General features: G+C 69.0%; 57 protein-coding genes and 1 tRNA gene (2 of these 58 cut by a window edge). 38 read left to right on the plus strand and 20 right to left on the minus strand.

The annotated features are described in order from the left end of the window. The 5 genes from ACQ7HM_RS13650 to ACQ7HM_RS13670 form a co-directional block, all read right to left on the minus strand. A protein-coding gene (locus ACQ7HM_RS13650; RefSeq protein WP_434216777.1) for an LmeA family phospholipid-binding protein crosses the window boundary here: on the minus strand, positions 1 to 32 show its 5' portion. 967 nt of this gene lie to the left of the window's left edge; the window shows 32 of its 999 coding nt (coding positions 1–32); it begins with the start codon at positions 30 to 32; its stop codon lies off the left edge, out of view. A 105-nt stretch (positions 33 to 137) separates the two neighbouring features. Continuing rightward, entirely contained in the window at positions 138 to 971 is an 834-nt protein-coding gene (locus ACQ7HM_RS13655) for a carbon-nitrogen hydrolase family protein (RefSeq protein ID WP_434216778.1), read from the minus strand. A 39-nt stretch (positions 972 to 1,010) separates the two neighbouring features. Continuing rightward, the gene (locus ACQ7HM_RS13660) at positions 1,011 to 1,712 is read right to left on the minus strand and encodes a class I SAM-dependent methyltransferase (RefSeq protein WP_434216779.1); all 702 of its coding nucleotides are present in this window, start codon (positions 1,710 to 1,712) and stop codon (positions 1,011 to 1,013) included. Between the two features lie 79 nt (positions 1,713 to 1,791). Beyond that, positions 1,792 to 2,301 carry a DUF2505 domain-containing protein gene (locus tag ACQ7HM_RS13665; RefSeq protein WP_045821739.1) on the minus strand — a complete coding sequence of 170 codons (510 nt, stop codon included), beginning with the start codon at positions 2,299 to 2,301 and terminating at the stop codon, positions 1,792 to 1,794. A 24-nt stretch (positions 2,302 to 2,325) separates the two neighbouring features. Beyond that, positions 2,326 to 2,826 (minus strand): DUF2505 domain-containing protein, encoded by a 501-nt coding sequence (locus ACQ7HM_RS13670; RefSeq protein WP_434216780.1) that lies wholly within the window; start codon positions 2,824 to 2,826, stop codon positions 2,326 to 2,328. A 25-nt stretch (positions 2,827 to 2,851) separates the two neighbouring features. On the opposite strand from ACQ7HM_RS13670, the gene ACQ7HM_RS13675 reads away from it, so the two are divergent. Continuing rightward, positions 2,852 to 3,946, plus strand: coding sequence for a UDP-N-acetylmuramate dehydrogenase (locus tag ACQ7HM_RS13675; RefSeq protein ID WP_434216781.1), 1,095 nt, complete (start codon positions 2,852 to 2,854; stop codon positions 3,944 to 3,946). 82 nt (positions 3,947 to 4,028) lie between these two features. After that, positions 4,029 to 5,345, plus strand: a complete 1,317-nt coding sequence (locus tag ACQ7HM_RS13680; RefSeq protein ID WP_434216782.1) for a L,D-transpeptidase — start codon at positions 4,029 to 4,031, stop codon at positions 5,343 to 5,345. A 6-nt stretch (positions 5,346 to 5,351) separates the two neighbouring features. Here the strand turns inward: ACQ7HM_RS13680 and ACQ7HM_RS13685 are convergent, their stop codons facing one another. Beyond that, positions 5,352 to 6,110 (minus strand): SDR family oxidoreductase, encoded by a 759-nt coding sequence (locus ACQ7HM_RS13685; RefSeq protein ID WP_434216783.1) that lies wholly within the window; start codon positions 6,108 to 6,110, stop codon positions 5,352 to 5,354. A gap of 118 nt (positions 6,111 to 6,228) precedes the next feature. Here ACQ7HM_RS13685 and ACQ7HM_RS13690 point away from each other — a divergent pair, with 118 nt between their 5' ends. Then, complete coding sequence (locus tag ACQ7HM_RS13690) at positions 6,229 to 7,071, plus strand: transglutaminase-like domain-containing protein (RefSeq protein ID WP_434216784.1); 843 nt, start codon at positions 6,229 to 6,231, stop codon at positions 7,069 to 7,071. A 92-nt stretch (positions 7,072 to 7,163) separates the two neighbouring features. Here the strand turns inward: ACQ7HM_RS13690 and otsB are convergent, their stop codons facing one another. From otsB to ACQ7HM_RS13710, 4 genes are all read right to left on the minus strand, one after another. Then, positions 7,164 to 9,722, minus strand: coding sequence for a trehalose-phosphatase (gene otsB / locus ACQ7HM_RS13695; RefSeq protein WP_434216785.1), 2,559 nt, complete (start codon positions 9,720 to 9,722; stop codon positions 7,164 to 7,166). A gap of 70 nt (positions 9,723 to 9,792) precedes the next feature. Continuing rightward, positions 9,793 to 11,247, minus strand: coding sequence for an alpha,alpha-trehalose-phosphate synthase (UDP-forming) (locus ACQ7HM_RS13700; RefSeq protein WP_434216961.1), 1,455 nt, complete (start codon positions 11,245 to 11,247; stop codon positions 9,793 to 9,795). An 80-nt stretch (positions 11,248 to 11,327) separates the two neighbouring features. After that, complete coding sequence (locus tag ACQ7HM_RS13705; protein ID WP_434216786.1) at positions 11,328 to 11,495, minus strand: hypothetical protein; 168 nt, start codon at positions 11,493 to 11,495, stop codon at positions 11,328 to 11,330. Between the two features lie 94 nt (positions 11,496 to 11,589). Then, complete coding sequence (locus ACQ7HM_RS13710) at positions 11,590 to 13,152, minus strand: threonine/serine ThrE exporter family protein (protein WP_434216787.1); 1,563 nt, start codon at positions 13,150 to 13,152, stop codon at positions 11,590 to 11,592. 9 nt (positions 13,153 to 13,161) lie between these two features. On the opposite strand from ACQ7HM_RS13710, the gene ACQ7HM_RS13715 reads away from it, so the two are divergent. The 4 genes from ACQ7HM_RS13715 to ACQ7HM_RS13730 all read left to right on the plus strand — a co-directional run bounded on the left by ACQ7HM_RS13715 (position 13,162) and on the right by ACQ7HM_RS13730 (position 15,174). Beyond that, positions 13,162 to 13,236, plus strand: a tRNA-Thr gene (locus ACQ7HM_RS13715). Between the two features lie 136 nt (positions 13,237 to 13,372). After that, on the plus strand, positions 13,373 to 14,461 hold the full coding sequence (locus ACQ7HM_RS13720) for an XdhC family protein (RefSeq protein WP_434216962.1): 1,089 nt from the start codon (positions 13,373 to 13,375) through the stop codon (positions 14,459 to 14,461). Positions 14,462 to 14,579: 118 nt separating this feature from the next. Further along, positions 14,580 to 14,750 carry a CsbD family protein gene (locus ACQ7HM_RS13725; RefSeq protein ID WP_045821745.1) on the plus strand — a complete coding sequence of 57 codons (171 nt, stop codon included), beginning with the start codon at positions 14,580 to 14,582 and terminating at the stop codon, positions 14,748 to 14,750. 145 nt (positions 14,751 to 14,895) lie between these two features. Next, positions 14,896 to 15,174: a LapA family protein gene (locus ACQ7HM_RS13730; protein WP_434216788.1), complete on the plus strand. Its 279-nt coding sequence runs from the start codon at positions 14,896 to 14,898 to the stop codon at positions 15,172 to 15,174. Between the two features lie 80 nt (positions 15,175 to 15,254). Here the strand turns inward: ACQ7HM_RS13730 and ACQ7HM_RS13735 are convergent, their stop codons facing one another. Continuing rightward, positions 15,255 to 16,112 carry a formate/nitrite transporter family protein gene (locus ACQ7HM_RS13735; RefSeq protein WP_434216789.1) on the minus strand — a complete coding sequence of 286 codons (858 nt, stop codon included), beginning with the start codon at positions 16,110 to 16,112 and terminating at the stop codon, positions 15,255 to 15,257. A gap of 117 nt (positions 16,113 to 16,229) precedes the next feature. Between ACQ7HM_RS13735 and ACQ7HM_RS13740 the strand changes: the two genes are divergently transcribed. The 10 genes from ACQ7HM_RS13740 (at position 16,230) to ACQ7HM_RS13785 (ending at position 25,845) form a co-directional block, all read left to right on the plus strand. After that, positions 16,230 to 16,631: a RidA family protein gene (locus tag ACQ7HM_RS13740; protein ID WP_434216790.1), complete on the plus strand. Its 402-nt coding sequence runs from the start codon at positions 16,230 to 16,232 to the stop codon at positions 16,629 to 16,631. Between the two features lie 20 nt (positions 16,632 to 16,651). Continuing rightward, a complete protein-coding gene (locus ACQ7HM_RS13745) occupies positions 16,652 to 17,854 on the plus strand; it encodes a winged helix DNA-binding domain-containing protein (protein ID WP_434216791.1) in 1,203 nt (400 codons plus the stop codon). Continuing rightward, positions 17,851 to 18,387 carry a methylated-DNA--[protein]-cysteine S-methyltransferase gene (locus ACQ7HM_RS13750; protein ID WP_434216792.1) on the plus strand — a complete coding sequence of 179 codons (537 nt, stop codon included), beginning with the start codon at positions 17,851 to 17,853 and terminating at the stop codon, positions 18,385 to 18,387. The genes ACQ7HM_RS13745 and ACQ7HM_RS13750 overlap by 4 nt, the downstream gene beginning before the upstream one ends. Before the next feature lie 117 nt (positions 18,388 to 18,504). Next, positions 18,505 to 19,203, plus strand: a complete 699-nt coding sequence (locus ACQ7HM_RS13755) for a response regulator transcription factor (protein ID WP_045821838.1) — start codon at positions 18,505 to 18,507, stop codon at positions 19,201 to 19,203. After that, positions 19,200 to 20,672, plus strand: a complete 1,473-nt coding sequence (locus tag ACQ7HM_RS13760) for a sensor histidine kinase (RefSeq protein WP_434216793.1) — start codon at positions 19,200 to 19,202, stop codon at positions 20,670 to 20,672. The genes ACQ7HM_RS13755 and ACQ7HM_RS13760 overlap by 4 nt, the downstream gene beginning before the upstream one ends. 39 nt (positions 20,673 to 20,711) lie before the next feature. Continuing rightward, positions 20,712 to 21,137, plus strand: coding sequence for an HIT family protein (locus ACQ7HM_RS13765; RefSeq protein WP_434216794.1), 426 nt, complete (start codon positions 20,712 to 20,714; stop codon positions 21,135 to 21,137). 71 nt (positions 21,138 to 21,208) lie between these two features. Continuing rightward, positions 21,209 to 22,513, plus strand: a complete 1,305-nt coding sequence (locus ACQ7HM_RS13770; RefSeq protein WP_434216795.1) for a glycosyltransferase — start codon at positions 21,209 to 21,211, stop codon at positions 22,511 to 22,513. Beyond that, positions 22,510 to 24,666, plus strand: coding sequence for an ArnT family glycosyltransferase (locus tag ACQ7HM_RS13775; protein ID WP_434216796.1), 2,157 nt, complete (start codon positions 22,510 to 22,512; stop codon positions 24,664 to 24,666). Before ACQ7HM_RS13770 ends, ACQ7HM_RS13775 begins: the two co-directional genes overlap by 4 nt. 127 nt (positions 24,667 to 24,793) lie before the next feature. Further along, positions 24,794 to 25,297, plus strand: coding sequence for an FBP domain-containing protein (locus ACQ7HM_RS13780; protein WP_434216797.1), 504 nt, complete (start codon positions 24,794 to 24,796; stop codon positions 25,295 to 25,297). A 2-nt stretch (positions 25,298 to 25,299) separates the two neighbouring features. Next, a complete protein-coding gene (locus ACQ7HM_RS13785) occupies positions 25,300 to 25,845 on the plus strand; it encodes a hypothetical protein (protein WP_434216798.1) in 546 nt (181 codons plus the stop codon). A 9-nt stretch (positions 25,846 to 25,854) separates the two neighbouring features. Here ACQ7HM_RS13785 and pip read toward each other — a convergent pair whose 3' ends face one another. Next, positions 25,855 to 26,826: a prolyl aminopeptidase gene (gene pip, locus ACQ7HM_RS13790; RefSeq protein WP_434216799.1), complete on the minus strand. Its 972-nt coding sequence runs from the start codon at positions 26,824 to 26,826 to the stop codon at positions 25,855 to 25,857. 93 nt (positions 26,827 to 26,919) lie between these two features. On the opposite strand from pip, the gene ACQ7HM_RS13795 reads away from it, so the two are divergent. Together ACQ7HM_RS13795 and purD are read left to right on the plus strand one after the other, a co-directional pair. Continuing rightward, positions 26,920 to 28,200: a low temperature requirement protein A gene (locus ACQ7HM_RS13795; protein WP_434216800.1), complete on the plus strand. Its 1,281-nt coding sequence runs from the start codon at positions 26,920 to 26,922 to the stop codon at positions 28,198 to 28,200. A gap of 37 nt (positions 28,201 to 28,237) precedes the next feature. Further along, positions 28,238 to 29,497 carry a phosphoribosylamine--glycine ligase gene (gene purD / locus ACQ7HM_RS13800; protein WP_434216801.1) on the plus strand — a complete coding sequence of 420 codons (1,260 nt, stop codon included), beginning with the start codon at positions 28,238 to 28,240 and terminating at the stop codon, positions 29,495 to 29,497. A 16-nt stretch (positions 29,498 to 29,513) separates the two neighbouring features. Here the strand turns inward: purD and ACQ7HM_RS13805 are convergent, their stop codons facing one another. Beyond that, entirely contained in the window at positions 29,514 to 30,437 is a 924-nt protein-coding gene (locus ACQ7HM_RS13805) for an alpha/beta hydrolase (RefSeq protein ID WP_434216802.1), read from the minus strand. A gap of 129 nt (positions 30,438 to 30,566) precedes the next feature. Between ACQ7HM_RS13805 and ACQ7HM_RS13810 the strand changes: the two genes are divergently transcribed. The 4 genes from ACQ7HM_RS13810 (at position 30,567) to purB (ending at position 35,146) form a co-directional block, all read left to right on the plus strand. Then, positions 30,567 to 31,760, plus strand: a complete 1,194-nt coding sequence (locus tag ACQ7HM_RS13810) for an aminotransferase class I/II-fold pyridoxal phosphate-dependent enzyme (protein WP_434216803.1) — start codon at positions 30,567 to 30,569, stop codon at positions 31,758 to 31,760. Positions 31,761 to 31,837: 77 nt separating this feature from the next. Continuing rightward, positions 31,838 to 32,458 carry a TetR/AcrR family transcriptional regulator gene (locus ACQ7HM_RS13815; RefSeq protein ID WP_434216804.1) on the plus strand — a complete coding sequence of 207 codons (621 nt, stop codon included), beginning with the start codon at positions 31,838 to 31,840 and terminating at the stop codon, positions 32,456 to 32,458. A 78-nt stretch (positions 32,459 to 32,536) separates the two neighbouring features. Then, positions 32,537 to 33,589: a glycerophosphodiester phosphodiesterase family protein gene (locus tag ACQ7HM_RS13820; protein ID WP_434216963.1), complete on the plus strand. Its 1,053-nt coding sequence runs from the start codon at positions 32,537 to 32,539 to the stop codon at positions 33,587 to 33,589. A gap of 126 nt (positions 33,590 to 33,715) precedes the next feature. Next, positions 33,716 to 35,146 carry an adenylosuccinate lyase gene (purB, locus tag ACQ7HM_RS13825; RefSeq protein ID WP_434216805.1) on the plus strand — a complete coding sequence of 477 codons (1,431 nt, stop codon included), beginning with the start codon at positions 33,716 to 33,718 and terminating at the stop codon, positions 35,144 to 35,146. A 23-nt stretch (positions 35,147 to 35,169) separates the two neighbouring features. Here purB and ACQ7HM_RS13830 read toward each other — a convergent pair whose 3' ends face one another. Further along, complete coding sequence (locus ACQ7HM_RS13830) at positions 35,170 to 36,783, minus strand: GMC oxidoreductase (RefSeq protein ID WP_434216806.1); 1,614 nt, start codon at positions 36,781 to 36,783, stop codon at positions 35,170 to 35,172. A gap of 234 nt (positions 36,784 to 37,017) precedes the next feature. Next, a complete protein-coding gene (locus tag ACQ7HM_RS13835; RefSeq protein WP_434216807.1) occupies positions 37,018 to 37,545 on the minus strand; it encodes a mycothiol transferase in 528 nt (175 codons plus the stop codon). 112 nt (positions 37,546 to 37,657) lie between these two features. Between ACQ7HM_RS13835 and ACQ7HM_RS13840 the strand changes: the two genes are divergently transcribed. After that, complete coding sequence (locus ACQ7HM_RS13840; protein ID WP_434216808.1) at positions 37,658 to 38,551, plus strand: phosphoribosylaminoimidazolesuccinocarboxamide synthase; 894 nt, start codon at positions 37,658 to 37,660, stop codon at positions 38,549 to 38,551. Beyond that, positions 38,548 to 40,656, plus strand: coding sequence for a S9 family peptidase (locus ACQ7HM_RS13845; RefSeq protein WP_434216809.1), 2,109 nt, complete (start codon positions 38,548 to 38,550; stop codon positions 40,654 to 40,656). Before ACQ7HM_RS13840 ends, ACQ7HM_RS13845 begins: the two co-directional genes overlap by 4 nt. A gap of 64 nt (positions 40,657 to 40,720) precedes the next feature. On the opposite strand, the gene ACQ7HM_RS13850 is transcribed toward ACQ7HM_RS13845, so the two are convergent. From ACQ7HM_RS13850 to ACQ7HM_RS13860, 3 genes are all read right to left on the minus strand, one after another. After that, a complete protein-coding gene (locus tag ACQ7HM_RS13850; protein ID WP_434216810.1) occupies positions 40,721 to 41,623 on the minus strand; it encodes a hypothetical protein in 903 nt (300 codons plus the stop codon). Positions 41,624 to 41,844: 221 nt separating this feature from the next. Next, positions 41,845 to 43,320 carry a DHA2 family efflux MFS transporter permease subunit gene (locus tag ACQ7HM_RS13855; protein WP_434216811.1) on the minus strand — a complete coding sequence of 492 codons (1,476 nt, stop codon included), beginning with the start codon at positions 43,318 to 43,320 and terminating at the stop codon, positions 41,845 to 41,847. Continuing rightward, positions 43,320 to 43,835: a MarR family winged helix-turn-helix transcriptional regulator gene (locus tag ACQ7HM_RS13860; protein WP_434216812.1), complete on the minus strand. Its 516-nt coding sequence runs from the start codon at positions 43,833 to 43,835 to the stop codon at positions 43,320 to 43,322. The genes ACQ7HM_RS13855 and ACQ7HM_RS13860 overlap by 1 nt, the downstream gene beginning before the upstream one ends. A 128-nt stretch (positions 43,836 to 43,963) precedes the next feature. Between ACQ7HM_RS13860 and ACQ7HM_RS13865 the strand changes: the two genes are divergently transcribed. The 5 genes from ACQ7HM_RS13865 (at position 43,964) to ACQ7HM_RS13885 (ending at position 47,498) form a co-directional block, all read left to right on the plus strand. Next, entirely contained in the window at positions 43,964 to 44,449 is a 486-nt protein-coding gene (locus ACQ7HM_RS13865) for a glutathione peroxidase (RefSeq protein ID WP_434216813.1), read from the plus strand. Positions 44,450 to 44,513: 64 nt separating this feature from the next. Continuing rightward, positions 44,514 to 45,221 carry a DUF2334 domain-containing protein gene (locus tag ACQ7HM_RS13870; RefSeq protein ID WP_434216814.1) on the plus strand — a complete coding sequence of 236 codons (708 nt, stop codon included), beginning with the start codon at positions 44,514 to 44,516 and terminating at the stop codon, positions 45,219 to 45,221. Positions 45,222 to 45,292: 71 nt separating this feature from the next. Continuing rightward, the gene (gene purS / locus ACQ7HM_RS13875; RefSeq protein WP_434216815.1) at positions 45,293 to 45,532 is read left to right on the plus strand and encodes a phosphoribosylformylglycinamidine synthase subunit PurS; all 240 of its coding nucleotides are present in this window, start codon (positions 45,293 to 45,295) and stop codon (positions 45,530 to 45,532) included. Further along, on the plus strand, positions 45,529 to 46,209 hold the full coding sequence (gene purQ / locus ACQ7HM_RS13880) for a phosphoribosylformylglycinamidine synthase subunit PurQ (RefSeq protein ID WP_434216816.1): 681 nt from the start codon (positions 45,529 to 45,531) through the stop codon (positions 46,207 to 46,209). The genes purS and purQ overlap by 4 nt, the downstream gene beginning before the upstream one ends. 5 nt (positions 46,210 to 46,214) lie before the next feature. After that, positions 46,215 to 47,498, plus strand: coding sequence for a M18 family aminopeptidase (locus ACQ7HM_RS13885; protein ID WP_434216817.1), 1,284 nt, complete (start codon positions 46,215 to 46,217; stop codon positions 47,496 to 47,498). Here ACQ7HM_RS13885 and ACQ7HM_RS13890 read toward each other — a convergent pair. Beyond that, entirely contained in the window at positions 47,487 to 48,056 is a 570-nt protein-coding gene (locus tag ACQ7HM_RS13890; RefSeq protein ID WP_434216818.1) for a TetR/AcrR family transcriptional regulator, read from the minus strand. The genes ACQ7HM_RS13885 and ACQ7HM_RS13890 overlap by 12 nt on opposite strands. A 74-nt stretch (positions 48,057 to 48,130) precedes the next feature. Here ACQ7HM_RS13890 and ACQ7HM_RS13895 point away from each other — a divergent pair, with 74 nt between their 5' ends. From ACQ7HM_RS13895 to ACQ7HM_RS13930, 8 genes are all read left to right on the plus strand, one after another. Then, the gene (locus tag ACQ7HM_RS13895) at positions 48,131 to 48,535 is read left to right on the plus strand and encodes an SCP2 sterol-binding domain-containing protein (protein WP_434216819.1); all 405 of its coding nucleotides are present in this window, start codon (positions 48,131 to 48,133) and stop codon (positions 48,533 to 48,535) included. Between the two features lie 38 nt (positions 48,536 to 48,573). Then, positions 48,574 to 49,830 carry a cytochrome P450 gene (locus tag ACQ7HM_RS13900; RefSeq protein WP_434216820.1) on the plus strand — a complete coding sequence of 419 codons (1,257 nt, stop codon included), beginning with the start codon at positions 48,574 to 48,576 and terminating at the stop codon, positions 49,828 to 49,830. 2 nt (positions 49,831 to 49,832) lie between these two features. After that, on the plus strand, positions 49,833 to 50,624 hold the full coding sequence (locus ACQ7HM_RS13905) for a coniferyl-alcohol dehydrogenase (RefSeq protein ID WP_434216964.1): 792 nt from the start codon (positions 49,833 to 49,835) through the stop codon (positions 50,622 to 50,624). A 12-nt stretch (positions 50,625 to 50,636) separates the two neighbouring features. Then, the gene (locus ACQ7HM_RS13910) at positions 50,637 to 52,040 is read left to right on the plus strand and encodes an aldehyde dehydrogenase family protein (RefSeq protein ID WP_434216821.1); all 1,404 of its coding nucleotides are present in this window, start codon (positions 50,637 to 50,639) and stop codon (positions 52,038 to 52,040) included. A gap of 13 nt (positions 52,041 to 52,053) precedes the next feature. Further along, complete coding sequence (locus ACQ7HM_RS13915) at positions 52,054 to 52,242, plus strand: ferredoxin (protein WP_434216822.1); 189 nt, start codon at positions 52,054 to 52,056, stop codon at positions 52,240 to 52,242. 38 nt (positions 52,243 to 52,280) lie between these two features. Continuing rightward, positions 52,281 to 52,667, plus strand: a complete 387-nt coding sequence (locus tag ACQ7HM_RS13920) for a VOC family protein (RefSeq protein WP_434216823.1) — start codon at positions 52,281 to 52,283, stop codon at positions 52,665 to 52,667. Between the two features lie 160 nt (positions 52,668 to 52,827). Then, a complete protein-coding gene (locus ACQ7HM_RS13925) occupies positions 52,828 to 54,009 on the plus strand; it encodes a TRAFAC clade GTPase domain-containing protein (protein ID WP_434216824.1) in 1,182 nt (393 codons plus the stop codon). Beyond that, the gene (locus tag ACQ7HM_RS13930; RefSeq protein WP_434216825.1) at positions 54,006 to 54,362 is read left to right on the plus strand and encodes a hypothetical protein; all 357 of its coding nucleotides are present in this window, start codon (positions 54,006 to 54,008) and stop codon (positions 54,360 to 54,362) included. Before ACQ7HM_RS13925 ends, ACQ7HM_RS13930 begins: the two co-directional genes overlap by 4 nt. A 65-nt stretch (positions 54,363 to 54,427) precedes the next feature. On the opposite strand, the gene ACQ7HM_RS13935 is transcribed toward ACQ7HM_RS13930, so the two are convergent. Then, positions 54,428 to 55,546 carry the 3' portion of a VOC family protein gene (locus ACQ7HM_RS13935; protein ID WP_434216826.1) on the minus strand. It continues 156 nt past the right edge of the window, so the window shows 1,119 of its 1,275 coding nt (coding positions 157–1,275); its start codon lies beyond the right edge, outside the window — the gene reads right to left on this strand; the stop codon is at positions 54,428 to 54,430.

Consider the following 55,546-nt stretch of genomic DNA (forward strand, 5'->3'; position numbering starts at 1 on the left):
GGATTGTTGTCGGGTCGCTCGGGCTCATTCATCACCTCCGATTCTGCCTGCCGATGGTGAGGCGATCGTGAGAGTTCCCGCAAAACACGGTGGCGGTGGGTGACCGACGACGTCGGCGGTCGGGGGGTCGGGCGTGATCAGGCCGTCACGACACCGGCGCGGGCGGGCGCCAGACGTCGATTCGCGAGCACACCGATCGCCGAGCGTGCGGCCTCGACGCGGTCGAGGTCGACGTCGTGGACCCCGAGGTGCTCGACCTCGCCGTACTCGGCGACGAGCTCGCCGAAGGGGTCGACCAGCACCGAGTTGCCGATCCCGGTGGGTGCCGACGACTCCGCCACGGCGGGGTCGGTGGGTACCGCCTGCCCCACCGCGGCGATGACGGTGGAACTGTCCAGCGCGCGGGCCTGGGCCAACACCCGCCACTGACGCCGCTTACCCGGGCCGGCGCCCCACGAGGCGGGCACCACGACGATCTCGGCGCCGTCGGCGGCGAGGGTGGTGAACAGCTCCGGGAAGCGGATGTCGTAGCAGGTTGCGAGCCCGACCGTGTGTCCGCCGACGGAGATGGTGGTCGGGGTGGAGCCGGCGGCGACGGTGTCGGACTCGCGGAACCCGTAGGCGTCGTAGAGGTGGATCTTGTCGTACGACGTGCTCGCACCGTCGGGGCCGGCGACGAGCAGGGTGTTCGTCACCCGGGCACGCCCGGACGCGGTGTCGGCCGGGGTGAACATGCCGACCACGACGGTGGTGCCCGCCTCTTCGGCGATCGCACGCACGCGAGAGGCCCACGGTCCGTCGAGGGGTTCGGCGATCGGCGCGAGCGGCACCCCGAAACGACACATCGTGGCCTCGGGGAACACGACGAGCTCGGCGCCGGATCCGGCGGCCTCGCGTGTGCGGGCGGCGACGATCTCGAGATTGGCGTGCGGATCGGTGCCGGTCGACACCTGGGCCATCGCGATACGCATGCCTGACACGGTACGGGGCGCCGGGCGCGATGGGCGAGGCTAATGGCCCGGTGCGACGAACGACCACGGCACGGTCAGGGTGTTGTCGCGCAGGCGACGTCGCGGGATCTCACACGGCACCCCGCTCGCCGCGAGCGCCCGCCGGGCGTGCGACCACCGCACCCGTGGACCGTAAGGGGCGTACGGCGCGGCGACGTCCCAGCAGCGGTCGGCGGCGCTCAGCAGGTCGTGGATCGGGCGTCCGGGCAGGTTGTGGTGGATCAACGCCTTGGGCAACCGGGCCGCGATGGCCGAGGGATGACCGGTGTGGCGCGGCGCCCACGACAACGTCAGCGAGCGCGGCCCGTCGGCGTCGAGCAGGATCCACGCGCAGCGGCGACCGATCTCGTCACACGTGCCCTCCACGATGAGCCCGCCCGGTGCGAGTGCGTCCTGCATCCGGCGCCAGTGGCCGACGACCTGCTCCTCGTCGTACTGGCGCAACACGTTGTAGGCCCGCACGAGATGGGGTCGCAGACCGGCGAGTTCGAAACCGCCGCGGGCGAATCGGACACCGTCGTGGTCACCGACGACGCGGGCGGGGTCGATCTCGAGACCCACGAGCGACAGGTCGTCGACCACCGCCCGGAGGCGTCGGTACATCTCCACAGCGGTGTCGGGACGGTCGCCGTATCCGAGGTCGACGGCGAGCGGGTGCTCGGCCGAACGCAGGACGTCGACAATCTCGGCGCGCGAGGCCATCCACCGGTCGACCCGGCGGAGGCGGTTGATGTTGGTGGTGCCGCGGGTGATGACCCCGTCGGGGTGGGACCGCGACGGCTCAGCCGTTGGCCTTGATCCAGTCCGCGGTGAACTCCGCCTCGCCGCGGAACAGGTCGACGAGGTTGACGAGGATGAGCTGCTCGAGTTTGCCGTTGACGAACGGCACGTAGACCTTCACCTCGGTCGTGCGCCGCAGCGTGCAGCCCGACTCGGTGGGGAACAGTTCCTGCACACCGGTGAGGCTGCCGGGGCCTGCCGGGATACCGGCGCTGTAGGTGCCCTCGGTCTTCTCCGGGTGGAACGGTCCGAGGAACTCCTTGCGCGTGATGATCATGTCCTTCTTGATCACCGCGTTGGCGATGGCGGGCAGATCGGACTTCGGCAGCGTCTGCACCAGCACGATGTCGATGCCGTTCTCGTCGACGACGAACTTCTCGACATCGGACTGGGGGGTCAGCTTCCGGAACTCCACCATCTGGGCATCCCAGAAGTCGCGGCTCGACAGAGCCGAGTAGACCTTCTCGGTGGGGTGCTCGTAGCGGGCTGAATAGCTGAGACGTCTCGCCATGGGGTTACCGTACCTGCCGGCTGGTCAGGGGTGCTCCTCGTGCCAGGCAATCGTGAAATCACGCTCGGCCTCGAACAGCGTGCGCATGTTCTCGGCGATCATCTTCTCGATCTTCCCGCCGATCAACGGGATTCGAACCGTCACCTCACCGGCGAACGCGATGGTGCACTCCTGCGCGCCGGTGGCCTCGATGGTGCCCGAGGTGGTGGCCGGTGCGCCGCTGACGGTGGCGTCGAAGGTGCCGGCCGACCGGTCGTCGGAGGAGAACTCGATCGACACCGTCCGGTGGATCGCGAGATCGCCCGGGATCATCGAGGTGACCGCGGACGGCAGCTTGTCGGCAGGGATCTTCTGGATGAGTGCTATCTGCACACCGGTGTCGGTGATGCCGGCCGATTCGAGCTCGCCCGGCGCCTTCGACGATCCGACGGCCAGGGTCGACCAGTACTCGGGGTCGGAGATGGCCTTGCGGTAGGCCGCCATGCCGAACGGGAACTCGATGGTGTGCTGCAGCTTCGTCGCCATGACCTGCAGACGTTACCGTTGGCCCGTGGGCTCCCGTGACGCGAACGACCTCGACACCGACAGCGGTGTGTCGTTGGCGGACCTGACCACCCTGCGCCTGGGCGGCCGGGCGCGCGGCCTCGTGAGGGCCACCGACGTCGACGAGCTCGTCGCCGCCCTCGATCGACTCGACCGTGCCGGCGAGCCGGTGCTGATCGTCGGCGGGGGCTCGAATCTCGTTGTCTCCGACGACGGTTTCGCCGGGACCGTGGTGCAGATGGCGCAGGACGGCATCCGGGTCGGGGAGACCGATCCCGCCCGCGACACCGTCGTGGTCGTCGCCGGCGCCGGGGTCGACTGGGATCGCCTCGTCGCCGACACCGTCGCCCGCGACCTCGGTGGCCTCGAGTGTCTGTCGGGCATCCCCGGTGCGACGGGCGCCACGCCGGTGCAGAACGTCGGTGCCTACGGCGTCGAGATCGCCGACGTGCTCGACGAGGTGCAGGTCCTCGACCGTGCGTCCGGCGCCGTCGAGTGGGTGTCGCCGGCCTCGCTGGAACTCGGCTACCGCACCAGTGCGCTCAAACACCGGTCGGATCGCGTGGTGACGGCGGTGGCGTTCGCGCTGACCCACAATGGACTCAGTGCGCCGATCCGCTACCGCGAGCTCGCCACCGCGCTCGGGGTGGAGCCGGGCGAACGGGTGCCCGTCGGCGACGCCCGGGAGGCGGTGCTGCGTCTGCGCCGCGGCAAGGGCATGGTGCTCGACGCCGCCGACCACGACACCTGGAGCGCAGGATCGTTCTTCACCAATCCCGTTGTCGGTGAGCATGATCTGCCTCACATCCTCGAACGGATCACCGCCCGGGTCGGCGACGTCCCGATCCCGCGCTATCCGGCGGACGACGGCGTGAAGTTGTCGGCGGGCTGGCTCATCGAACGGGCCGGGTTCGGGCGAGGTCATCCGTCGGCCGATGCACCGGCGCGCCTGTCGACCAAGCACACCCTGGCCCTGACCAATCGCGGCGCCGCCTCGACCGACGATCTCCTGGCGTTGGCGCGGGAGGTGCGGGACGGTGTCGCCGACGCGTTCGGGGTGGTCCTGGAGCCCGAACCGGTGCTCGTCGGGTGCCGTCTCTAGGTCCTGCGACATGCGGTGTGACCAGGTGGACGTTCTCGGCGACGTCCGGAGCACACCTACTCTGCAGGTATCGTCGGTGTACATGACCGTCTCACGTGGCCAGTCCCCGATGACCCGGCGGACGGCGCTCGGCGCGATCGCCATCGGCGCCGTCGGCGTCACCGCCGCCGCCTGCAGCACCGGAAAGTCCGGCGACACCGCATCCGGTGCCGAGGCGTCGAAGAGCGCGGAGCCCTCGGCCGGCATCACCTTCTCCCCGGCGCTGGACGCGAACGCGAACCCCAGCCCCACCGCTGCGTTCTCGGTGAAGGTGTCCAAGGGCCAGCTCAACCCGGATGTGAAGCTGACCAACTCCCGGGGCACGGTGGTCACCGGAGCGCTGTCGGAGGACCGCACGACCTACACGATCGGTGAGCCCCTCGGCTACGGGAACACCTACACCTGGTCGGGTACGGCGATCGGCGACGACCGCAAGACCGTGCCGATCCAGGGCACGTTCACCACGCTGACCCCGCAGGAGCAGGCCAACGTCGTCGTCAACATCGCCGACGGCCAGGAGGTCGGCATCGCCGCTCCCCTGATCCTGAAGTTCGACTCCACGGTCACCGACAAGAAGGCCGTCGAGAAGGCGCTCACCGTCACCACCACGCCAGAGACCGAGGGCAGCTGGGCCTGGCTGCCCGAGGACAACGGCTCGCGGGCGCACTGGCGCTCCAAGGAGTACTTCGCCCCGGGCACCAAGGTGTCGATGGTCGCCAAGCTCTACGGCCTCGACCACGGCGACGGCGTCTACGGTGCCGCCGACGTCACCAGCGACTTCGTCATCGGCCGCGCTCAGATCGTGAAGGCCGACGCGACGTCGTTCAAGATCGACGTGATGCGCGGCAGTGACGTCCTCATGACCCTGCCCTGCAGCTACGGCAGCGGCGACCTCGACCGCAACGTGACCCGCTCGGGCATCCACGTGGTGAGCGAGAAGCACGAGGACTTCTACATGTCGAACCCCGCGGCCGGGTATTTCAACGTGCGCGAGCGTTTCGCCGTCCGCATCTCCAACAACGGCGAGTTCATCCACGCCAACCCCGAGACCACCGGTGTCCAGGGTTCGTCGAACGTCACCAACGGCTGCATCAACCTGTCGCTCGACAATGCGCAGCAGTACTTCGGCGTCGCCATCTACGGCGACCCCGTCGAGGTCACGAACACGCGGATCCCGCTGTCGGAGGCCGACGGCGACATCTACGACTGGACGTTCAGCTGGGACGACTGGAAGGCGATGTCGGCGCTCAAGGGTGAGGTCACGAGCTCCTCGGCGCCGGCGACCCCGTCGAACGCCCCGCAGCTCTCCGGCATCTCGACCACCCCGCCGACCCCGGCACGCCAGGGCCCGACGGGTTGAGCGCCGCTATCCGGTCTTGACGTTCCGGCGGGCGCTGGCCTGATCGCGCGGTTTGAGCACGATCTGGTCGAGGTTCACATGCGGCGGGCGTGACGCCACGAAACCGACGACCTCGGCGACGTCGTCCGCGGACAACGGGTGCAGGCCGTCGTAGACCGCCGCCGCCTTGTCGGCGTCGCCGTCGAACCGCACCAGCGAGAACTCGGTCTCGACCATCCCGGGCAGGATCTCGGTGAGCCGTACGGGCTTGCCGATCAACTCCGGTCGCAGCGTGCGGTGCAGCACGGCCTGTGCGTGTTTCGCCGAGGTGTAGCCCGACCCGTTGTCGTAGGTCTCGATGGCGGCGATCGAGGTGATCGTGACGATGAGGCCGTCACCGGAATCGATCAGCGCGGGCAACAGCGCCTTCGTCATCCGCAACGTGCCGAGGACGTTGGTCTCCCACATCCACCGCCACTGGTCGAGATCGGCGTCGGCCACCGTCGCCAGGCCCTGCGCACCACCGGCGTTGTTCACCAGCACGTCGACGCGGTCGAGCTGTGCGCAGAAATCGGTGACCGACGCGTCGTCGGTCACGTCGAGGGCGATCGCGCGGCCGTCGATCTCCTGCGCGAGGGTCTGCAACCGGTCGAGCCGTCGCGCGCCGACGACGACCTCGTAGCCCTGTGCGGCAAGCGTTCTCGCGGTGGCCTCGCCGATCCCGGAACTGGCTCCGGTGACGACGGCGACGCGGCGGGACGATGACGAGCTCGATGAGGTGGTCATCGCTGCAGTTTACGGTCGCGGCCCGGGCAGCCTAGGCTGAGCCCGGCGCCTGCAACAGGTCGGGGACCGCCATCGCATTCTCGTCACGGACACACTGCAGGCAGGGGCGCCACCGACCATGGGCACAGACACGTCGGGTACGAACGATTCGGGCACCATCAGGCGCGACGTCTCGTCGATGATGGACATCTGGGTGGAGGCCGCCACCGAGCTCGAGGTGCAGGTCACCGTGGCGAAGCTGCCCGGGATGGATCTCGTGGAGACCCTGACGGTGTCGGTGAACGGCAACTCGATCACCCCCGAGGAGATCATCGCCGAGTGCGGCACCCGCATCCACCGCTTCGACGTCGACCACGGCAACGTGCTCGTGCAGTACTCGGCGTCGGTGAACGCCCCGGCCGACCCGCTCACCGAGCAGGTGGGGGAGCGGTCGATGTATCTGCGGCCCAGTCGCTACGCCGAGGCCGACAAGTTCTTCGGCTACGTCACAGCGGAATTCGACCTCAGCAAGCCGCCGATCGAGCTGCTGTTCGAGGTGTCGAAGTTCGTCGCCGACCGCCTCAACTACCTCCCCGGCGCCAGCGACCCCATCGACGGCGCCGAGGACACCCTGCTCGCCAACGCCGGTGTGTGTCGCGACTTCGCCCACCTCGTGGTCGCGCTGCTGCGCGCGCTGAACATCCCGGCCCGTCTGGTCGCGGTGTACGCGCCGGGCTGCGTGCCGATGGACTTCCACGCCGTCGCCGAGGCGCTCATCGACGGCACCTGGCTCGTCGTCGACGCCACCGGACTCGCGCCGCGTCAGGCCCTCGTCCGGATCGCCACCGGCCGCGACGCCGCCGACACCGCGTTCCTCGACAACCATTCGGGCAACATCGCGCTCAACAACTACGAGGTCATCGCCACCGTCGCCGGCGAACTCCCCGTCGACAACGGCACCGACCACATCAGTATCGGTTGACGCCTGCCTGACCGACATCGTCCGTCTGCAGGGTCACCTCCGGCACATGGCCGGAGGTGGCGCCCAGGGCGGACGATCTCCGTCGGGCAGGGTCAGCCGCCGAGCAGCGCCGCGCAGCGGAGCAGACCGATGTGGCTGTAGGCCTGGGGGTGGTTGCCCAGTGAGCGCTCGGCGACGGGGTCGTACTCCTCGGACAGCAGCCCGGTGGGACCGGCGGCCTTCACGAGTTGATCGAAGAGGGCCTCGGCGTCGGTGCGTCGACCGATGAGCAGGTAGGCCTCCACGAGCCACGCCGCACACAGGTGGAACCCACCCTCGCCGCCGGGCAGCCCATCGTCGTGGTGGTAGCGGTACACCGTTGCGCCGCTGCGCAACTCGGCCTCGGTGGCCTCCACGGTCTGGGTGAAACGCGGGTCGGCGGGGTCGATCATGCCGGCCAGCCCGATGTGCAGGGTGGCGGCGTCGAGATCGGTGCCCTCGTACGCCGCGGTGAACGACCGCACCTCGGCGTTCCAGCCCTGGTCGAGGACCTGACCGGCGATCACATCGCGCAACACCGACCAGCCGGGTTCCACCTCGCGGCCGAACCGTTCACCGATCTTCAGCGCCCGGTCGACGGTCATCCAACACATCACCTTCGAGTACACGTGGTGACGCGGGTTGCCGCGGATCTCCCAGATGCCGTGGTCGGGTTCGAACCACCGCCGCTCCACCGCCCACACCATGTTCGCGACGAGATCCCAGTCGGCGTCGGTGAGCGGTGTGGGGTCGCCGGTCGCGGCGCGCGCGTCGGCGAGGTGACCGATGAGCTCCACGATCGGACCGAACACGTCGAGCTGCACCTGCTGGTTGGCCGCGTTGCCGATGCGGACCGGGCGTGAACCGGCGTACCCGGGTAGCGAGTCGATGATGGCCTCGGGCGGCAGACCGCCGCCGGCGAGCGTGTACAGCGGGTGGAGCCACTCGGGGCCGTTCACCGTCCCGAGCACGCGATAGAGCCAGGTGAGGTACCCCTCGGCCTCGGAGTGCGACCCCACCGACACCAGCGCCGATGCGGTGAGCGCAGCGTCGCGCAGCCAGCAGTAGCGGTAGTCCCAGTTGCGGACGCCGCCGATCTCCTCGGGCAGCGAGGTGGTGGCCGCGGCCATGATCGAGCCGGTGTCGGCGTGGACGAGTCCCTTGAGCGTGAGCGCCGACCGCTTCATGAGGTCGGGCTTGATGACGGGCAGTGCGAGCCCCGCCGACCAGTCGCTCCAATAGTTCTGCGCGAGCTCGCGGCGCTGGGTCTCGGTGCGCTCCTCCTCGCCGATGTAGTCGGTGCCGCAGCGCAGTTCGAGGATCACCGGACCCTTCGAGGCGTCGACCACGGCGGTCGCGCGCTGGTAGAACCGCTCGGTGTCGATGCGCCAGGTGACCCCTGGCGCGCGCAGGACGATCGGCTCGTTGGAGCCGTACACCCGCAACCCGTCCTCGACAGCCTCGATCTGCACGCTGGCCTGGCCGAACTCGGGGCGGGGCGCGAACTCGACCATCGCCGGCGCCGATCCGGTGATGACGCGGACGAGATCGGTGCGGCCGGGCGCGACATCGCGCGGCAGGTAGTCGATGACCTCGAGACCGGCCCAGCGGGTGGCGATGGTCATGGTGCCGTCGACGTAGCGCTGACTCTGCGGCAGCGGTGCGCGACGGTCGCCGTCGACGTGCGGACGCACACCGAACTCGCCGGCATCGACGGTGCCGAGCAGGCTCGCGAAGACCGCCGCCGAATCGGGTTCGGGGTGACACATCCAGCACACCTTGGCATCCGGTGTCATCAACGCGACGGTGCGCGGCGAGGCCAGCATCGACAACCGCTCGATGGGGGCGGCGTTCTCGCCGCGCAGCCACGCGCGTCGCTCCTCGTAGAGGAACGCCAACGCCAGTGCGACCTGATCGGTGTCGGTCACCCGATAGGTCGCGAGGGTGTCGCCGTCACCGACCTTGACGCCGAAATCGGGTCCGTGCAGCCGGCGGAACGCCTTCTCGTCGGTGACGTCGTCGCCGAAGAAGACGGCCGCTCCCGCCCCGGCCTGGTGACGGAGGATGTCGAGCGCCTGGCCCTTGTCGGTGCGGATGACGGCGAGCTCGATCACCGACTTGCCCTCGGTGACCTGCACCCCGTCCCACGTCGCCGGGCCGGTGCGCACCCGGTGCAGCGCGGAGTCGGAGTCGGTGTCCGACGCGTTGCGCACGTGCAGGGCGGTGCTGGCGGGTTTGGTCTCCACCGTCACGCCCTCGTAGTCGACGGCGATCGCGCGCAGCTCGGTCACCACGGTGTCGAGCAGTTCGGTTGCCGCGGGGCTGATCTCGTGGACGAAGCCGATGTCGAACTCGCTGCCGTGGCTGCCCACGAGGTGGACCTCGGCGGGCAGGCGCGACAGGGTCGCGAGGTCGCGCAGGGCGCGGCCGGAGATGACCGCGGCGGTGGTGGAGTCGAGGTCGGCGATGGCGCGCATCGCACGGACCGAGTCGGGGTTGGGCCGGGCATCCTCGGGGCGGGACACGATCGGCGCCATGCAGCCGTCGTAGTCCGAGGCGACGAGCAGACGCGGGGTGCGCGCGATGTCCTTCAACGCGCGGCGCAGCTCCGGGGACAGATCTTGGGCACTCACTCGGTGAGTCTAGAACCCCCGGGCGAGACCGCTCCAATCGAAACCCGTGCCGCTGCGCACCACGGCGACATCAGTCACGATCGTCGGCACCGTCGTCGACGAGATCGACGCCGCGGTTGCCGCTCGGGGTGGTCTCGCTGGTGTTCGCGAGCACGCCGAGGAAGCTCTGTGCCCACCGGCTGACGTCGTGGGCCAGGACCTGTCGACGCAGTGATCGCATCCGTTTGCGCCCCTCCTCGGGGGCCTGCTCGACGGCGGCGACGATGGCGTCCTTCACCCCGTCGAGGTCGTACGGGTTGGCCTGGTACGCCGACCGCAGTTCGGCCGCGGCACCGGTGAACTCGCTGAGCACCAACGCACCCCCGAGGTCGCTGCGGCAGGCCACGTACTCCTTCGCGACGAGGTTCATGCCGTCGCGCAGCGGTGTCACCAGCATGACGTCGGCGGCGACGAAGAACGCGATCAGCTCGTCGCGGTCGACCGGGCGGTGCAGGTACTGCACGACCTGGTGGGCGACCTCGCCGTACATCCCGTTGATGTTGCCGACGAGCTGCTCGATGCCGGCGCGCATCTGGATGTAGCTGTCGACACGCTCGCGGCTCGGCGTCGCGAGCTGGATCATCACCATGTCCTGCGGATCGATCCGCTTCTCGGCGAGCAGTTCGCTCAGCGCCTGCAGCCGGACGTCGATGCCCTTGGTGTAGTCGAGGCGGTCGACGCCGAGCATGACCGTCGACGGGTTGCCCAGCTCCTCACGGATGCGTGCGGCGCGGTCGCGGATCTTCTTCGACCGCGAGGTCTGGTCGAGTGCACCGGAATCGATGGAGATCGGGAACGCACCGACGCGGACGTTGCGGAAACCGACCTGCACCACACCGAATTTCGACCGGACACCGACCGAGCCCTTCGACGTCGCCTGTCCGGCGAGACGGCGGGCCAGGTACAGGAAGTTCTGCGCGCCCCCGGGCAGGTGGAAGCCGATGAGATCGGCGCCGAGCAGCCCCTCGACGATCTCGGTGCGCCATGGCAGCTGCATGAACAGCTCGACCGGGGGGAAGGGGATGTGGAGGAAGAAGCCGATGCGCAGGTCCGGCCGCAGCATCCGCAACATCTTCGGCACCAGCTGCAGCTGGTAGTCCTGCACCCACACCATCGCGCCTTCGGACGCCGCATCGCTGGCGGCCTCGGCGAACCGCCGGTTGACCTCGACGTAGGTGTTCCACCACTCGCGGTGATACTCCGGCTTGACCAGGACGTCGTGGTAGAGCGGCCACAGCGTCGCGTTGGAGAAGCCCTCGTAGTACTCGTTGATCTCGGCCGCCGACAGCGGCACGGCACGCAGTTGCAGGCCGTCGACCACGGGGTGCTCGCTGGAGTCGGGGACACCCGACCATCCGACCCAGGCCCCGGTCTGCGACCGGAGGATGGGTTCGAGCGCGGTCACGAGGCCGCCGGGACTCCGTTTCCAGCGCACGCTGCCGTCGGGGAGGGTCTCCTTGTCGACCGGGAGACGGTTGGCCACCACGACGAAATCGGCGGCATGGAAATCGGTGTCGACACGATCAGGGACGAGCCCGTCGGGATCGGTGACGTTCGTCGGCACGCTCAGGCGGCGTCGGGGCTGATCCCGAGCATGGACAGCAGCATCCGACACTCGTCGGCGTCGGTGGCGTAGGCGGCCACCACGCGTCGCGCGGACTTGGCGGTCTCGGCGGCGACCGTCGCGATGTCGTCCTCGGCAATCTCGGCGGTGTCGCTGGTCTTGGCAGGCATGACGATCAGTTTACCCCGCGTCATCATCGGTCCTGACCTCGCCCTTTGGTCCGTCGATCGACCCGACCCCGCGGTGTGTGTTCGACCGGGGGGCTCATCGGTCGGCCCGGGCGGCGAGGTCCTCGGCGGTGATCCGCGTGAACGACCCCGAGTCGGCCCGCAGCGCACGCATCGGTTCGGTGACGGCGATGTCGTCGGGCGGGGGCGGCGGATCGTCGGCGTCGCGGGTGAACCGCTTGGGGCGTAGTGCCGAGCGTGCGGTGAGCAGGGCCCGCGTGGGGCGGGTCGGGATGCGGGGTCGGCGCAGCGTACGGGCGAGGAACTCGCCGAGGGTGACGCCGGCGGCCAACGCGGCCCCGATGCCCAACGCCGAGGCGAGGGCGGTGAAGCCGTCGAGGGTCTGTTCGTTGAGGAATCCGTACAGCCCGCGGTAGACCGCGAGACCGGGCAGCAGCGGCGTGATGCCCGCGACCGCGACGACCAGCGGCGGCGTCAGCGCGCGGCGGGCGAGGAGACCACCGACGAAACCGACGGTGACCGCGGCCAGTCCGCCGGCGATCACGGCGCCGATGTCGATGAGCGCGGCCGCGGCCGACACCATCGCCCCGATGAGACCGCCGGCGAACGCGACGGTGAGCGCCCGCGTCTCCGCGTAGCTGCCCAGGGCGAACGCGGCCGCCGCGACACCGCCGCCGATGATCTGTGCGGGTGCGTCGGTGAGTCCGAGGGTCGTGGTGCTGGTGATGGTGGGCAGATAGGTGCCGGTGCCCTCGAGCAGGCGCAACGCGACGCTGACCCCCGAGATGATGCCGCCGGTGAGGATCAGCAGCTCGAAGAACCGCGCGACCCCGGTGATGGGGGCGCCGGTGATGGCGTCCTGCACCGAACCGACCAACGACAACCCCGACAACAGCACGATCACGCCCGCCGCGATGACCAGCGACGGGGAGATCGCGACCCCCAGCGCCTCCTGGAAGCGGAACACCAGTGCCGCGGGGATCACCGCGATGAACCCGCCCGCCACCTGCTGGAAGAACTGCGGTGTGCCCCACCGGTTGAGGAAACGGTTCATGCGGTCGATGAACGCGGTCGTCCCGAACGCGACCACGGCGACCAGCAACCCGCCGCCGAGGGTGACCGACAGGGCAGCGGCCATCGTCGACCACGCCAGGGTCGCGATCCAACGCGCATAGGGGTGCGGCGAGGAGATGATGTCGTCGATCACCTCGTGGGCCTCGCCCGGCGTCACCGCGAGGTTGCGGATCTTGCGGATCAGGCGGTCGACCTGCGCGAGGCGCGTGAAGTCGAGCGAGCGGTAGTGCACGGTGCGCATCGCGGTGACCGGTGGCATCGACGAGCCGCGGCGCGCGCTGACCATGATCGTGTTGTAGGTGACGTCGACATCGGCCCGCTCGACGCCGAACATCCCGGCCACGAAACGGATCTGGGTCTGGGTGTCGATGGCGCCGGTGCCGGAGTCGAGCAGCACCGAACCGACCTTGATCGCCAGGTCGAGGACCTCGGTGACCGCGGCGTCGTCGGTCAGGTCGACGGGCTGACGCGGGGACAGCGGCGAGGTGAGCGGCTCGATCGTGTCGATCGTGGCGCGGCGGGAGCCGGCCAGGGGGCGCAGCATCCTGCGGATATACTCGGCCACGTTCGATTCGCCTCCTTAGCTCAGTGGTAGAGCACTCGCCTTGTAAGCGAAAGGTCGTCGGTTCAATCCCGACAGGGGGCTCCACCCACCGCTGATCGCCACCGCAGACTACCCACGCGCGGCGATGTGAACACTCCCGGAATCCCGGTGCGTCGAAGGCCCCGGACACGACGTGCACGCACCGGTTGCCGCGCGGTGTCGGGGCGACGACGATGAGGCGATGCGCGAGGTCCTCGACGAACTGCGTGCCGCCACGGCGCGGGGTCCGATCGCGGTGGCGCGCATCATCGCCGCGCACGGATCCTCACCCCGTCCGGTCGGTGCGACGATGGCGCTCGCCTCCGACGACACCGTCATCGGATCGGTCTCCAGCGGCTGCGTGGAGGCCGCGGTGCTGGCCACCGCGCGCGACGTCCTCGCCACCGGAGTCGCGGTCGTCGCACGGTACGGCCCGACCGGTGCAGACGACCCCCACGGGACGGACCCACTCGGTCTCGAGGCCCGACTCACCTGTGGCGGCGCGATCGAGGTGCTCGTCGAGCGGGTCCTCGACGTCTCGGTCCTCCACGATCTCGCACGTCGACTCGCGGCGGGCGAGCCGTGTGCGCTGCTGACCACCCTCGGCGACGACACCCGGCGCACGGTCCTCGCGATGGCCGGCGCGACCGACACACCGTGGGACCGGTTCGACGCCGACGCCCGGGCGATGATCACCGCGGGGTCGTCGGGTGTCGTGGGCGGGGAGATCGCCGGCGACCGCGCGCCGGTCTTCGTGCACACGTTCGCCGCGCGGCCGCGCATGGTGCTTGTCGGCGCCAACGACTTCGTCCGGGCGTTGGCCGAGGTGGCGGCATTGCTGGGATATGCCGTGACGGTGGTCGACGCCCGGGCCACCTTCGCCGTGGCCCATCGGTTCCCAGCCGCACATGAGGTGGTCGTCGACCGCCCCGACCGGTACCTGCGCGCCGAGTTCGCGGCCGGGCGACTCGACCGCCGGACCGTGGTGTGTGTGATGACCCACGACGACACCTTCGACGTCCCGGCCATCGCCGCCGCGCTCACCCTCGACCACCTCGCCTTCGTGGGCGCGCTCGGTTCGCGCCGGACCCATACCGACCGCCTGGCCCGTCTCGTGGCGGCCGGCGTGCCTGCCCGCGCTCTGCGGCGTCTGCACGGTCCCGTCGGTCTCGACCTCGGGGCGCACACCCCGCACGAGACCGCCGTGTCCATCGCGGCGGCGATCGTCGCCGCCCGCACTGGGGCGACCGGCCTCCCGCTGGCCGAGCTGAACGGTCCGATACACCGCTGACCTGACGATCCGCGTGTGTCGACCGTCACACGATCATGTGAGTGCAAACCCCGGGGCCCGCCCGACTCATCTGTTGTAACCGCAGCAACCCGTTGCGGCACCGAGAAGAGGAGTCACCATGGGAATCGTCGACAAGGCCAAGAACGCCGCCGAAGATGCGATCGGCAAGGCCAAGGAGGTTGTCGGTGACGTCACCGACAACAAGGACCTCGAGGCCGAGGGCAAGAAGGATCAGGGTTCGGCCGGCGTGAAGAAGGTCGGCGAGAACATCAAGGACAAGCTGTCCTGATCTGTTCGTGATCCATCAGCCAGTGCACGACATCCCGACGGTGGGTCGCCGCCGGATCGGCAGCGACCCACCGGGCCGGGGCGTGCTCGCACATCGCGAACCGCCCTGACCTCCCATACTTTTCCCACCGAGAGAAGGTAACGCCATGACCGCCACCACCGCCCGTACCCCGTCCACCACCACCGAGCGTCCCGCCCACCGCGGGTTCGGCGCCGCCTCGAAGACGTTGCTCGCCATCGCGACCGTCCTCGTCGCCGCGCTCGTCGTCTTCGTCCTGCAGAACACGGTGCACACCACCATCTCGTTCGTCGCGTGGGACTTCGACCTCGGTGTCGGTGTGGCGCTGCTGGGTTCGGCCGTGGTCGGTGCCGTCGTGGCCCTGACCGTCAGTGGAGCGATGCGCGCCCGTCGCGCGCTGCGCTGACCGCGTCCTCTCGAACATCGCCGCAAACCCCGGTGGGACTTCCTGTCCCGCCGGGGTTTCGGCGTGACAACCGGTGGCGGTCAGGTGCCTGCCGGTGACCGGTCGTCGCGCTCCTCGAGGACCAACTCTTTGGTGCGGAGCAACCGCAGTGTCGTGACGAGGACGATCCCGCCGAGGACGTTGAACGCCGTGGTGTACCAGAACCAACTCAGCCAATCGAGGTAGTCGACCCCGCCGCCGGTCGTGATGGCACCGAAGATGATGAGCGAGTCGAGAACCGAGTGGAACAGCTGGAGGCCGGCGAGCAGGAATGCCGCCCCGACGGCCGCGACGATCTTCGCGACGTCGGAGGTGGTGCCCTGCTGCATCCGGGTCAACAGCGTCATCGTTGCCCCGCCGAGCACCGCCAGGCAGATCGACTGCAGCGACAACGGTGCGTCGACGAAATGGTGGGCCGACTCGGCGAGGACGGTGTTCCATTCCGGGAACGCCCGGGTCACGATCCACATCATCACCCAGCCGCCGGCCAGGTTCGCCACCAGCGTGCCCACCCACAGCCGGATCAGCTGCAGTACCGACCCGTTGCGGGTGACGACCGCGGCGACCGGCATGAGGAAGTCCTCGGTGAACAGTTCGCTGTGGGCGAGGAAGATCGCGATCAGTCCGATCGCGAAGGCCAGCCCCGCCAGCAGATGATCGCCCGTCTCGTGGAGCACCGCGAGCATCGCCATGATGCCCAGCGACACCTCGATCCCACCGAAGAATCCGGTGATCAACACCGTGCGAACGGTGCGGTGGAGGCGTTCGGCCCCCTCGGTCACCACGGTGACGAAACTGTCCTCGAGTTCACTCTCGAGGGGCCCGTCGTTGGTGCCGATCTCGCGCCGCTCGTTCTCGCGGCGCCGTTTCGGGCTGGGCTGTTCACTGGATCCGGCCATCATCGATCCTGACGTCGGTGGGTGGGGTCGCGAGTCGACACACCCCGACGGCTACAGGCGATTCGCCGACCCTACGCGCGCTCCCCGCAGGCCGAGCGCAGTCGTAGGATGACGCGCATGTCGCAGATACGTGTGAACGGTTCGCAGTCGCTCCACGATGGTGGGTTCTCCTACAGCGCGATCGCCGCGCCCGGCTCGACCGTCTTCACCGCGGGCATCGCGCCGCTCGATGCCGCGGGCGCCACCATCGCCCCCGGCGACGTGCAGGCCCAGGCCCGCGCATGCATGGACAACCTCGCGACCGTGCTGTCCGAGGCGGGCGCGTCGCTCGCCGATGTCGCCAAGGTGACCGTCTTCGTGGCCGAGGGACTCCAGGCCGACCTGTCGGTCGCGTGGGACGCGGTCGTCGCGGCGTTCGGTGACCACCGGCCCGCCGCCTCGCTTCTCGGTGTCACCGTCCTCGCCCACGACGAACAGCTCGTCGAGATCGAGGCCATCGCGGTCGTCGCCGCCCCCTGACGCCTCGCCCCTCCCGTCCGATGAGTGCCCGGCCCCACGTCGACGACGCGCAACGGCGCGCCCGATTGCAGCGGCGCCACCTGCTCACCGCCGATGTCCCGCAGTCGATGTCGGTGACCGAAGCGGTCTCGGCGATCGTCGGTCTGCACGCCACCTGCCCGCCCACGATGTATCTGTCGCTGTGGGCGCGGGTTCCCGGGTTCCGGCGCGAGCAGCTCGACACCGCGCTCTACGACGAGCGGTCGCTGATCAAACAGCTCGCGATGCGGCGGACGATGTTCGTCCTCGATCGGTCCTGCCTCGCCGACGCCGTCGGCGCGGTGGGTCCGCGCGTCGCCGCGTCCGAGCGGACGAACATGCTGCGAGACCTGCGGCGTAGCAGCGATTTCGACGATCCTGAGGCGTGGATCGACACCGCGCGGGCCGCGGTGGTCGGTGCCCTCGCCGACGGCTGGGTGGCGTCGTCGACCGAACTGCGCAGTCGTCTGCCCGAACTCGACGGCGTCGTGCAGATCGCCCCCGACCGTCCGTGGGGCGGCACGGCTCCTATGGGACCGCGGGTGCTGAACATGATGAGTGCCGCCGGCGACATCGTGCGCGGACCCAACGCCGCCGGGTGGCATCTGTCCCGTCCGCAGTGGTCGTCGATGCTGCGGTGGCTCGGGGAGCCCCTCCCACAGCGCTCGGTCGCCGACGGCCATCGTGCCATGGTGGCGCGGTGGCTGCGCACCTTCGGGCCCGGTACCGAGACCGACATCGTGTGGTGGCTCGGGTCGACGAAGGCGTCGGTGCGGACGGCGCTCGCCGACCTCGCCGCCGTCGAGGTCGACCTCGACTCGACCGGCGCAGACGGGGGAGGCGTCGGGTACGTGCTCCCCGACGACGTCGACGATGTCGAACCCGTTGCACCGCAGGGTTTCCTGCTTCCCGAACTCGATCCGGCGACGATGGGGTGGAAGGAACGCGGGTGGTACCTCGGCGACCACGCGGGGCACGTGTTCGACCGTAACGGCAACGGGGGACAGACGATCTGGTGGGACGGCCGCATCGTCGGCGGCTGGTTCCAACGACCCGACGGCAGCATCGGACTGCACCCGCTGGAGAAGCTGCCTCGCACGGCGATGACCCAGCTCGCGGCCCGCGCCGACGACCTCGCCGCCTGGCTCGGCGACACACGTCCCAAACCCGGGTATCCGGCGCCCTTCATGAAGGTCGTCGGATGACCACGGCACGGCGATACGCGCTGTTCGACACCGCACTCGGTGTGTGCGGCGTGTGTTGGACCGCCCCCGACGTCATCGTCGCCGTGGCGCTGCCGGAGGACGACCGCGCCGACATGGAGCGATACCTCGCATCGTTCGACGCCGAGCCCGGTGCCCCCGCACCCGTGGCCGGGACGATCGACCTGATCCGCGGGCTGATGGCCGGCAGCGACGTCGACCTGTCGGCCGTCCCCGTCGACATCGCGGACCTCCCCGACTTCGACCGCCGCGTCTACGCGATCACCCGCGACATCCCCCGCGGCCGGGTGCTCACCTACGGTGCGGTCGCGTCCCGACTCGGGCAACCCGGCGCCGCGCAGGCGGTCGGCCGCGCGCTGGGCCGCAACCCGATCCCGGTGGTCATCCCGTGCCACCGGGTCGTCGGCGCCGGGACCGAGGTCGGTGGGTTCTCCGCGCCCGGTGGTGCGGCGACGAAGAGTCGTATCCTCGCCGCGGAGAAGGTGTCGGGGTTCGGCGAACCGACCCTGTTCTGACCGGACGCACCGTTGTGACCTGCGCAGACCCCGGTCGTGAGAGGGTGGGATGGGCTCACAGGAACCTGCCAGGGTTCTGCCAGCCCCATGTCAGCGCACACACGGAAGGTGGGCACCATGACTGATCCCGGTGCCCGCGTGCTCGTCGTCGACGACGAACCGAACATCCTCGAACTCCTGTCGGTGTCCCTGAAGTTCCAGAACTTCGACGTCGCGACGGCCGCCAACGGTCCCGCCGCCCTCGACAAGGCGCGCACCTTCCGGCCCGACGCCCTGGTGCTCGACGTCATGATGCCCGGCATGGACGGCTTCGGCCTGCTGCGCCGCCTGCGCGCCGACGGGATCGAGGCGCCCGCACTGTTCCTCACCGCGCGGGATTCGATGGAGGACAAGATCAACGGTCTCACCATCGGCGGTGACGACTACGTCACCAAACCCTTCAGTCTCGAGGAGGTCGTCGCCCGACTGCGGGTGATCCTGCGACGCAACGGCTTCGGCGAGAAGCCCGCCGAACCGACCCGGATCTCGTTCGCCGACATCGAACTCGACGACGACACCCACGAGGTGTGGAAGGACGGCGAACTGGTGTCGCTGTCACCCACCGAGTTCACGCTGCTGCGCTACTTCATGATCAACGCCGGCACGGTCCTGTCGAAACCGCGCATCCTCGACCACGTCTGGAACTACGACTTCGGCGGCGAGGTCAACGTCGTCGAGTCCTACGTCTCCTATCTGCGGCGCAAGGTCGACACCGGCGACAAACGCCTCATCCACACCCTGCGCGGCGTCGGGTACGTGATGCGCGAACCCCGATGACCGCCCCGGCCGCGCCCGAGACGATCCCACGTCGCAAACGTGGAGTCCCGCTGCGGGTCTCCCTGGTCGGCCTCATGCTGGTGCTCGTCGCGCTCGGCCTCGTGGTGTCGGGGGTGTCGGTGACCTCGGCGCTGGAGAACCGCCTGATCGACCGCACCGACAACGGCCTGCGCGGTGCCGCCGAGGGGTGGGCCCGCCCGCGGGACGGCGACGACCGCGGGCCGTTCAGCCAGGGCGGGCAGAGCGGCAGCCCGACCACCGAACGCCGCCCACCGTCGCCGTACTACGTGATGCTGATCCGTTCCGACGGCGGCACGTTCACCATCAACGACGTCGGCGGCACCCCCGACCTGTCGGACCTGTCGCGTTTCTCGACCGACCCGGTCACCGTCGACAGCGCGACCGGGTCCGACGCCCGATGGCGCGTGGTGAAGGTGACCGCGACCAACCCCTCGGGGGTCGCCACCACCTCGGTCGTCGCGATCAAGCTGACCGACGTCGACGACACCGTCACCCGGTTGATCTGGCTGCAACTCGGCGTCGGGCTCGGTGTGGTGGTCGTCGTCGGTGGCCTCGGCTACCTGCTGGTGCGCACCAGTCTGCGACCCCTGCGGCGGGTCGAGGAGACCGCGGAGAAGATCGCCGGCGGCGACCTCGACCAGCGCGTCCCGACGTCGCCGCCGAACACCGAGGTCGGCAGGCTCGCGACATCGCTGAACGTGATGCTCCATCAGATCCAGAACGCCTTCGCCGCCACCGCCGCCTCGGAGGAGCAGGCCCGCGGCTCCGAGGACAAGATGCGGCGCTTCATCGCCGACGCGAGCCACGAACTGCGCACCCCGCTCACCTCCATTCGCGGTTTCTCCGAGCTCTACCGTCAGGGCGCGATGACCGACACCGGGCAGTTGATGTCGCGGATCGAGACCGAGGCCGGGCGGATGGGGCTGCTCGTGGAGGAGCTGTTGATGCTCGCGCGGCTCGACGCGCAGCGCCCCCTCGAACGCGCGCAGGTCGACCTGTTGTCGCTGGCGTCGGACTCGGTGCACAGTGCCCGCGCGATGGCGCCCGAGCGCGAGATCGCGCTCCAGGTGCTCGACGGGCCCGGCATCCCCGCGGTGATGGGCGACGCGGCGCGGTTGTCGCAGGTGCTGAGCAACCTCCTCACCAACGCGATCCGACACACGCCCGACGACGCGACGATCACCGTGCAGATCGGCACCGACGACCGCGACGCGATCGTCGCCGTCGTCGACACCGGACCCGGCCTGGCCCCGGCCGACCGCGCCCGCGTCTTCGAACGGTTCTACCGCGGCGACTCGTCCCGACACCGCAATGCCGGTGTCGGGGGCAGTGGACTCGGGTTGTCGATCGTGGCCGCGCTGGTCGACGCCCACGGCGGCACCGTCGGCGCCGACGACACCCCCGGTGGCGGCGCCACCTTCACCGTCCGGATCCCGCGCGCGGAGTAGGCCCCTCGGCACCGGACCACCCAGGCCTACGATCGGGCCATGGCAACCGTGTTCAGCATGATCATCGACGGCGACATCCCCGGACGCTTCGTGTGGAAGGACGACACGGCCGTCGCCTTCCTCACCATCAACCCCGTCACCCCGGGGCACGTGCTGGTGGTGCCGCGCGAGGAGATCGACCACTGGGAGCAGGTCGACCCGAGCGTGTTCGCGCACCTGATGGCGGTGTCGCAGACCATCGGCAAGGCCACCCGCGACGCGTTCGACGCGCCGCGCATGGGTCTTCTCATCGCCGGCCTCGAGGTGCCGCACCTGCACATCCACGTGTTCCCCGCGCACTCGCTCGAGACCTTCGACCTGGCGCTGGCTGACAAGGATCCCGACCCGGCCGCCCTCGACGACGCCGCGGCGAGGATCCGCGCCGCGCTGCGGGCGGCGGGGGAGACCGAGCACGTCGCCGAGTGAGGCACTCCCTCACAGGAAGCTGACAGGTCGGCCGCAGAATCGAGCCAGCCGGCTCGATCAGAGTCTGCGGTATGACAGCAGACACCATCGATCGGTCGGGCGACGCGACGTCTCCCGAGCCGACGCGCGCCCCCGTGATGACCGTCGTGGTCGACCGGACCCACCCCCAGCCCGAACTCGACGTCGTGGTGCCGGTCTACAACGAGGAAGCCGACCTCGAGACAGCCGTCGTGCGGCTCGCCGAGCACCTGCGGACCCGCGTGCCGTACACGGCGCGGATCACCATCGCCGACAACGCCAGCACCGACTCGACCCTCGCCGTGGGTGTCGAACTCGCGCAGACGATGGACAACGTGCGGATCGTCCACCTCGACGCCAAGGGCCGCGGACGGGCACTGAACGCGGTGTGGAGCGAGAGCGACGCGAGTGTCGTCGCCTACTGCGACGTCGACCTGTCGACCGATCTCAACGCCCTCATGCCGTTGGTGGCGCCGCTGCTGTCGGGCCACTCCGACGTCGCGATCGGGTCGCGGCTGTCGCGGTCGTCGCGGGTGGTCCGCGGCGCCAAGCGCGAGTTCATCTCGCGCAGTTACAACCTCATCCTCCGGACCACGATGGGCGCGAAGTTCTCCGACGCGCAGTGCGGGTTCAAGGCCATGCGGGCCGACGTCGCGCGGGCTCTGCTGCCCTACGTCGCCGACACCGGCTGGTTCTTCGACACCGAACTGCTCGTGCTGGCCGAGCGCATCGGTCTGCGCATCGCCGAGGTGCCCGTCGACTGGATCGACGATCCGAACTCGAAGGTCGACATCGTCAAGACCGCGACCGAGGACCTCAAGGGCTGCTGGCGGGTCGGTCGCGCACTGGCACAGGGCGAGCTGCCGGTGGCGGAGCTGCGACGCAGTCTGGGCCGCAACCGCTTCGACGATCCCCAGGTGACCGGCGTTCCGCGGGGCATGGTCGGACAGCTGGTCCGCTTCGCGGTGATCGGCGTGATCTCGACGGTCGCCTACGCGGTGCTCTACCTCATGCTGCACTCGCTGATCGGCGCCCAGGCGGCCAACTTCACCGCGTTGCTCATCACCGCGGTGTTCAACACCGCCGCCAACCGCGCGTTCACTTTCGGCATCAAGGGCCGCGACGGCGCCGCACGGCACCACCTGCAGGGCATCGCCGTGTTCGTCTTCGGCTGGGCCCTCACCGGCGGTTCGCTGTGGGCGCTGCACGCGTTCGCCCCCGACGCGGGCAAGCACGTCGAGCTGCTCGTCCTCATTGTCGCCAACCTCGTCGCCACCCTGACCCGTTTCGTCGCCCTGCGCTGGGTGTTCCGCTCCGCGCATCCGACCACCGATCTCGAGAGCGCAGCCACCGCATGAGCACACTCCTCCGCCCCACCGACCTCGACGCCCCCCGAACCGACGGGGGGCGTCGCCCCACGTCGGTGGTACGTGACCGGCTGGGTCTCGCCGTCCTGCTCGTCGGTACGGCGGTGCTGTACCTGTCGAACCTCAGCGCGAACGGCTACGCCAACTCGTTCTACTCGGCGGCGATCCAGGCCGGATCGGCGTCGTGGAAGGCGTGGTTCTTCGGCTCGTCGGACGCCGCGAACTCCATCACCGTCGACAAACCGCCCATGTCGCTGTGGATCCCGGGTATCGCGGTCCGCATCTTCGGCCTGAACTCGTGGTCGATCCTCGTCCCCCAGGTCCTGATGGGGGTCGCCTCGGTCGCGCTGCTCCACCTGATCGTCAGGAAGTACGTCGGCGCCACGGCCGGACTGCTCGCCGGTGCGACGCTCGCACTGACACCCGTTGCCGCACTGATGTTCCGGTTCAACAACCCCGACGCGCTGCTGGTGCTGTTGATGATCGCGGCGGTGTGGGCGACGCTGAAGGGCATCGAGGACGGCCGGCTCCGCTGGATGATCCTCACCGGGGTGTTCGTCGGGTTCGGGTTCCTCACCAAGCAGCTCCAGGTGTTCCTGGTGATACCGCCGCTGGCCCTGACCTACCTCGCCTTCGGGCAGCACACCTGGATCAAACGGCTCGGGCACCTGTTCGCTGCCTTGGCGGCGATGCTCGTCAGCGCCGGCTGGTGGGTACTCGCGGTCACCCTGTGGCCGAAGGACTCACGTCCCTACATCGGTGGTTCGCAACACAACTCGATCCTCGAGTTGACGTTCGGGTACAACGGTTTCGGCCGGCTGACCGGCAACGAGACCGGTTCCACCGGCGGAGGCGGCGCACGACGCGCCACCTCCGAGGCCGCCCAGGGCGCGTTCGGTGGCGGGTTCCCCGGCGGCGCAGGCGGCCCGGGCGGTCGCGGCGGCATGTGGGGCGAGACCGGGTTCCTCCGCATGTTCCAACCCGAGCAGGGCGGTCAGATCGGTTGGTTGATCCCCACCGCGCTGATCCTCGGTGTCGCCGCACTGGTGCTGGCGGGCCGGGCGGCCCGTACGAACACCACGCGCGCCCTGGTCGCGGTGATGCTCATCTGGCTGCTCACGACGGCGGTCACGTTCAGCTACATGTCGGGCATCTTCCACGCCTACTACACGGTCGCGCTCGCTCCGGCGATCGCCGGACTCATCGGTGCCGGGGGAGTGCTCTGCTGGCGCGAACGCGATCGGCTCTGGGTGCGGCTGGTGCTCGCGGCGGCGTTCGTCGTCACCGGCGTGATGTCGTTCGTGCTGCTCGACCGGTCGGCGGACTTCGTGCCGTGGCTGAAGGTCGTCGTGATCGTGGCGGCGGTGCTCGCTGCTCTCGGCGTGCTCGCCACCGGAATCCCGCGGATCGCGGCGGTGGTGGCAGCGGTGGCGATCGTGATGGGCCTCGCCGGGCCGACGGCATATGCGATCGACACCGTCGCGACCGCGAAGAGCGGCTCGATTATCAGTGCTGGTCCGCAGGTCAAGGGCGGTTTCGGTCCGGGTGGCTTCGGCGGACGACGCGCGGGTCAGCGCGGGGCCTTCGGTCCGGGCGGATTCGGTGGTTTCGGTGGCCAGACCCCGGGTGGTCAGGGCCCCGGCGGCCAGGCTCCCGGTGGTCAGGCCCCGGGCGGTCAGGCACCCGGCGGCCGGACCCCGGGCGGGGCAACCCAGGGCGGTGGCGCCGCGACCCGCGCCGAGGCCTTCGGTGCGATGGGCATGGGCGGGCCGGGCGGGGGTCTGCTCGAGGGATCGAGGCCGACGGCGGAGATGGTCGCGCTGCTGGAGAACCACGCCTCGGACTACACCTGGGTCGCCGCGGCGATCGGGTCGAACTCCGCGTCGGGGTACCAGCTCGCCACGCAGAAACCGGTCATGCCGATCGGCGGCTTCAACGGCAGCGACCCGTCCCCCACCCTCGCGCAGTTCCAGCAGTACGTGCGCGACGGGAAGATCCACTACTTCATCGGCGGCGGCCGCACGGGTGGTGGCATGAACGCCGAGGGGACGGCCACGGCGATCAGCGAATGGGTCACCGCCCACTACACGTCGGTGACCGTGGGCTCGGTGACGCTCTACGACCTCACCGCTCCGAAGGGCTGAGGAAGGTCTGAACGCGAGTCGAGCAGACAGACGCGGGTGCCCCGGCGCCCGCGTTCGCCGACTCGTCCCGCGTCGGCGCCGAAACCCCGTTGCCCTCCTCGTCGGACCTCGCATACGGTGCCTCTCCGTGGAACCCGTGACCGACTCCGACATCCGTTCGTCCTTCGTCAACGCGACGAAGGGCGAGATGAAGCGGATCGTGCTACCCCGCGATCTGTCCGAGACCCGGTGGGAGGACATCGATTTCCTGGGGTGGGTCGATCCCACGTACGCCGGACGGTCGTACGTGGTGACCCCCGTCGTGACGGACGAGGGCGACGACGGCCTGGTCGGGGTGGCGCTGCGGTACGAGACCGGCGGATCGCGGAAGGCACAGATGTGCAAGATCTGTCTGACCACCCATCCCTCGGGCGGGGTGTCGCTGATGACCGCGCGCAAGGCCGGTGAGGCCGGACGCAAGGGCAACACCGTCGGCACCTACATCTGTACCGACCTCGACTGCTCGCTCTACGCCCGCGGGAAGAAGACGCCGGCGCTGGGCAAGCAGTACCGCGAGGACCTCGACGTCGAGTCGAAGATCGACCGGGTCCGCCAGAACCTGGCGGCGTTCGTCGCCCGGGTGTCCGACTGACGGTGGACGCGAGGTTCGACACCGGGCGCCACGGGGAGGTCGACCTGCGCTGGGCCGACGGTGCGGTCACGGCGACCTACGTCGGCGACGCGCGGTGTCATGTAAAGATCCGTCGCCGCGGCGCCGTCACCCACCCGCGCACGCCCCTGGGAACGCGTGACCCGCGGGCGGTCGAGGTCGCGTCGAGCGGGGGTGTCGTGACGGTCCGGCCGCGCGGGGCCCGGTTCACGAAACGCTCCTACCGGGTCGATCTCGGGGTCGACGGCATCGCCCTCGACCTGTCGGCACACGACCTCGTCAGCAGCGAGTTCCGCCTGTCGACCATCGAGGTCGCCCACAACGTGATGGCGGAGCTGACCCGCCGCGAGGACGGGACGGTCGACGTGATCTGGTCCGCCCCGGTTCGGCTGGGCCGTCGTCTCCACGAGCCCCCCGAGCCCTCGCGGGAGCAGCTGCTGGTGGCACTGGCGGCCGCCGCCGCATTCGGCACGGGCGGACTGTCGTTGATGACGATCGTGGCGAACGCGGTGGACGCGATACTGCCCTGACGGCCGAGATCAGTGGTCGGCGAAGCGGTCCAGTGCCTCGACGAGGTGCCGGCCGAGTTGTTCGGAGCCGGTGTGGCCGCCGTCGTCGACGACGTGCAGCACGCATCCCGGCCACGCGGCCGCGAGATCGTGGGCGGTGTCGACAGGGCTCCCCAGATCGTGACGTCCGTGCACCAGCACACCGGGGATCCCGGCGAGCTTCCCGGCGTCGCGGATCAGGGCGCCCTCGGCGAGCCAGCCGTAGTGCGCGAAGAAGTGCGCGCAGATACGCACCAGAGCGATCCGATCGTCCGACGGGCGCTCTCTGAAGGGGTTCTTCTTCGGTGTGGGTTCGAGCGAGAGCACGGTGTCCTCCCAGCGACACCACGCCTCGGTCGCGACGAGACGCACCGTCTCGTCGGGATCGTTGACGAGACGGTCGTAGACGGCCACGAGATCGACACGCGGGGAGTCCGGTTCGCGCGGCGCCACCCCTGCGCTCGCGGCGAAGCGATCCCACTCCTCGGGGAAGAAGCGTCCGACACCGCCGTAGAGCCAGGCGGTCTCACGACGCCGCGTGGTGGTGACGGCCGGGATCACGATCTGCGTGACGCGGTCGGGGTGGGTCTGGGCGTAGGCGAGGATGAGCGTCGACCCCCAGGAACCGCCGTGCAGCAACCACCGCTCGATGCCGAGATGTGTACGGACGCGCTCCATGTCGGCCACGAGATGCCAGGTGGTGTTCGCCTCCAACGACGTCGTCGGGTCGCTCGCGTGCGGCCGACTGCGGCCACAGCCGCGCTGGTCGACGTTGATGATCCGGTAGCGCGCCGGGTCGAGGCTGCGCCCGGCGCCCGGGGCGGAACCCGAACCCGGTCCGCCGTGCACGTGCAGCGCGGGCTTGCCGTCGGGGTTGCTGCAGCTCTCCCAATAGACGAGCTGACCGTCGCCGACGTCGAGCAGGCCGTGGTCGTGCGGGACGGTCGGTGGGTAGGCGGGCATGTGCGCAAACCTAACGGCCTCGTCGGCCGCGCGCGCCCGATGGGCGATACGTACGATCTCGACGTCCGCACCCGACGAGTCGAAGAGGGCCCGATGATCGCCACCGACGCCGAATCGTCCCCACGCAACCCGCTGGCGCACCGCCTCACACGCATGACGGGCCGACGCCACGACGAGGAGGGTCGCACCGCCACCGACCTCGAGCTGTTCTTCGACCTGACGTTCGTCGTCGCGTTCTCCCTGGCCGGAACCGAACTGGCGCACTACCTCGCCGAGGGTGACTACACGACCGCGCTCATCGGGTTCCTGTTCGCGACCTTCGCCAGCATCTGGGCGTGGATCAACTTCACCTGGTTCGCCTCGGCCTTCGACACCGACGACTGGGTGTTCCGCGTGATCACCATGCTGCAGATGGGCGGAGTCCTCATCCTGGCGCTCGGCATCGAGCCGGTGTTCACCTCGGTCGCCGAGGGGCGGACCATCGACAACCGGATCGCGGTCCTCGGCTACGTGGTGATGCGCGTCGCGATGATGTTCCAGTGGATCCGGGCGGCGCTGCAGAGTCCGCAGTACCGGCGGACCTGCCTCACCTACGCGGCGGCGATCCTGATCGCCCAGGTCGGCTGGGTGGTGCTGATCGTCCTCGAGATGGAGCTCGTGCCCACGCTGATCGCCACCCTGGGCCTCGTCGTCCTCGAACTCGCGGGGCCGTTCGTCGCCGAGACCCGCAACGCCGAACCGGCCACCCCGTGGCACCCGCACCACATCGCCGAGAGGTACGGACTGCTCGCGATCATCACCCTCGGCGAGGGCATCGTGGGCACCGTCGTGGCACTGCAGGCGGTGATCCACACCCAGGGATGGGACGTCCAGACCGCCGTCCTGGGTCTGGCCGGTGTGGCCATCACCTTCGCGATGTGGTGGATCTATTTCGCGGTGCCGACCGGTGACGCGCTCGAGGCCCGGCGGGAGAAGTGCTTCGGGTGGGGGTACTCCCACATCGTCGTGTTCATCGCCATCGCGGCCGTCGGTGCGGGACTGCACGTCGCGGCGTTGTATCTCGAACACGAGGCGACCGTCTCGCCCGCGGTCGTCGTCGCGTGCGTCACCGTCCCGCTGGGGATCTACCTCGTCGCCGTGACCGGGACCTACTCCTACCTCGTCGAGTTCGACGTGCTCAACGTGCTGCTCACGGCGGGTGCCGTCGCGGTGATGGTCGCGTCGGTGCTGCTGGCCGCGGCCGGGGTCGGCGTCGTCTACGCGCTGGTCGTCGCGGCGATCGCGCCGGTGGGCGTAGTGATCCTCGACGAGGTCGTCGGCACCGGACACCGTGCGGTGGCACTCGACCGTCTGCGGGCCCGCGTCGCGGAGTGAGTCGCGCAGCACCCGGCGGCCGGTAGAGTTCCCGACCGTGCGAGTACTGGTGATCGGATCCGGCGGCCGCGAACACGCGCTTCTGGTGGGACTATCGGCCGACCCGTCGGTCACGTCGCTGCACGTGGCGCCCGGCAACGCCGGCACCGCTGCGCTCGCCACCACCCATGCGGTCGATGTCGCCTCGAGTGAGGCCGTGGTGGCTCTCGCCGCCGAGGTCGACGCCGATCTGGTGGTCATCGGACCCGAGGTACCACTGGTCCTCGGGGTCGCCGACGCGCTGCGGACCGCGGGTGTCGCGACGTTCGGTCCGTCGGCCGCCGCCGCGCAGATCGAGGGGTCGAAGGCGTTCGCGAAAGACGTCATGGCCGCCGCCGGCGTCCGCACGGCCTACAGCGAGATCGTCGACACCCCCGCCCACCTCGACGCCGCACTCGACCGCTTCGGTCCCACCTGGGTGGTGAAGGACGACGGCCTCGCCGCAGGCAAGGGTGTGGTCGTCTCGCCCGATCGCGACGTCGCGCGCGCCCACGCCGCCGACCTCCTCGAACTCGGCCACCCGGTGCTGCTGGAGTCGTTCCTCGACGGCCCCGAGGTGTCGCTGTTCTGTCTCGTCGACGGGACCGATGTGGTGCCGCTGTTGCCCGCGCAGGATCACAAGCGCGTCGGCGACGGTGACCGCGGCCCCAACACCGGCGGCATGGGCGCCTACACGCCGCTGCCGTGGTTGCCCGAGGGCATGGTGGACCGCATCGTCGACGAGGTGGTCCGACCCGTGGCCGCCGAGATGGCAACGCGCGGAACGCCTTTCAGTGGTCTGCTCTATGCGGGTCTCGCGATCGGTCCCGACGGTCCCGCCGTCGTCGAGTTCAACTGCCGCTTCGGCGATCCGGAGACACAGGCGGTCCTCGCGCTCCTCGAGTCGCCGCTCGGCGAGGCGCTGCACGCGACCGCGACCGGGGCCCTGGCCTCACTCGCCCCGCTGCGGTGGCGCGACGGCGCCGCGGTCACGGTGGTCGTCGCCGCCGAGCACTACCCCGCCACGCCGCGCACCGGCGACCCGATCACCGGCAGTGACGCCGAGGGAGTTCTCCACGCGGGCACCGCGTTCGGCGCGGATGGTTCGGTGATCTCCAGCGGCGGACGTGTCCTGAGCGTGGTGGGCACCGGCGCCGACCTCGAACAGGCCAGGGAGCAGGCCTACGAACGGCTCGCGGGCGTGCGGCTCGCGGGTGCACATCACCGTTCCGACATCGGGTTGGCCGCGCTGGAGGGCCGCATCACCATCCCCGGCTGACCGCGGCGGACAGGGCTCAGGCTGCGAGGTTGCGGCCCAGGAACGCCAGCTGATCGGGTAACACGCTGCGCCAGAAGCGATTGTTGTGCCCGCCGGGCGCGGTGGTGAACGCCGCAGGCGGGTGCAGACCGGCCATCCACTGTCGGGTGTAGAGGTAGAACTGATCGCTCGCGCCGATGTCGATGAGCAGCGGGATCTTCGCGAAGGCGTTCTGCGCGCCGAACATCGAATTCGCCTGGTAGTCCTGCGGACTGTCGAACGCCCGCGGCGGGAACGTGCGCGAGTCACCCCACAGCGCAGGCGAACTCGCGGCGATGGCGGCCACGCGCTGTGGTCCGAGGATGGCGCCGATCCGCAACGCGCCGTAGCCACCCATCGACCACCCGTACAGGCCGATCCGGTCGGTGCGTAGGCCCAACGAGGTGTCGGAGGTGAGCATCGGCAGGAACTCGTCGATGATCATCGCCGCGGAATCGGCCCCGTCGAGACGTGGGTGGTAGTAGTTGCGCCCGGTGTCGGGGGCGGCCAGAGCGAACGGCGCCGTACCCGCCGCCACCGACTGTGCGAGGTAGCGGTGCATCTGCAGGCTCGAGTCGAAGGCGGTGCGTTCGTCGGTGTTGAGCGCGTGCAGCACGAGCACCACCGGCAGCAGCCCGGTGACACCTGGCGGCCGGGCCACCACCCACCGGGTCTCGCGACCGCCCATCTTCACCGATCGGAAACTGCCCGTGACCAACGTCGGGTCGTTCGGTGCGGTCGATGTCGGCACCGTCGATTCCGGTGAGACCTCGTCCTCGCGTTGCGGTTGCGCCGCGCGACGCGGGTCCATGCGGCCCGCGTCGTCGTCACCGCACGCGGCGAGGACACCCATCCCCGGGACGGCCAGGGCCGACAACCCCAGCGCGGCGCGCAGCGCGGAGCGACGATCGAGTGTGGTCATGAACCCGGTCGTCCCCTTCTGCTCTGCGTCGTCGTCCGGTCGACCCCCGGCGGCCCCGAGCCGACATCGAGCGTGTCGGCGAACGACTCCACAGGGTACCGGTGCACCGCGCGACGTTAGTGTCGAGCCATGGCCGCACCAGGGGGTTCACGAGCAGGGGGTTCGCAGCGCTCCGACATCGCGATGTTCCACGTGATGGACGTCCTCGCGGCGAGCGCCGCCCGCCGCGCCTCGGGACTCGAGGTGGTGTCGCTGGCGGCGGGACAACCCTCGACACCCGCCCCCGCGCCGGTGCTGGCCGCGGTGCGTTCGGCCCTGGCCGCCGACGTGCTCGGGTACACCGAGTCGACCGGGATCGCCCCGTTGCGGGCCGCGATCGCCGGGCACTACCGGACGCGGTACGGACTCGAGGTCGACCCCGGCGACGTCGTCGTCACCACCGGCTCCTCGGGTGCCTTCACGCTGATCTTCCTGGCCGCGTTCGACGTCGGCGACCGGGTCGCGATGGCCCGCCCCGGTTATCCGGCCTACCGCAACACCCTCGCCGCCCTCGGGTGCGAGGTCGTCGAACTCGACTGCGGCGCCGCGACCGGATTCGTGCCGACCGTCGAGATGCTCGACGCGCTGGACTCGCCCCCCGCGGGGCTCATCGTGGCCAGCCCCGCCAACCCGACCGGCACCGTCATCACCCCCGACGACCTGGCCGCGCTGGCCACCTGGTGCGACGAGCACGGCACCCTGCTGATCTCCGACGAGATCTATCACGGCATCGAATACGCAGGCCCCACCTCCTGTGCGTGGGCCACGTCGCGGGAGTCGGTGGTGATGGGGTCGGTGTCGAAGTACTTCTCGATGACCGGGTGGCGCCTGGGATGGATGTTGGTGCCCGCGCGCTTCAAGCGTGGCGTCGAACGACTCACCGCGAACCTCACCATCTGCCCACCCGCGGTGTCGCAGGCCGCGGCCGTCGCCGCCTTCGATCCCGAGTCGATCGCCGAATGCGACTCGCACGTCGAGAGATACGCGGCCAACCGGGCTGTCCTCCTCGGCGGTCTCGCGTCGCTCGGCGTCACCGACATCGCCCCACCCGACGGTGCCTTCTACGTCTACGCCGACATCGGCGACGTCACCGACGACTCGTTGGCGTGGTGTGCGCAGGTGCTCGCCGACACCGGGGTCGCGATGGCGCCCGGCGCCGACTTCGACACCCTCTCGGGCCACCGGACGGTGCGGCTGAGCTTCGCGGGCACCACCGCCGAGATCGAACGCGGACTCGAGTTGCTGACGCCGGTGTTCGCGGAGTCGCGCCTGCACACGGGCTGACAAGGCCCCGCTCGGGGTGGGGGGCTGTTTCGGCGAAAACACGGTGACGTGCACCACACATTTGGCAGCATGATCGGATGACGTCGGCAGCCACGCCCAAGGGAATGCGACGGCGTGCCCGATTGATCTCCGCCGCAGCCGAACTCCTCCTCGAGGGCGGCTTCGACGCGGTGCGCCATCGCGCCGTCGCCGAACGCGCCGGGCTGCCGTTGGCGTCGACCACCTACTACTTCGAGTCCCTCGAGGACCTCATCGTCGAGGCCGTCACCTTCGCCTGCCATCACGACGAGGAGGCGATCCGGCTGCGGTCGGAGATGCTCACCCGTCGTCGCCGCGGACACGAGGCCACGGCCGAGGCGCTGGCTGATGTGTTCGTGGGCGACGGCACCACACGCGACGAGCTGACCACCCGGTACGAGATGGTCGTGCTCTGCGCACGCTTCCCGCGGTTGCGGCCGGTGCTCGCCGACCGGCGCAAACTGCTCGCCGGCCTGCACTGCGAGGTGCTCGAGAAATCCGGTCGGGTGGGCAGTCCCGAACGGATCAGTCAGTTGATGGCCGTCGTCGACGGAGCCGTCGTGGGTGCGTTGGCCGACTCCGTCGACGACGTCATGGAGGTCACCCGCGTCGCGTTGTGCGACGTCGTCGACGTCCTGGCGCCGGTCCACGCCGAGGACCGTCGGTTGAACAGTCGGTGAACTCGCCCGCCCGCGGTCGGTGATCGCCACCGCGCACCCCTAGCGTGAGGTTCCGTGATGACCTCTCGACGCAGCCGACTGCGCCCCCTGTCCGCCGCTCTCGCGATTGCCGCCGTCTCCGCGATCGGTCTGGCCGGATGCGGGTCGGATTCCCCCGACGCCGCATCGGCGTCGTCGTCCTCGGCGTCGGCTGCCGCCCGCACCGTCGACCTGCAGGCGCACCGCGGTGGCCGCGGCGAGCACACCGAGGAGTCGCTGTACGGCTTCGAGCAGTCGATCAAGCTGGGCGTCAGCACCCTCGAACTCGACATCGTGCTCACCAAGGACCTCGCGCCGATCATCTGGCACGACCCCACCATCGACCCGACGAAGTGCTCGGACACCGCTCCGGTCACCGCGGACGACCCGCAGTTCCCCTACGTCGGCAAGGTCGTCCACGACCTCACCTACGCCCAGATCGAGACGCTCGACTGCGGCAAGAAACTGTCGGCCTACCCCGATGCGAAGGTGGTCGAGGGCAACAAGATCGCCACGCTGCCACAGCTGTTCGCACTAGCCGACAAGTACAAGGCGGGTGTCCGCTACAACGTGGAGACCAAGATCGAGGGCGAGAAGCGCTCGGAGTCGGCCACCCCGCAGCAGTACGTGGACGTGATCCTCGGCGCGGTGAAGGCGGCGGACAAGACCGACAAGGTGGAGATCCAGAGCTTCGACTGGCGCACCCTGCCGCTGGTGAAGCAGGCCGCCCCGTCGATCCCGCTCGTCGCACTGTGGGACGAGACGACCTGGAAGCCGAACTCGATGTGGACCGGCTCGGTCGACTACGCCTCGGTGGGCGGTGACGTGATCGCCGGCGCACAGAAGCTGGGCGTGCAGGTGCTCTCGCCGGGCTACTCCGTGCCCTACGGCCAGACCACGAAGGACAAGGGTTTCGCGCTGGTCGCCGACAAGGCGTTCGTGGAGCGCGCGCATGCGGTGGGCTTCACCGTGGTGCCGTGGACCATCGACGACGTCGACGTGATGAACGCGCAGATCGACGCCGGCGCCGACGGCATCATCACCGATTACCCGACCCGCCTGCGGCAGGTCCTCGCCGATCGCGGCCTGCCCCTGCCCAAGGCCTACTCCTGACCCGAGCCCCGACCCCAACCCCGCCAGTTGGGCCGTCGTTCCCGCCAGTTGGGCCGTTGTTCGCGCCAGTTGGGCCGACATCCACGTCAGTTGGGCACAAAGCCTGATCAGGGCACAATGAGCGCCGTGTCGAACAAGCCTCGTATATCGAATGTTCTCGCCGGTCGGTACGCATCGGCCGACCTGGTGGCGCTGTGGTCGCCGGAACACAAGATCGCGCTCGAGCGGCAGTTGTGGATCGCGGTGCTCTCGGCGCAACGCGAACTGGGCGTCGACGTCCCCGACGGGGTGATCGAGGACTACACCCGCGTGGTCGACCAGATCGATCTGCAGTCGATCGCCGACCGCGAGCGCGTCACCCGCCACGACGTGAAGGCCCGCATCGAGGAGTTCAACGCCCTCGCCGGCCACGAGCACATCCACAAGGGGATGACGAGCCGCGATCTCACCGAGAACGTCGAACAGCTGCAGATCCTGCGTTCGCTCGAGCACGTGCACGCCCACGGGGTCGCGGTCGCGGCGAGGCTCGCCGATCGTGCCGCGGAGTACTCCTCGATCGTGATGGCCGGACGCAGCCACAACGTCGCCGCGCAGGCGACCACGCTCGGGAAGCGATTCGCCTCCGCCGCAGACGAACTCCTCGTGGCGTTGACCCGCCTGCGGGAGCTGATCGACCGATACCCGTTGCGCGGCATCAAGGGGCCCATGGGCACCTCGCAAGACATGCTCGACCTCCTCGACGGCGACGCCGCCAAGCTCTCCGAGTTGGAGTCGGCGATCGCGGCACACCTGGGCTTCTCGCGCTCGCTCACCTCCGTCGGTCAGGTGTACCCGCGCTCGCTCGATCACGACGTCGTCTCCGCGCTGGTGCAGGTGGCGGCCGGGCCCTCGTCGCTGGCGCACACCATCCGGTTGATGGCCGGGCACGAACTGGTCACCGAGGGCTTCCAGCCCGGCCAGGTCGGCAGTTCGGCGATGCCGCACAAGATGAACACGCGCAGTTGCGAACGCGTCAACGGCCTCGCGGTGATCCTGCGCGGCTACGGCTCGATGGCCGCCGAACTCGCCGGCGCGCAGTGGAACGAGGGTGACGTCTTCTGCTCGGTGGTGCGCCGCGTCGCGCTGCCCGACGCGTTCTTCGCCATCGACGGATTGATGGAGACGTTCCTGACCGTGCTCGCCGAATTCGGTGCGTACCCGGCCGTGATCGCCAACGAACTCGACCGCTACCTGCCGTTCCTCGCGACCACGAAGGTGCTCATCGCGGCGGTGCGGGCCGGGGTGGGGCGCGAGACCGCGCACGAGGCGATCAAGGAGAACGCGGTCGCGGTCGCCCTGGCGATGCGGGAGGAGGGTCGTGAACCCGACCTGCTCGATCGCCTCGCCGCCGACGACCGTCTGCCGCTCGACCGTGCCGCGCTCGACGCCGCCCTCGCCGACAAGCACGCGTTCATCGGCGCCGCGGAGGCGCAGGTCGCCGAGGTCGTCGCCGAGGTCGGTCGCCTCGTCGAGCAGTACCCCGACGCCGCCGCCTACGCGCCGGCGCCGATTCTGTAGGCCCCGCGATCACTCGACTCTGATCATCCGGCTGCGGCGATGACCGCCTCGATGTTGCGCTCGGCGAGCGCGGTGATGGTCAACGACGGGTTCGCCGTACCCGTGGTGCCCGGGATCAGTGCGCCGTCGACGACGTACAGGTCGCGGTAGCCGTTCACCCGACCGTGGGTGTCGGTGGCCCGTCCGAGCACGACACCACCGAGGGGGTGGGCCGTGAACCGCGTGTTCACGTCCTTGGCCAACGGCCCTGCGCCGACACCGATCCCGCTGCGTTCGGCGATGCGGGTGTGCACCGTGCGCAACGCGCTCTCGACATCACGGTTACCGCCACGCGGCCATCGCAGATCGACCGTGCCGGTGGAACGGTCGAGGACGAAACTGCCGCGGGTGGTGTCGAGCACCATGCCCAGCGAGCCGATCAGTGACAGGTCGATCGGGTTGCCCGGCACGTACCAGTTCTCCAGCGACACAGCGGTTCCGGTGGACTCGTCGACGATTCTCGTCGCCGACGGCGACGCCTGGACGAGACCGTTCGCACGGAGGTCGGGACCGCGGACCAGGGCAGCGTCGCCGTTGGTGCCCCAGCCCTGACCGACCGCAGCGGTCAGGTCCGGCAGCGTGCCGGTGTCGCGAGCGCGGACCAGCAGCGCCGAGGTGCCCATCGAGCCCGCTCCGAGGAACAGGCGACGGCAGCCGATGGTGCGGCGACGGATGACGGTCGCGTCGGGTGCGAGTTCGGCGACGGTGAGCACGAATCCGGATGTGTCACGGCCGATGTCGAGGACCTCGTGACGCGGGTGGATGCGGACGCGGCCGGTGGCTTCGGCCTGTCGGAGATAGGTCGAGCGCAGGTCGTTCTTGCTGCCGTCGGCGTTGCCCAGGTTCGATTCACCGATGATCGCCGACGGTCGCGCGGCACCTCGCAGTTCGGCGCGGACGATGTCCCAGTCCCAGATGCCGTCGATGCGTTGCAGCGCGTACCCGGCGCGCCGGGCCTGGGCGTCCCACACGCGGGAATGGGTGAAAGGACCCGACGCCAACACGTCACCGGGCATGGGCGAACCGCGTAGACCCCGAAGTGCGCGAGCGTAGTACGGGGTCATCGCGTCGTGGTCGAGAGTGGTGCCGAACGCCGCCTCGAAGAACCTCCGCTCGGGTCGCACCAGGGCACCGGTGAACACGAGCGAACCGCCGCCGACACCCGCGCCCCGCCAGACCTCGAGATCGCCGTGCTCGGTGGCCTCGAGTACGCCACCGAAAGAGTCGACCGGGATCTGCGGGAGACCCGTCAGCGGAACAGGATTGACGGTGCGTCGCCAGTAGCCACGGCCGTCGGGGACCACATCGTTGGCGAAGATCGCGCGACGCGGGTCGATCGGCCACCGGGAGCCGCGTTCGAGGACGGTGACGTCGAGCCCCGCTTGCCCCAGCCGCAACGCGGTGACGGCGGCCCCGAACCCGGTGCCCACCACGATGGTGTCGCTGAACGCCGGTGCTGACGGCACCCGGCGGTAGATCTCGGGGACCAGTGCCCGGTATGCGGGTTCACCGGCGGGCAAAGCCGTCGCCCGACCGGCCACCGGGCCCAGGGCTGCGGTGGCGGCGACGCCGGCGGCGGCCGTCGTCACCCCGGTCATGAACGTTCGTCTGTCGAGCACTGTCTCGGCCCCCCGGCTGATGCGTGCGATCGTCCACACACAGATGTCGCGACCACCAGGACGAGAGACCACCCGACCTCCCGGGCGACCGCGTGGACACATCCTGCGCAAGCGATCTGACATGCCGCGAATTCAGATGAGGGAATGTGACCAGTCGTCGGCCGCCGTCCGGATGTGACGGCCGTCAATCTTCGGGCCGGGTGTGGTCGGCGTCTACCCCGAGGCCGTGGCCCGTTCGGCCACGCCCGCGATGAACTGGGCCTGGCCGATGTGCAGGGTGATGTCGTTGACGACGCTGACCAGACGGACCCCCGCGGTGACCGGCGGGTCCCAGTTGTCGTCGACGACGCGCTCGATCTCGTCGGCATCGACACCGCGGACGTACTCCAGCGTTGCCTCGTGCACGGCGTGGAAATACCCGGCGAGCGCCTCGGAGTCCCCGGGTACCGCGGCGACCTCGTCACTCGACTGCCCGTACCCGGTGGCCCACTCGTCGAACGGCAGGTCGAACCGGTCGCGCCACTGCGGCCACAGCTGATCGCGGCCCGACAACCCGGTGATGTGGTCGTCGACGACCCGCGCCGAGTGCCAGATGAGCCAGGCGATGGAGTTCGCGTCGGCGTCGATCCGGTGCGTGAGCACGGCCGGATCGGCCTGGTCGGTGAGGGAGGCGACGGCGTCGTCGACGCGGGTGAACGCGTCGACGAGGACGTCGTGCAGGGCGGTGGCGTCGTCGGCCATGGTGGCTCCTCGCAAGTCGGTGTCGTGGTCGTGTGATGGGTGCAACGTCACCGCGGGGGTCCTGCCATCCCCGCGACACCGGCCGGCGGGGTCGCGCCACTAGCCTGAAGGGATGCGCCCCACCCTCGAGTCCTATCGCCACGTGGCGTCGGGCAAGGTCCGCGAGCTCTACGAGATCGACGACGACACGTTGCTGATGGTGTCGTCGGACCGGATCTCCGCCTTCGACCACATCCTCTCCACACCGATCCCCGACAAGGGACGGGTGTTGACGGCGATGTCGTTCTACTGGTTCGACACTCTCGGCGTGCCCCACCACCTCGCCGGCGACGCCACCGATGCGCGCATCCCGGGCTCGGTCCTGGGGCGGTCGATGGTGGTGCGGAAGCTGCCGATGCTGCCGGTGGAATGCGTTGCCCGCGGCTACCTCACCGGGTCGGGGCTCCTCGACTACCGCGCGAACGGCGCGGTGTGCGGCATCGCGCTGCCCGCCGGTCTCGACGAGGCGTCGCAGCTGCCCGAACCGATCTTCACGCCCGCGAGCAAGGCCGACATCGGCGACCACGACGAGAACATCGACTTCGACGCCGTCGTCGAGAAGGTCGGTACCGATGTGGCGCACGCAGCTCGGTCGCTGACCCTCGACATCTATACGCGCGGGGTCGAACTGGCGCGTGAGCGTGGGATCATTCTGGCCGACACCAAGTTCGAGTTCGGCATCGACACCGACGGCGGTCTCGTGCTGGCGGACGAGGTGATGACCCCGGACAGTTCCCGATACTGGGACGCGCAGACCTACACGCCGGGGCAGGTGCAGCCGAGTTTCGACAAGCAGATCGTGCGCAACTGGCTCACCGGCCCCGACTCCGGGTGGGACAAGGCCGCCGACGGGCCGCCACCGCCGCTGCCCGACGACGTCGCCGAGCGCACGCGCAGTCGCTACATCGATGCCTACGAACGTATCTCGGGTCTGTCGTTTCGCGACTGGCCGAAGGAGGAGCAATGACCGCCGCGCCACAGGTACCCGCCGCCAAGAAGGTCCCGGTCACCCGCGTCCACCACGGCGACGAGGTCGTCGACAACTACGAGTGGCTGCGGGAGAAGGACGATCCGGAGGTCATCGCCTTCCTCGAGGCGCAGAACGCGCTCACCGAGGCCGACACCGCCGAACTGGCCGATCTGCGCTCGACGATCTACGGCGAGATCAAGGCGCGCACACAGGAAACCGACATGTCGGTGCCGTCGCGGCGGGGCCGATACTGGTACTACGCGCGGACGCTGGAGGGCAAGCAGTACCCGCTGCGGTGTCGTGCGCCGATCGCGGGCGACGACGACTGGGACCCGCCGACGGTGTCGGGCGACGACCCGCTGCCCGGCGAGCAGGTGCTGCTCGACTCCAACCTCGACGCCGAGGGCACCGACTTCTACAGCCTCGGAGCGTTCTCGGTGACCGACGACGGCGATCTGCTCGCCTACAGCGTCGACGTCAAGGGCGACGAGCGATACACGCTGCGGTTCAAGGACCTTCGCAGCGGTGAGATGTTGACCGAGACGGTCGAGAACACCGCGCCCGGGGCGACGTGGTCGCACGACGGCAAGCACATCTTCTATCTCACCGTCGACGACGCATGGCGGCCAGACACGGTGTGGCGCCACGACCTGGGCGCCGGCACCGACGACGTGTCCGTCTTCCACGAACCCGACGAGCGGTTCTGGGTCGGCATCGGCGGTACGCGCAGCGACAAGTACCTCATGATCGGGCTGGGTTCGAAGATCACCTCCGAGGTGCACGTGCTGCCCGCCGACGACCCGACCGGCGAGTTCCGCGTGGTGTGGCCACGACGCGACGGCGTCGAGTACGACGTCGAACACGCCGTCATCGCGGGTGAGGACCGATTCCTCATCACCCACAACGAGAACGCCGAGAACTTCGAGTTGCTCGACGCCCCGGCGGACGACCCGACCGACACGCGGGTTCTCGTGCCGCACTCCGACGAGATGCGCATCGAGGGTGTCGACGCGTTCGCCGACCAGTTGGTGCTCAGCTATCGCCGCGGTGCGACCCCGCGGATCTCGATCGCCGACATCCGCGACGCCGCGAGTTCGACGGAGGTGTCGTTCGAAGAGGTGACCTTCGACGAGCCTCTGTCGACCGCAGGCCTCGCCGGCAACCCCGAATGGGCCGCGCCTCGCCTGCGTATCGGCTACTCGAGCTTCATCGAGCCCACCGAGGTCATCGACCTCGACGTGCGCACCGGCGAGCGGATCCTGCTCAAACGGCAAGTGGTGCTGGGGGATTACGACCCGGCCGACTACGAGCAGAAGCGCGAGTGGGTCACCGCCGCCGACGGCACGCAGATCCCGTTGTCGATCGTGAGCCGCAAGGGTGTGTCGCGGCCGGCGCCCACGCTGCTCTACGGATACGGCTCCTACGAGGCGAGCATGGACCCCGGTTTCTCGATCGCGCGGCTGTCGCTGCTCGACCGCGGTGTCGTGTTCGTCATCGCCCACATCCGCGGCGGTGGCGAGATGGGGCGGCACTGGTACGAGAACGGCAAGACGCTCACGAAAAAGAACACCTTCACCGACTTCGTCGACGCCGCAAGGTATCTCGTCGACACTGGCGCGACGACGCCGTCGCAGCTGGTGGGGGAGGGTGGCTCGGCCGGCGGACTGCTCATCGGTGCCGTCGCCAACCTCGCGCCCGAGCTGTTCAACGGCATCCTCGCGGTCGTCCCGTTCGTCGATCCGTTGACGTCGATCCTGGACCCGTCGTTGCCGCTGACCGTGATCGAGTGGGACGAGTGGGGCAACCCGCTCGAAAACGCCGAGGTCTACGAGTACATGAAGAGCTACTCGCCGTACGAGAACGTCGAGGCCAAGCCGTACCCGTCGATCCTGGCGATCACCTCGCTCAACGACACCCGCGTGATGTACACCGAGGCCGCGAAATGGGTGGTGCGCCTGCAGGACACCACGACGTCGGACAACCCGATCCTGCTGAAGACGGAGATGAGCGCCGGACACGGTGGCGTCAGCGGCCGCTACAAGCAGTGGGAGGAAGTCGCCTTCGAACACGCCTGGGTCCTTCGCCAGACCCGAGCCCTCTGACTTCTTCCCCAACCCCACCCCGCCAGTTGGGCCTTTGTTTCCGCCAGTTGGGCCGTCGTTCGCGTCAGTTGGGCCGTCGTTTCTCCTCGGACGGGCGATATCCGCGGATCACGAGGGCGTCGGTGATCGTGCGGATCACTGCGTCGGGGTGGGGAGACAGAGTCGCCGAGTCGACTCGGATCGGCTCCCAGCCCCGGTTTCGGACAGCGAGGTCTCGGCGACGGTCATGCGCCCGGTCGGCGGGGGACGTATGGAATTCGACGCCGTCGTAGTCGATGCCCACCTTGTATCGGCGGTATCCGAGGTCGAATCGCGCGAGCAGTTCACCTCGTGGACCGAGGACCTCGATCTGCGTCTCCGGTTTCGGCAGCTTGCCCTGGATCATGACCCACCGCAGCCAGCTCTCGCCGGGTGACTCGGCGAACGGGTCGATCAACGGGACCAGTTCCCGCATCTGCCGAATCCCTTTCGTCCGGGGGTGGTCTCGGACGTATGACCACAGCTGCCCGAGGTGGAGGTCCGTTGCGGCGGCGAGGGCGTCGAGGCGGCCGAGGGCCATCCACGCAGGAGTTCTCCGGCCGAGGTCGTAGGCGGTCCGAATCGGGGACGTGACCGCGATTCCGTCGACCACGTCGATCATTTCCGGTTCGAGGCCGTCGGTGCGGACGATGTGGACGTCGTTGCGCGTACGTCCGTGACCGCTGAGGTCGCGGATCAGTTCGACCTCGCCTCCGGTGTCGACGAACTTCGCCCCGTGCAGGACGGCAGCGCTCGTGCCGGCGACGATGGCACCGGGTCCGGCCCGCATCGCCGCCGCGCGGATGACGTCGACGGGGGAGAGATCGGTTCCGGGCTCGATGTAGACCCCGCGATGGAGACGGTGACAGTCACGCCGCACGTCGTGTGCGTGAGCGTCTGCTCGGATGATGTGCGCTGTGCCCCACAGCGGGTGCTCGCCGAATGCCATGACACGTTCGACGGTGTCGAGGGCCGTCTGGTTTCACCCGGCCGCCGACAGCGGAGTATCGGCCCGACTGACGCGAACGAAGGCCCAGCTGACGCGAACGACGGCCCAACTGGCGGAAACGACGGCCCAACTGGCGGAAACTACGGCCCCACTGGGGTCGTGCACAGAGAGGCCCCGCTGGTGTGCAGCTACCAGCGGGGCCTCTCGGGTCGAGATTCAGCTCAGTGCATCATCACCGGGGCGGCCTTGACGGGCTCGCCGTTCTCGTCGACCGGGGTGGCGACGGCGATCTTCTTGCGCGGCAGGAAGAACGCGGGCACCAGGCAGATCACGATGAGCACCACGGCGACGACGAAGGTGTCGCCGAAGGCGCCCGCCGAGGCGCTCGGTGTCGGTGCGGCCAGCCCCTTGAGGTTGGTCGCGAGGATCACCGAGATGACCGCGGTGCCGATGGAGGCGGCGGTCTGCTGGACGACGTTGACCAGGGTCGAGCCGTCGGCGACGCTCTCGGCCTTCAGGGTGGCCAGCGCGGCCGACATCATCGGCATCATCGACATGCCCATGCCGAGACCCTGCACGAACAGGGCGCCGCCGAGCAGCCAGTACGAGGTGTCGGCGCCGAGGAACATGAACACGCCGAGACCGATCGCGATCAACACGATGCCGGTGAGCACGAACTTGCCGGGGCCGATCTTGTCGGTCATGCGGCCGGCGATCGGCATCGTCAGCATCGCGCCGAGTCCCTGCGGGGCGACCAGCAGGCCGGCCATCAGGGTCGACTCACCACGCACGCCGATGAAGTACTGCGGGAACAGCAGCGACGCACCGAAGAACGCGATCAGGAAGAACGTGAACGTGACGACGGTGATGCTCAACGTGCGGTTGCGGAACAGCCGCAGATCGAGCAGCGGGGTCTTGCCGCGCAGGGCGTGGACCACGAACGAGATGATCAGCGCGGCGCCGATCACCATGGGGATCAACACCTTCGCCGACATGAATGTGCCCTCGGAGTTCGACGACGAGACGCCGTAGAGGAACACCGCGAGACCGGGGGAGAGCAGCAGCAGCCCGACGAAGTCGAACGGAGGCTTGGACTTCTCCTCCTCGCCGTCGAGGATCCACGCCGAATACGCGATCGCCAGGATGCCGATCGGGACGTTGATCAGGAAGATCCAGTGCCACGACACGAACTCGATGAGCACGCCACCGAGGATCGGTCCGGCGATGGGGCCGAGCAGCATGGGGATCCCGAGGACGGCCATGATCGAGCCGACACGCTCGGGACCCGCTGCGCGCGTGAGGATCATCATGCCGACGGGCATCAGCATGCCGCCGCCGGCACCCTGCAGCATGCGGAACGCGACGAGCGAACCGATGTTCCAGGCGAAGGCACAGAGGATGGAGCCGAGCACGAACAGCACCAGCGACGTCAGGTAGACGTTCTTGGTGCCGAAACGCGCTGTGGCCCAGCTCGAGAGCGGGATCACCGCGGCCAGCGCCAGGGTGTAGCCGGTGGCCGTCCAGGCGGCGTTGGCGGCGGACGTGTTGAACACGTCCTGGAAGGTGTTCTGCGCCACGGCCACGACCGTGGTGTCGAGGATCGACATGATCGCGCCGAGCACGACCACGGCGGCGACCTTCAGGGTGCGGGCGTCGAGCCCCGACCCCTGATCGGCCGATGTTGTCGAGGAGGTCATCAGGTCACTTTCTGATGGTGCCGGTGTGCGAACACCGGATCGGATTCGGACAGGTAGTCGCCGCTGACTATCGAGTGCAGAGCGTCGTACAGGTTGGTGCGCAGCTCGGCGGGCAGCCGGTGGACGAAATGCCGGAACTGCTCCTCCTTGCTGTCGAGATGTGCGTTGACCACGGTGTGGCCCTCGTCGGTGAGGGACACCCGCTTGATGCGTCGGTCGTGGCTGTCCTCGCGTCGGTCGACGAGGCCCAGGCCCACGAGCTTGTCCACGTTGCGGCCGGTGGCCGCGACGGACAGGTGCAACGCCTCACCGAGTTCGTTCACCGACAACGCGCGCCCGCGGCCCGCGAGGACCATGAGGGTGCGGAAGTGCGAGAACGAGATCTCGGTGTTGAACAGGCTGTCGAGCGCATCGACCTCGGCCGTGGTCATGAGGCGCCCGAGGAACTCGACGAGGACGTCGAACGTCTGTTCCGTGGACGCCGCGGTGTCCGCGGACGGGTCGGTGATGGTCACCGGAAAAAGGTAATGCCCACGCAACTATTGCCGCTACCGCAATTGTTGTGACGTGGCGCACTTCGGAGGGAAAACGCCTGTGAGCCGTGTCACGACCACCCCCTGAGCCCCGTGACTACGCTCGACACATGACCTCCATCAAGTCCATCCCGCTCACCACCCTCCAGGGTTCCGACACCAGCCTCGCGGAGTTCGACGGCCCCGTCCTCGTCGTCAACGTGGCCAGCAAGTGCGGCCTCACGCCGCAGTACACCGGGTTGGAGAAGATCGCCGAGGACTACCGCGATCGCGGGCTCACCGTCGTCGGCGTGCCGTGCAACCAGTTCATGGGTCAGGAGCCCGGTACCGCCGAGGAGATCGAGACGTTCTGCTCGACCACCTACGGCGTCACCTTCCCTCTGATGGAGAAGGTCGACGTCAACGGCGACAACCGGCATCCGCTCTACGCCGAGCTGACCCAGGCGTCCGATGATTCCGGCGAGGCCGGCGACGTGCAATGGAATTTCGAGAAGTTCCTCATTGACGCCGACGGCACCGTCGTGAAGCGTTTCCGCCCGCGCACCGAGCCCGACGCCCCCGAGGTCATCGAGGCGATCGAGTCGGTCCTCTCCTGAGAGTTGGCACGCCGTACACGGCGACATAACCGACGGCTCACCTGCGAAATGGACACTCGGGGTCATGGCAGGACAGTTGTATGTGTCGGTCTCGGGGATCCGCGCCGACACCCTCACCGACACGCAGGCCTTCGTCGACGAGCTCGCCCGGCGCGAGGTGCCCACCTCGCTGCTGGTGTCGCCGCGACTCAAGCACGGCTACCGCCTGCACGACGACGCCGAGACCGTCGACTGGCTGCGTGAGCGGCGGTCGGGTGACGACGCGATCGTGTTGCACGGCTACGACCAGGCGGCCACGAAGCGACGCCGCGCCGAGTTCGCGGTCATCGACACCCACGAGGCCACGCTGCGTCTCGCCGCCGCCGATCGGGTGCTCGAGGCGGCCGGCCTGCGGACGCGACTGTTCGCCGCGCCCCGGTGGACGGCATCGGCCGGTGCGACCGCCGCGCTGCCCGCGGCCGGTTTCCGTGTGAACCTCGGCTTCACCGGGTGGGACGACCTGGTCACCGGCCAGTTCACCCGTGCGCGGGTCCTGGGCTTCGGTGACGGCTTCCGCGCCGATGCGTGGTGGGCACGGATGGTGGTCGTCTCGACCAACCGGACCGCCCGGCGCGGCGGGGTGGTGCGGCTGTCCATCGCGGCGAAGCACCTGCAGACCCCCATCGCGCGGCAGACGCTGCTCGACTGTGTCGACCTCTCGCGTCACCACGGTCTGACGCCGGTCACCTACCGCCGTCTCACCGGGGTCGCCGCCGGGCGCGGCGCCGCCTGACCGGTAAACTCTGCTCGATCGAGAACCCTCAGGATCGAGTACCGGTCGATCGGAATCAGGAGCGCACTCTCATGGCACGTGTGGTGGTCGATGTGATGCCCAAGACGGAGATCCTCGACCCGCAGGGTCAGGCCATCGTGGGGGCACTGGGACGGCTGGGCTTCTCCGGCATCGCCGATGTCCGCCAGGGCAAGCGGTTCGAACTCGAGGTCGACGGCACCGTCGACGACGTCGCACTCGACCGCATCGCGGCGGAGTTGCTGGCCAACACCGTGATCGAGAACTTCACGGTCTCGCGGGCCGAGCAGTGACGGCGCGCATCGGCGTCATCACCTTCCCCGGCACCCTCGACGACGTCGACGCCTCGCGCGCGGTCCGTCTCGCCGGTGCCACCCCGGTCGAGCTGTGGCACGCCGACACCGACCTGCAGGGAGTCGACGCGGTCGTGGTGCCCGGCGGCTTCTCCTACGGGGACTACCTGCGCGCCGGTGCCATCGCGCGGTTCGCGCCGATGATGGGTTCGGTCGTGCAGGCCGCCACCCGCGGCGTCCCGATCCTGGGGATCTGCAACGGTTTCCAGGTGTTGTGCGAGGCCGGACTGCTGCCCGGCGCGCTCACCCGCAACATCGGTCTGCACTTCGTGTGCCGTGACCAGTGGCTCGAGGTCGCCTCGACCACGTCGGCGTGGAGCAGCCGCTTCGAGCCCGGCGCCGAGATCCTGGTTCCGCTGAAATCCGGTGAGGGTCGCTACGTCGCGTCCGAGGACGTGCTCGACGAACTCGAGGGCGAGGGCCGCGTCGTGTTCCGCTACGCCGGGGACAACCCGAACGGATCGATGCGCTCGATCGCCGGCATCTCCAGCGCCGACGGCCGCATCGTCGGCCTCATGCCGCATCCCGAGCACGCCACCGAACCGCTCACCGGCCCCAGCGACGACGGTCTCGGGCTGTTCTACTCGGCGCTCGACGCCGTGCTGGCCACCGCCTGATCCCCGTGGCCGACACCGCGATCACCACCTCGGCGACCGCGCCGGGACTGTGTGAGTTCGTCGACGCGTCCCCGTCGCCGTTCCACGTGTGCGCCACGGCGGCAACGCATCTGCGCGAGGCCGGGTACACCGAACTGCACGAGGCCGACGCCTGGCCCACCGAGCCCGGCGCCCACTTCGTGATCCGCGGTGGTTCTCTCATCGCCTGGGACGCCCGCGACGCCGGCACCGCCTTCCGCATCGTCGGCGGGCACACCGACAGCCCCAACCTGCGCCTCAAGCAGCACCCCGAACTCCGCTCGGCGGGTCTGCGGATGGTCGGTCTCGAGCCCTACGGTGGGGCCTGGCTCAACTCGTGGCTCGACCGCGATCTGGGTGTCTCCGGACGCGTCGCGATCCGTCGCGGCACCACGATCGAGCAGCGTCTGATCCGGGTCGACGACCCGATCCTGCGGGTGCCGCAGCTCGCCATCCACCTCTCCGAGGATCGCAAGGGCGTCACCCTCGACCCGCAGCGGCACGTCAACGGGGTGTGGGGCGTGGACACCGGTGGTGACCGGACGTTCGTCGAGATGATGTGCGCGCGTGTCGATGTCGACGCCGCCGACGTCCTCGGCTGGGAGTTGATGACCCACGATCTGGCCCCGAGTGCGGTGGTCGGCGCCGACGGCGACCTGATCAGCGCCCCGCGCCTGGACAACCAGGGCACCTGCTACGCGGGGTTGCGCGCTCTGCTCGACGGTGCCTCCGGCTCGGCCCACACCCGTGTGCTGGCGCTGTTCGACCACGAGGAGGTCGGCAGCGCATCGGATCGCGGAGCGGCATCCGACCTGCTGATCTCGACGCTGGAGCGGATCGTGGCCGGGCGCGGCGGCGACCGTTCGGAGTTCCTGCGCACGATGGCGGCCAGCGTCTGTGTCTCCGGCGACATGGCCCACGCGACGCATCCGAACTACCCCGACCGTCACGAGCCGGCCCACCGCATCGCGGTGAACGGCGGCCCGGTGCTGAAGGTGAACCAGAACCTGCGCTACGCCAGCGACGCCGGCGGCGAGGCCCTGTTCGCACTCGCCTGCGAGCAGGCGGGCGTGCCCCTGCAGCGGTACGTGCACCGCGCCGACCTGCCGTGCGGGTCGACGATCGGACCCATCACCGCGACGCGCACCGGTCTGTCGACCGTCGATGTCGGTGCCCCGCAACTGGCGATGCACAGCGCCCGCGAACTGATGGGCGCCGCCGACATCACCTTGTATTCGGCTGCGCTGCAGGCGTTCCTGTCACCCTTCTGACGCGTCGATCCCGCGGAGCTCGCCGCCGATCAGGGCCTGCTCGGCGCGGGTGAACAGCCACGCGAGCGCATCCGGATCGTCGTCGATGGTGATCTGCTCGTACCCGATCAGCAGGTACATCGACCACTTCGCGAACATGTCGGCGCCGCGGCGGTCACCGAGGATGTCGAACGCGGCGTCGGCCAGTGCGTCGATGCGCTGGGAGTCGACTTCCTGCTGCACCGCGCGCACCTCGGGGTCGAGGCTGCTCCAGGTGCGGATCGCGGCCTCCGCGCGGTAGGGGAGCGACAGGCCGATCGCCCGCAGCGCATCGATGCGCGCCCGTGGATCCGACTGGGCGCGAACACCTTCCACCAGCAGCGTGGTGCTCTCGGTGTGCCAGTGGGTGATCAGCTCGCTCGTGTAGGCGCCCCAGTTGGCGAAGAAGTGATAGAAGCTGCCCGAGGTCACGCCGAGGCGGCGACAGACCTCGGCGAGCTTGAGTCCGCCGTAGCCCTGATCGGCCAGGACTCCCAATCCGGTCTCCAGGTACGCCTGGCGCGAGGTCGTCGATACCACCCGCTCAGCCTAGACGCCATAAGTTCACTTATGTTAGTGTGACCCACGCCACCACACACCCACCGGAGGTCGACGTGAGTTTCACCAGTTCCGACGAGGTCGCCACCTACATCGGGGGCATCTTCGAGACCGCCTTCGCCGATGCCGAGCTCGGCCCCAAGCTGGCCGAGACCGGCATCGTGCTCGAGTTCGACTTCAGCGATCCCGAGACGCACCTCATCATCGACACGACCGCGGGAGCGGTGCACAACGGGCGCGAGGGCGCACCGGAACCGGCCGCGACGATGTCGATGACCGCCGACGTCGGCAACGCCTACTGGCAGGGGAAGGTGAACCTTCCGATGGCCATGGCGAAGAAGAAGATCAAGGTCGAGGGCAACGTCGCGTCGCTGCTGAAGCTGGCGCCCCTGTCGAAGAAGTTGTTCCCCACCTACATCGAGCGACTCACCGTCGACGGCCGCGACGACCTGCTCGTCTGAATTCCCGACCCCCAGCTCTCCTCCGCAGAAAGTCCACCATGAGCGCACCCACCGCCGATCGCACCTTCCACCCCGACACCATCTCGCCGCTGTCGTTCTGGGCCGCGAGTGCCGCCGACCGCGAGGCGACCTTCGCCCGTCTGCGCGCCGACGCCCCGGTCAGCTGGCACCCGCCCGTCGAGGGGGCACTCATCCCACCCGAGCAACCGGGCATCTGGGCGGTCGCACGCCACGCCGACATCGCGTACGTGTCCAAGCACCCCGAGCTGTTCACCTCCGGTCAGGGCGTGATGGTCGAGGAGGTGCCCGAGGAGATGCTCGAGGCGGCGATGTCGTTCCTCGCGATGGACGGCAAACGGCACTCGATGCTGCGGCGGCTCGTGAGCGCAGCTTTCACGCCGCGTCGCGTCGAGGCGATCACCGAGCAGATCGAGAACCAGGCCCGCGTCATCGTCGACGATCTCCTCGCCACCGACTCGGGTGACTTCGTGGCCCAGGTGTCCAAGCGCCTGCCCATGTGGACCATCTACGAGATGATGGGCCTGCCCGAGGAGCATCGCGAGGAAGCCGCCCACCACGCCGACGGCATGGTCTCGTGGAACGACCCCGATGTCGCCGCGGGACGTGAACCCGGCGAGGTCCTCAACGAGTCGTTGGTCGCCCTCCTCGGTCTCGCCCTCGATCTCGCCGAGGCCCGACGCGCCGATCCCCGCGACGACCTCATGACGAACCTGGTGGAGGCCGAGGTCGACGGCGAGCACCTCACCGACGAGGAGATCGCGGCGTTCTTCGTGCTCCTGTCGGTGGCCGGCAACGACACCACCCGCAACACGATCAGCCTCGTGGCCCGTGCGCTGCAGGACAACCCCGAGCAGCGCTCGCTGCTCGTCGACGACTTCGAGGGCCACGCCGCGACCGCGATCGAGGAGTTCGTCCGGTACGCGACCCCGGTCATGACGTTCCGGCGCACCGCCGTCGTCGACACCGAACTCGGCGGGCAGCAGATCAAGGCCGGCGAGTGGCTGCTGCTGCTCTACCCGTCGGGCAACCGCGACGCCGACGCCTTTGACGCCCCCGCCGCGTTCGACGTGACCCGGTCGCCCAACCCGCATCTCGGTTTCGGCGGCGGTGGGCCGCACTACTGCATGGGTGCGTTCCTGGCGAAGACTCAGCTGCGAGAGCTGTTCGGCCAGTTGCTATCCCGCGCGCCGGGACTCACCCTGGGCGACCCGGAGTACCTCGTCGGGAACTTCGTCCATGCCGTCCGGTCCCTGCCCTACACCCTGGAGAAGTGACGATGGACGACCTGCGCGGCACGAGTTTCGTCGTCACCGGCACCGCTTCGGGTATCGGTCACGTGGTGGCCACCAAGCTCCTCGACGCCGGTGCCCAGGTGCACAGCCTCGATCGCAACACGCCCACCGCGGCCGTCACCTCACACATCGAGGTCGACCTGGCCAATCCACGCAGCATCGACGCCGCGGTCGAGAGTCTCGACGGCGAGTTCGACGGTCTGATCAACGTCGCCGGCATCCCCGGTACCGCGCCCGGTGACCTCGTCCTCGCGGTGAACGCGCTGGCGGTACGTCACCTCACCGAGGCCATGTTCGGGCGGCTGCGCTCGGGCGGTTCCATCGTGGTGGTCTCGTCGATCGCCGGCATGAACTGGCCCCTGCGACTCGATGCGGTGCGTGACCTGCTCGCCACCGACACCTTCGACGAGGGCGCGGCGTGGTTCAAGGAGCACCCGCAGGAGGGCAACGCCTACAACTTCTCCAAGGAGGTCGCCACGGTCTACGCGATGTCGATGTCGCTGGCCCTGGTCGAGATGGGGCTGCGCATCAACGCGGTGCTGCCCGGACCTGTGGAAACCCCGATTCTGCCCGACTTCGAGGAGTCGATGGGCAAAGATAATCTCGACGGCGTCAGAGGTCTGTTGGGCCGACACGCCCAGCCCGACGACATCGCCGACGCGATCATCTTCCTGGTCACCGACTCCGCGCGCTGGATCAACGGCCATGGACTGGTCGTCGACGGCGGTCTCAGCGGAGGCATCCTCACCGGCGTCGTACCGGCACCCGAGATCTGACAAGGACCCATCATGGCTGCACCCACCCTCCCCACCACACCCGCCGCCCAGCCGGTCGAGAACTCCGTGCTCGCCGAGTTGCGTCGGTACCACGCATCCGGTGTGACCCGCGACATCGGTTGGCGCACCGCGCAGTTGACGGCTCTGGAGACGATGCTCGACGAGTGCGAGGCCGATATCGTCGCCGCGCTCGACGCCGATCTCGGTCGCGCCGGCTTCGACGCCTGGCTCGGTGACATCGCCTCGACCAAGGGCGAGGCCACCTTCGCCCGCAAGAACCTGAAAAAGTGGATGAAGCGACAGAAGCAGTCGCTGCCGCTGGCGCAGCTGCCCGCCCGCGGCTGGGTCCAGTACGAGCCGCTAGGCGTGGTGCTGGTGATCGGCCCGTGGAACTACCCCGTCTACCTCACCCTCGGCCCGCTGGTCGCGGCGATCGCGGCGGGCAACTGCGCGGTGCTCAAGCCCTCGGAGATGGCGCCGGCCTCGTCGGCGCTGCTGGCGCGCATCGTGCCGCAGTACCTCGACACGAAGGCTTTCCGGGTCGTCGAGGGCGACGCGTCGACGACGCAGGATCTGTTGGCGATGGGCTTCGACCACGCCGTGTTCACCGGTGGCACCGAGGTCGGCAAGAAGATCATGGCCGCCGCCGCGCCGACGCTCACCCCGGTGACCCTGGAACTGGGTGGCAAGAGCCCGGTCTACGTCGCCGCCGACGCCGATCTCGACGTCACCGCACGCCGCATCGCCTGGACCAAGCTGCTGAACTCGGGTCAGACATGCATCGCGCCCGACTACGTGCTCGCCGACCGCTCGGTGGTCGACGAGCTGGTGCGCAAGATCGGTGACACCATCGCCGAGTTCCGCGCCGACCAGACCGAGCCGACGGTGAAGATTGTCAACGATCGGCAGTTCGACCGGCTGTCGGGTTACCTCGACGCCACCAGTGGGCGGATCGCCCTCGGCGGCGGGGTCGACCGCGAGAACCTCCGCATCGAGCCGACCGTGGTCGTCGACCCCGATCCCGACGACGCGGTGATGGAGAACGAGATCTTCGGCCCCATCCTCCCGATCCTCACCGTCGACTCGCCCGACGCCGCGATCGCCTTCGTCAACGCCCGCCCCAAGCCGCTCGCGAGCTATGTGTTCACCTCGTCGAAGGCGCTGGGGCAGAAGATGATCGACGCCATCCCGTCGGGCGGCGCGGTGGTCAACCACATCGCCATGCACTGCCTGATCCCCAGCCTCCCGTTCGGCGGTGTCGGTGCCAGCGGCATGGGCGCCTACCACGGCCGGTGGGGGTTCGAGGCGCTCAGTCACCGCAAGGCGGTGCTGGCCAAGCCGACGAAACCCGATCTGTCGCTGATCTATCCGCCGTACAGCGACCGCGCGGTCAAGCTGCTGCGCCGGATGCTCTGAGAGGGGAGCGGGCGTGCACGTGACGGTCGATCGGGACATCTGCTGCGCATCGGGCAACTGTGAGATGGCGGCGCCGGCGGTGTTCGAACTCGCGGACTCCGGCGAGGTGCAGGTCGACGACGTCGCGGTCGACGCGAACATCGACACCGTGCGCCGGGCCATCAGCGAATGCCCCACCCAGGCGCTGACTCTCGTCGAGTGACCCGCGGCCGCGGTGGCGCGGCCTCGTATCCTGCCGATATGAACCTCGCCGGTGCGGTGATCTACGTGTCCGATCTGGACCTCATGCAGCGGTTCTACGCCGACTGCCTGGGTTGGACCGACGTCGATCACGGCGAGGGTTACCGCGGCATGGCGTCGTCGGTGGGTCTGGTCACGCTCGTCCGGTCACCCGACGCGACTCCGTCGGCCGTGCCCGCGCCGCGCCGCAGCGCGACGGCGATCAAGCTGACCGTAGAGGTGGACTCCCTCGCAATGGCACGTGAGTGCTTCGCCGCAGCGGGCGGCACGGTCGAGTCCGCCTCGACCCAGTGGACGTTTCGTGGTGCCACGCACTGCGATGCGGTGGATCCCGAGGGCAACGTGATCGGCCTGATCGAGAAGGCCGCCGACATGCCCGATCTGTGATGTGTCGGCTCGCCGCCGATGCCCGGTCGCGGCGCTCTTGCTAGCTGAGTTCTCGCGTCGACGCGGTCGCAGTGACGCCATCCAGTTCGGTGGACGGGCGGACGAGGCAACCGTCGACGCGTGAAGAGGCGTGCAAGCGGTCGTGCGATACCGTCCTGGAATGGCCAAGTTTCCCAGGGTTCGAGAGCAACACATTGCAGTCTTCGGCGAAAGCGGGTCGGGCAAAACTGTTCTGGTCTCGTCGTTCTTCGGTCCGGCTCAGGAGGGCTCGTACAAGAACGATCTGTGGGATCTCGTGGCCGACGAGGTGGGCCAAGGGATTCGGCTTTACAAGAATTTTCTCGGTATGCGCGACAAAGCGACAGTGCCGCCAGCCACTCGCTTCAGGGCCACCACGTACTACTTTTCGGTCAAGCTCAAGGGCGCAGAAGTCGATGCGGCCAAGAAGTGGCCGTTCGATGTCCTCCGGCTCGCGTGGCATGACTACCCGGGTGAATGGTTCGAAGCTGAGCCCAGCAGTGCTGGGGAGCGCGACCGGCGCACAGAATGTTTCCGTTCGCTGCTGCGGTCAGACGTCGCGATTTTGCTGGTGGACGGCCAAAAGCTGCTCGACCATCACGGCGAGGAAGAGCTCTATCTCAAGTCGTTGATGTTCAACTTTCGACAGACGTTATCGCGGCTCGAAGACGATCTGCTCGAGGACGGTCCCATTGTCGAGTTCCCGAGGATCTGGATCCTGGCCCTGTCGAAAGCCGATCTCCTTCCGGACTGGGATGTCGACAGATTTCGTGATCTGGTCATTCTCAATGCTGCAGAGGACATCGAACGTCTCCGTTCGACCATCACGGGGTTCATCGAGGCCCCCGAGGCATTGTCGATCGGCGAGGATTTCATGCTGCTCTCGTCAGCGAAGTTCGAACGTATGGCCGGCAGTCCGCGTGCGATCGGCATCAATATGTCGCGGCGGATTGGCCTCGATCTCATCCTTCCGGTGGCGTCGATCCTGCCGCTGGAACGCCGTGTGCAGTGGCAAACAAAGTACGACATTCCTTTCCGGGTGCTCGACACGCTCGCCGACGGCGCAGAGTTGTTGGCGGCCGCTCTTGCCGACGGGAAATTCACACCGGTCGAGAAGCTCCTGGCCAAAATGCCCAAGGGAGGAAAGATCGCCAAGGCGATGCTGCCGATCCTGGCGGAGGCCGTCGCGTTGGCGGGGCCGAAACTCCTGGAGATGAACGAGAAGGCGAGAGCGCGAAATGACGTCCTGCGAACGACGATGACGCAGTTCAAGCTGGACCTGGAGCGAGGCGTCGAGGACAAGGTCATCAGGAATTCGAGATGACCGTCGCGCGTTCCGAGAGCGTCATCTGGGCCACTAGAGGGCGTACATGGGGCTTTCGATTCATTCTGGATGCCGGACATAGCGACCCGCTCCAAGAATACGAACGCGCCTTCGGAGATGAGTGGGACGCACCGACCGCTTGGCACCGCCACGACGGACGCGTCGCTCTGCGCTTTCCGGATCCTCTCGGCCGTCACGACTCAGCCGGTCGTGTGATCCCGCACGAATTTGTTCTGTTCGGCGACCTTGCTGACGCCGTCGATTCCGTCGAGGATGGTGTGAACACGGTGTGGCCGTTGGTGTCCGAGATGTACGCGCATATGTGGGAGGCTCCGAACCCACCGAACGGATGACACTCGTCGAGTGATCGCCGATCAGCAGTTCTTCCCGCTCAGCGGGAAGAACTGCTGATGTCGCGTCAGTACTGCCCGAGGTAGAACCGCACGCCCTGGTCGTCGCGGCATTCCGCGACCGTCGCGTACGGCGCCCGTTCGGGTCCCGAGATCACCTCGCCGCCGGCGGAGCGGACGCGTGCGACGGCGAGGTCGATGTTCTCGACCGCCCACATCGCGACGGCCGAGTGCGCCGCTGCGCCGCCGGCGATCCCGATCTGCGGACGGGCGTCGTCGACCTCCCAGCCGTCGTCGATACGTCCGGCGGTGAACTCCCAGCCGAGCACCGACCCGTAGAAGTCGCGCAGGGCCCCGCTGTCGGGGGTCTCGACGGTGAGATAGGTGAGTTCTCCGTGTCCCGACGGGTGCAGATCACCCCGCGGCTCGTCGGGGTCGGGGACGTACACCGCGAACCGCACGCCCTGATCGTCGACGGCGTCGAGTGATCCGGGATGGCCGCCGGGCTCGGTGACGTCACGGCCCCCCGCGGCGAGGATCGCCGCGCGGGCGGTGTCGAGATCGTCGACGGCGTACACGCAGAACACCGTCCGCAGGTCGTCGAGGCTCGAGATGCCGAGTCGGTGGCCGAGATTGGTGACCTGGCGGGTCTCGGGGTCGTACCGCCAGCCGAGCACCGCACCGTAGAAGCGCACTGCGGCCTCGACGTCGGGCACGCACAGCGACGGGTAGATCAGGTCGCCGCGACGCACCCGCGCGACGGCCGCCGACCGTGAGGGGCCGCTCAGCATCCACCGGTGTCCGAACGGGTCGATGATCGCCCCGATACGGGATCCGTAGCCCTCGTACGGTTCCCGCTGCACCGTCGCCCCGCCCGCACGGGCCGCGGCGACCGCCCGATCGGTGTCGGGGACCGCGAGCATCAGGCTGACCGACACCGCGCCGGGCGCCGGGGCCGCCAACCCGAGATCGGGGGCGGTCTCGGCGAGATACACCACGCCACCGCCGATCTCGATCTCGGCGTGACCGACCGAGCCGTCGTCCATCACGATCGGCTCGCCGCGCAGGCGTCCGCCGAGCACGGTCGTGTACCACTCGATGGCCGCACGGCCGTCGCCGACGGTGAGATACGGCAGGGCGCCGGGGCGCTCGACGACCGGGGGATCGGCTGCGACCGAGGGGGTGTC

It is taken from the genome of Williamsia sp. MIQD14, assembly GCF_051025635.1.
Lineage (GTDB): Bacteria > Actinomycetota > Actinomycetes > Mycobacteriales > Mycobacteriaceae > Williamsia_A.

Coding starts and splice junctions, on each gene's coding strand:
- ACQ7HM_RS13655 (WP_434216778.1), bottom strand. CDS start 971: ATGCGTATCGCGATGGCCCAGGTGTCGACCGGCACCGATCCGCACGCC.
- ACQ7HM_RS13660 (WP_434216779.1), bottom strand. CDS start 1,712: ATGGCCTCGCGCGCCGAGATTGTCGACGTCCTGCGTTCGGCCGAGCAC.
- ACQ7HM_RS13665 (WP_045821739.1), bottom strand. CDS start 2,301: ATGGCGAGACGTCTCAGCTATTCAGCCCGCTACGAGCACCCCACCGAG.
- ACQ7HM_RS13670 (WP_434216780.1), bottom strand. CDS start 2,826: ATGGCGACGAAGCTGCAGCACACCATCGAGTTCCCGTTCGGCATGGCG.
- ACQ7HM_RS13680 (WP_434216782.1), top strand. CDS start 4,029: ATGACCGTCTCACGTGGCCAGTCCCCGATGACCCGGCGGACGGCGCTC.
- ACQ7HM_RS13685 (WP_434216783.1), bottom strand. CDS start 6,110: ATGACCACCTCATCGAGCTCGTCATCGTCCCGCCGCGTCGCCGTCGTC.
- ACQ7HM_RS13690 (WP_434216784.1), top strand. CDS start 6,229: ATGGGCACAGACACGTCGGGTACGAACGATTCGGGCACCATCAGGCGC.
- ACQ7HM_RS13705 (WP_434216786.1), bottom strand. CDS start 11,495: ATGCCTGCCAAGACCAGCGACACCGCCGAGATTGCCGAGGACGACATC.
- ACQ7HM_RS13720 (WP_434216962.1), top strand. CDS start 13,373: ATGCGCGAGGTCCTCGACGAACTGCGTGCCGCCACGGCGCGGGGTCCG.
- ACQ7HM_RS13725 (WP_045821745.1), top strand. CDS start 14,580: ATGGGAATCGTCGACAAGGCCAAGAACGCCGCCGAAGATGCGATCGGC.
- ACQ7HM_RS13730 (WP_434216788.1), top strand. CDS start 14,896: ATGACCGCCACCACCGCCCGTACCCCGTCCACCACCACCGAGCGTCCC.
- ACQ7HM_RS13735 (WP_434216789.1), bottom strand. CDS start 16,112: ATGGCCGGATCCAGTGAACAGCCCAGCCCGAAACGGCGCCGCGAGAAC.
- ACQ7HM_RS13740 (WP_434216790.1), top strand. CDS start 16,230: ATGTCGCAGATACGTGTGAACGGTTCGCAGTCGCTCCACGATGGTGGG.
- ACQ7HM_RS13745 (WP_434216791.1), top strand. CDS start 16,652: ATGAGTGCCCGGCCCCACGTCGACGACGCGCAACGGCGCGCCCGATTG.
- ACQ7HM_RS13750 (WP_434216792.1), top strand. CDS start 17,851: ATGACCACGGCACGGCGATACGCGCTGTTCGACACCGCACTCGGTGTG.
- ACQ7HM_RS13755 (WP_045821838.1), top strand. CDS start 18,505: ATGACTGATCCCGGTGCCCGCGTGCTCGTCGTCGACGACGAACCGAAC.
- ACQ7HM_RS13760 (WP_434216793.1), top strand. CDS start 19,200: ATGACCGCCCCGGCCGCGCCCGAGACGATCCCACGTCGCAAACGTGGA.
- ACQ7HM_RS13765 (WP_434216794.1), top strand. CDS start 20,712: ATGGCAACCGTGTTCAGCATGATCATCGACGGCGACATCCCCGGACGC.
- ACQ7HM_RS13770 (WP_434216795.1), top strand. CDS start 21,209: ATGACAGCAGACACCATCGATCGGTCGGGCGACGCGACGTCTCCCGAG.
- ACQ7HM_RS13775 (WP_434216796.1), top strand. CDS start 22,510: ATGAGCACACTCCTCCGCCCCACCGACCTCGACGCCCCCCGAACCGAC.
- pip (WP_434216799.1), bottom strand. CDS start 26,826: ATGCCCGCCTACCCACCGACCGTCCCGCACGACCACGGCCTGCTCGAC.
- ACQ7HM_RS13795 (WP_434216800.1), top strand. CDS start 26,920: ATGATCGCCACCGACGCCGAATCGTCCCCACGCAACCCGCTGGCGCAC.
- ACQ7HM_RS13805 (WP_434216802.1), bottom strand. CDS start 30,437: ATGACCACACTCGATCGTCGCTCCGCGCTGCGCGCCGCGCTGGGGTTG.
- ACQ7HM_RS13810 (WP_434216803.1), top strand. CDS start 30,567: ATGGCCGCACCAGGGGGTTCACGAGCAGGGGGTTCGCAGCGCTCCGAC.
- ACQ7HM_RS13815 (WP_434216804.1), top strand. CDS start 31,838: ATGACGTCGGCAGCCACGCCCAAGGGAATGCGACGGCGTGCCCGATTG.
- ACQ7HM_RS13830 (WP_434216806.1), bottom strand. CDS start 36,783: ATGACCGGGGTGACGACGGCCGCCGCCGGCGTCGCCGCCACCGCAGCC.
- ACQ7HM_RS13835 (WP_434216807.1), bottom strand. CDS start 37,545: ATGGCCGACGACGCCACCGCCCTGCACGACGTCCTCGTCGACGCGTTC.
- ACQ7HM_RS13840 (WP_434216808.1), top strand. CDS start 37,658: ATGCGCCCCACCCTCGAGTCCTATCGCCACGTGGCGTCGGGCAAGGTC.
- ACQ7HM_RS13845 (WP_434216809.1), top strand. CDS start 38,548: ATGACCGCCGCGCCACAGGTACCCGCCGCCAAGAAGGTCCCGGTCACC.
- ACQ7HM_RS13850 (WP_434216810.1), bottom strand. CDS start 41,623: ATGGCATTCGGCGAGCACCCGCTGTGGGGCACAGCGCACATCATCCGA.
- ACQ7HM_RS13855 (WP_434216811.1), bottom strand. CDS start 43,320: ATGACCTCCTCGACAACATCGGCCGATCAGGGGTCGGGGCTCGACGCC.
- ACQ7HM_RS13865 (WP_434216813.1), top strand. CDS start 43,964: ATGACCTCCATCAAGTCCATCCCGCTCACCACCCTCCAGGGTTCCGAC.
- ACQ7HM_RS13870 (WP_434216814.1), top strand. CDS start 44,514: ATGGCAGGACAGTTGTATGTGTCGGTCTCGGGGATCCGCGCCGACACC.
- purS (WP_434216815.1), top strand. CDS start 45,293: ATGGCACGTGTGGTGGTCGATGTGATGCCCAAGACGGAGATCCTCGAC.
- ACQ7HM_RS13900 (WP_434216820.1), top strand. CDS start 48,574: ATGAGCGCACCCACCGCCGATCGCACCTTCCACCCCGACACCATCTCG.
- ACQ7HM_RS13905 (WP_434216964.1), top strand. CDS start 49,833: ATGGACGACCTGCGCGGCACGAGTTTCGTCGTCACCGGCACCGCTTCG.
- ACQ7HM_RS13910 (WP_434216821.1), top strand. CDS start 50,637: ATGGCTGCACCCACCCTCCCCACCACACCCGCCGCCCAGCCGGTCGAG.
- ACQ7HM_RS13920 (WP_434216823.1), top strand. CDS start 52,281: ATGAACCTCGCCGGTGCGGTGATCTACGTGTCCGATCTGGACCTCATG.
- ACQ7HM_RS13925 (WP_434216824.1), top strand. CDS start 52,828: ATGGCCAAGTTTCCCAGGGTTCGAGAGCAACACATTGCAGTCTTCGGC.
- ACQ7HM_RS13930 (WP_434216825.1), top strand. CDS start 54,006: ATGACCGTCGCGCGTTCCGAGAGCGTCATCTGGGCCACTAGAGGGCGT.